Here is a 56,132-nt window from a genome sequence, read left to right on the forward strand (position 1 = left end):
CTTCGGGTCCATGCGGCCGATGCCGGCGATCCAGGTGATGAACGTCCGCACGAACGGCACGAACCGCGCCAGCACCACGGCCTTGGGCCCGTGGTGGTCGAGGAAGGCGTGCGTCTTGTCGACGTACTCCCTCTTGAAGAACTTCGAATCCGGCCGGTTGAACAGCTTCGGGCCGACGAAGTAGCCGATGTAGTACCCGCAGACGTTGCCGAGCAGCGCCGCGGCCGTCACCAGCACGCACACCACCCACAGGGGCGCCTGCAGCGTGCCGTTGGCGATGAACAGGCCCGCCGTGAACAGCAGCGAGTCGCCCGGCAGCACCGGGAAGATGCTGCTCTCGATGAAGATGATCAGGCAGAGCACCGCGATGACCGGCACGGTCAGGCCGGACAGCAGCTGCTCCGGGTCCAGCCACGACGGCAGGATGGACATGGTCGTCACTGTGCTCTGGGCGAGAATCACACCGAAAACGGTACAGGGTGACGCTGAGTGCCTTCACAGGGAGAACCACCGCAGGTAATGGGGGTTTTCCGGAATTGTCAGACGAGCGTGAGCAGCCCGATGACCGAACCAGCGGCCAAACCCAGCAACAGCGCCAGCAGCAGGACCCAGTGCGCGGGCAGCGGCGCGGGGCCGGGCGCGGCCTGGCGCACCGTCGCCGGGTCCGGTGCGGGAACCGGCCGAGCACCCGAGGCGACCGGCGCCGTCCGCTGGCCGGAGGCGTCGTCAAGGGCCGCGCGTTCGCGTTCGAGCGAGTCGGCGCCCGCGCCGGAGAGCAGGCCGTAGCGGGGCGGGAGCTCCTCGGTGGGGCCGGTCGCGCCGGCCGAGCCCGGGGCCGCCGAGGTCTCGGGGGCGGGCTGCGAGCTGGTGTGCGGGGCGAACACGGCCTGGGCGCGCAGGGCGTCGGCGAGCAGTCGCTCCGGGTCCTTCGGCTCGCTCATCCCTCTCCGTACTTCCCCGCGGGCGGCCCGCGTAGTCGCTTACGTGCTCAAGGTAGCCCGGCCGACCTCGGCGACCCACTCGCCCCGGCGCAGCACCCGGACCGGCCGCAGGTCGTCGTCGAGGATCACGACGTCGGCGGCGAGGCCCGGCCGCAGCGAACCCGTGCGGTCGGCGATGCCCAGCAGCTCGGCGGGCCGGCCGGAGGTTGCCCGGACGGCGTCGAGGACACCGAGTTTGGCACCCTTCACGAGGTTGCGGAAGGCGTTGTCCATCGTCAACGTGCTGCCGGCCAGTGATCCATTGTCCAGCGTCGCCACGCCGTCGTGCACGTCGACCTCGAGGCGGCCCAGCGTGTAGCGGCCGTCGGCGGCGTCGGTGGCCGACATGGCGTCGGTGATCAGCACGGTCCGGCCGCGCCCGGCGTGCTGCGCGGCCAGGCGCACCACGGTCGGGTGCAGGTGCACGAGGTCGCAGATGAGCTCGACCGTCACGCGCTCGTCGTCCAGCAGCACGCCGACCGGGCCCGGTTCGCGGTGGTGCAGGGGGCGCATGCCGTTGAACAGGTGCGTCGCCACGGTGGCGCCCGCGTCGATGGCCGGCCCGAGCTGCTCGGCGAGGCCGTCGGTGTGCCCGATCGCGGCCGTCACGCCCGACTCGGCGAGCTGGCGCACGGCCTTCACGCCGCCGTTGAGCTCCGGGGCGAGCGTGACCATGCGGATCGCGCCGGCGCCCGCGCGCAGGAGCTTCTCGACGGTGCCGGTGTCCGGTTCACGCAGCGTGTCCGGATCGTGCGCACCGCAGCGGGCGCGCGAGATGAACGGGCCTTCGAGGTGGATGCCGGCGAGCTCGCCTTCCTGCACGAGCTCGCGCAGCGCCGCGATCTGCTCGGTCAGCAGGTCGATCGGGTCCGAGACCAGGCTCGCGAGCGTCGTCGTGGTGCCGTGGCGCCGGTGCGCGCGCACGGCCGTGAGGATCTCGTCGGGGTCCAGAGTGGAGAACGAAGCGCCGCCACCGCCGTGGCAGTGGGTGTCGACGAACCCGGGCACCACGAGCGCTCCGCCCACGTCGACGACCTCGGTCTCGGGGCCACCCGGCGGCGTCCCCGTGCCGACCGCGGCGATCCGCCCGTCGGACACGGCGAGCCAGCCGTCGTCGAGTACGCGGTCGGGGGCGACGACCCGGCCGCCCGTGATGACGAAGTCTCCGGCGTGCTTCACGCCCTCCAGCATATATTGGTCTGGACCAGACATGGCTACGCAACTCGGTGATCGAGATTGGTCCACCCGGGTCACTGTGGGGTCTGCATCGCCTTCTGCAGGGCCTCCAGCGCCCGGCTGGCGGTCGATTTCACCGTACCCTTGGAGATGCCGGCGGCCTCGGAGATCTCGGCCTCGGACAGCCCTCCGTAGTACCTCAGCACCAGCACCTCGCGCTGGCGGGGCGGGAGCTTCGAAAGGGCGCTGACCACGGCTTGGTGCTCGCTCGACAGCATCGCGAGGCTCTCCGCGGACCGCGCGTTCACGGCGTGCGGAGGCACGTATTCACGGGCGGTTTTCCGCCGCCGCAGCACGCTGCGTGAGCCGTTGACCACGGCCGTGCGCAGGTAGCCGACGGCCGCGGCCGCGTCGCGCAGCCGGCCCCAGTTGCGGTGCAGACCGGTGAACGCCTCCTGCACCACGTCCTCGGCCGTGGCCGGTTCGTCGACCAGCAGGATCGCCAGCCGCACGAGCCGCATCCGGTGCTGGCGGTACAGGTCCTCCAGGGTCAGCGGTGCGGCCGGCTGCTGCGGCGGCACCGGCCCGTCCATGGTCCGCAGGTGCCCGAGGGTCGCCTCGACACTGCGTTCCGCGTTGCCCTCCAGCATGTACCCCTGCCTGCCTGTTCTCGACCCCTGTGGTGCCCCTGCGCCGAGCTGCTGACGCAGCCCTAGCGTATCGGGTGAGCTCGGTCCCGCCACTGGTCGGATGCTGGGACCACGAGGTGTTGCCCGGTAGCGTCGGCAGCGTCACCAACGCACCCACCCGGGAGATCCACATGGCCTGGTACCTGGTCGAAATCCGTTACGTGCAGGAGAAGGTGGCCGACGTCCGGCCCCGTCACCGTGAGTGGTTGAGCCAGCACTCCGCCGAAGGTCGCGTGGCCGTCGCGGGACCGCTCGCCGACGGCTCCGGTGGTCTGGTCCTGTGGCAGGCCGAGGACGAGGCGGCGCTCGAGGAGCTGATCGGCAAGGACCCGTACCAGCTCGAAGGCGTCGTCGCCAAACGCTCGATCCGGGAGTACAAGCCGGTGCTCGGCGCTTGGGTGCCGCAGGTGTAGCACCTACAGCTCCAGGACGGCGGGTCCGCGGTCCACGCAGATCCGCACCGACCCGCCGTCCGGGGTCGCCACGGCACACGTGCCGCAGAAGCCCTGGCGGCAGGAGAACGCCACGTCAGGCAGCACTTCGCGCACCACGTCGAGCGTCGAACGGTCGGCCGGCACGGCGAGCGTGCGGCCGCTGCGGCGCAGGACCACGGTGTACGGCCGTCCGCCGACGATCGGCGGGGTCGAGAAGCGTTCGAAGTACACGGCCCTGGCGCCGGTGAGCTCCAGGTCCACTCGGACGCCGGTGATCATGGGCGTCGGCCCGCAGCAGCAGACCGAGGCGCCGTCGGGGACACCTTCGAGCAGTTCCGCGCCCGAGGCGGGGATGCCGTACTCGGTGTCCGGGCGCAACCACACGCGATCCTCGGGCAAATCCGAAAGTTCTTCCACAAACGGCATCGACGCGCGGCTGCGTCCCGTGTAGACGAGCCGCCAGTCGACTCCGCGGGCCTCGGCCGCGCGGACCATCGGCAGGATCGGCGTGATGCCGATGCCGCCGGCGATGAAGACGTAGGACTCGGCGGCGACGAACGGGAACGCGTTGCGCGGTCCGCGCACGTCGACCTTGGTGCCGGGTTTGAGCGTGTGCACCTCACTCGACGCTTCGCCGATTCGCCGGACGGCCACGCGGTAGTGCGTGAGGTCGCCGGGGTCGCCGCAGAGCGAGTACTGCCGGACCAGCCCCGACGGCAGCTTGAGGTCGAGGTGCGCGCCCGGCCGCCAGCCCGGCAACGGCTCGCCTTCGGGCCGCGTGAACCGCAGGGACACGACGTCGTCGGCCTCGGGCCGGACGGTGGTCACGACCAGCGGCAACGTCCGGTCCACGGCCTGCACGGGCGGACGGCGCCGGCCGGAGTAGCGGGCGAGCTGCCGGTAGACCGCGCCGACACCGGCCAAAGTGGACATCAGCCGGTCGCGGCGGCCCGAGCCGTCGAGCCGCGGCGGGAAGTCGGGGATCACTTCGGTGCGGTCACTTCGGAGCGTCGGCCGCCCGGGCCGCGGGTGAGCTCGCCAGGTACGCCACGGCCTGGTCGGTGTTGCCGGTCTCCGTCGGGTGGTACGAGCGCCGGAGGTACGGCCGGATCTCCCGCAGCAGGTGGCGCGGCGCGGGCACCACGCCCTTCTTCGCGGCCTTCAGGTACGCGCGCCAAGACGCGCGCCTCGGCCGCGTCGGGTCGTTGCGCATGAGGAACTTCGTGCCCCGCACGAAAACCCACGCCAGCGCCGGCGTCACCACGGCCATGCTGCGCACGCGGCGCGAGTAGCGGCCGTCGAGGTGGCAGAACAGGTCGTAGGCCACGGACCGGTGCTCGACCTCTTCGGCGCCGTGCCAGCGGAGCAGGTCGAGCATCGTCGGGTCGGAGCCGGCGGCGTCGAGCGCCTTCGCGTCGAGCACCCACTGGCCGAGGAACGCCGTGTAGTGCTCGATCGCGGCGATCAGCGCGAGCCGTTCGACGAGCCATTCCTCGCCGGCGCCCGGACGATCGCCCAGCAGCCGACGGAACAGCCACTCCATCTGCGCGACGTACGGCCGCACGGGCAGGCCCGCGGCTTCGAGGTGCTCCGCGGCGCCGTCGTGGGCCTCGGCGTGCATGGCCTCCTGGCCGATGAAGCCGAGGACGTCCTCTTTGAGGCGCTCGTCGCGGATCAGCGGCACGGCCTGCTTGAAGACCTCGACGAACCAGCGTTCGCCTTCGGGCAGGGCGATGTGCAGCACGTTGATGCTGTGCGTGGCCTGCGGTTCGCCGGGGATCCAGTGCATCGGCAGCGCGGCCCAGTCGAACTTGACGTCACGCGCGTGCAGCACGATCTGTTCGTGGTCGGCCGAGTTCACGACGGCCTCCCGGACAGCTCGTAGTCACTCGGCTCCACGCGGCGCGTCTCGAGCCAGTACTTCCACGTGAAGCCGGGCCAGATCGTGCGGTTCACGCCCTTGGCGTCGAGGTACCAGCTCGTGCAGCCGCCCTGCGTCCACACGCCCTTCACCAGCTTGTCCTGGATCTCGTCCTGGAACCGGTCCTGCACGGACGGGCGCACGTCGAGCGCGGCGGCACCGTGGGAGTCGGCGAGCTTGATCGCGTCGACGACGTAGCGCGACTGCGACTCGATCATGAACACCACGGAGTTGTGGCCCAGCGCGGTGTTCGGGCCCAGCAGGAAGAACAGGTTCGGGAACCCGGCGACGGTGATGCCCTTGTGCGTGCGGATCCCTTCCGTGGCCCAGGTTTTCGCGAGGCTGCGGCCTTCGACTCCGGTGATGTCGAGGTACTCCAGCGCATCCGTGACGTGGAAGCCGGTGCCGTAGACGATCGCGTCGACCTCGTGCTCCACGCCGGCTTCGTCCACGACGCTGTTCGTGCGCACCTCGCGGATGCCGTCGGTGACCACGTCGACGTTCGGTCGGTCGAGGGCCGGGTAGTAGTCGTTGGAGATGAGCACGCGTTTGCAGCCCATGGTGTAGTCCGGCGTCACCTTGCGGCGCAGCTTCGGGTCGCGGATGCCCTTCGCGATGTGGCGGCGCGCGATCGATTCGGCCGCGTGCATGAGCTTCGGGTGCCCGTTGAAGCCGATCGCGCGTGCTTCCAGCAGCCAGTACAACGCGTTGCGGTACAGGCGTTGCGTGCCCGGCACGTAGCGGAACAGCTGCTTCGCCCAGCCGGGCATCGCGTGGTCCGGCTTCGGCATGATCCACGGCGGCGTGCGCTGGAACAGCGTCAGCTCGGCCACTTCGGGAGCGATCTGCGGCACGAACTGGATCGCGCTCGCTCCCGTGCCGACCACCGCGACCTTCTTGCCGCGCAGGTCGAACTCGTGGTTCCACTGCGCCGAGTGCCACGTCCGGCCCGTGAACTTCTCGATCCCCGGCAGCTTCGGGATCGACGGGATGTGCAGCCCGCCGACGCCGGAAACCAGGAACTGCGCGGAGAACTCGTTTCCGCTCTTGGTCTCGACGGTCCAGCGGCGCTCGCCCTCGTCCCAGTGGGCGCCGGTGATCTCCACGCCGAACCGGATCCGCTCACGCAGGCGGTACTTGTCCGCGACGCTTTTGAGGTAGCCGAAGATCTCCGGCTGCGGCGAGAACGAGCGTGACCAGTCGGGGTTCTGCTCGTAGGAGAACGAGTACATGTGCGACTGGACGTCGCAGGCGCACCCGGGGTACGAGTTGTCCCGCCAGGTGCCGCCCACTTCGTCGGCCTTCTCCAGGATCACGTAGTCCCGGATGCCGGCCTTTTCGAGCTGGATCGCCTGCCCGAGCCCGGAAAACCCGGTGCCCACGATCACGACCTTGAACCGCTCGGTCATCTGTCGGCCTCCGCTGCGCTGGGGGTCTGCCGCAGATGACGTTACCTCAAGTAACAGTTACTCGAAAGTACCTGCTACCCGCTAGTACGTTCCGCCGAGCTTCGTGTGGTCCCACGAGACGACCTTGGTCGGGTGGAAGATCAGGCCGATGCGCTTCGGGGCCTGGCGGCCGATGAACTCGCTGAGCTCGGCGGGCACGGGGTCGCCCGGCTTGGCGCCCGCGTAGCGCTGCATGAGCGTGATGCCCATGCCGGTGACCTCGTCGGTGTCCTCGACGATCTGCACGTCGGACTCGATCGAGACGCCGCGCAGCTTCTCGTAGGAGTCGCCGCTTTCGATGAGCACGGTGGCCTCTGGCAGGCGGCGCAAGTTCTTCGCCTTCTGCGAGCTGCCGTACGTCCACGTCGCGACGCCGTCCTCGTGCGGGAAGTACCACAGCGGTGCCAGGTGGGGCCGGTTGTTCGGCCCGACCGTGGCGACGTTGATGACCTTCTGCTCGTCGAGGTAGGCCCGGATCTCCTCGGGCGTCATGCGGATCTGGTCGCGACGCGACATGTGCGGCTCCTCTAGCTCTTCCCGGTGGCCGCGGCCGCCGTGGCCGGTAACCGCCGACTCGTACGCGCCGCGCTTTTCGATGTCCTCCAGCGCGGCCTTGTCCGCCGCCGGCACGCGGGCCCGCGAGCCGAGCTCGATGATCGGCGGCAGGAACGCGCGCAGCAGCTTGAGGCCGCCGACCCAGCGTGGCACGTGGATCGTCCGGGCGCGCTTGAGGATGCCGGCTTCGAGGTCGTCGAGCGCCACGTCGAGCGGGTACGTCTTCCCGATCAGTCCCGGCATCGACGCCCGCAGCTTCCCGAACACCGGGTGCGCGTCGGCGCTTTCGACCAGGTCCGTGCGGATCCACGTGGGGTGCGCGACGCCGACCTTCACGCCCAGGTGCGCCACCTCGGCGCGCAGGCTGTTGGAGAACGCTTCGACGCCCGCCTTCGCAGCCGCGTAGTTCGCCATGCCGGGCGCGTGGGTGATCGCGGCCAGCGACGAGATCGCGAGCAGGTAGCCGCGCCGCTCGATCACGTGCGGCAGCGTCACGCGGAACGTGCGCCACACCCCGAGCAGGTCGACCTCGATGACCTTCTCGAACGCCCGCGGGTCCACGCTTCGCACGAAGCCGGCCGTGGCGATCCCGGCGTTGGCGATGACGATGTCGATCCCGCCGAAGTGCTCCACCACGCCCTGGGTGGCCGCTTCGAGATCGTCCCAGCTGGTCACGTCGGCTTCCCACGCCTTGGCGTTCGGCCCGATCTTCTCGGCGACCTTCGCCTGCTCGTCCGCCTCCAGGCCGACCAGTGCGACCTTGGCCCCACGCGCGGCCAGCCGCTCCGCCAGCCCGGCCCCGATGCCCCGCGCGGCCCCGGTGATCAGCACGACCTTGCCGTCCACGTTCTTGACCACTGGTGCCCTCCTCGGCGTGCGTTTCCGCTTGTGGAGGGGACGGTACCCCAACCTACCCGGGGTAAGCTACTTATCGGTAGGTTGCGGTGGGTGGTTGGGTACGGGCATGGATGACGCACCCGTGGGGGATCTCGACCAGCCGTTTCTCGACGCCGCGGCGGTCTGTTCGACGTTGTTGCGGCTCGACGTCGTCCGGGAGCGCTGGGCCGAAGCCAGCGCGTTGCCGGAGCTTTCGGTGGGTGCGCTGGCCTGCCACCTCGCGCGCCAGGTGACGCGCGCGGCCGAGCTGCTCGCGGTCCCGTCGACCCTGCCGGTGCTCGCCGCGGTCGACGAGCACTACGCGCGCGCCGCCTGGGTCACGTCGACCTCGCTCGCCGATCAGGCCAACGACCGCACCACCGACGACGCCGAGGCCGAGCGTGGTTTCGACTGGATGCTCGCGCGGTACGACGACGACCGCGCCTTGGTCGCGCGGCTCTTGCGGGGCGAGGCGGCGGAGCGGGTGGATCTCCCGTGGCAGGGCTGGTCGTTGTGCCGCAACGACTTCCTGCACACCCGCCTGCTGGAGCTCGTCGTCCACTCCGCCGACCTCGCCGCGAGCGTCGACCGGCCGGCGCCGGACTTCCCCGACGCGGCCTTCGCACCCGTGCTCGCGTTGCTGTCCCGGCTCGCCGTCCGCCGGCACGGTCAGGGCGCGGTCGTCAGCACCCTGACCCGCCGGGAGCGGGCGCGGAACATCAGCGCGTTCTAGACCGACGCCTTGCTCAGCATCTCGACCTCGACACCCGTCAGCTCCAGCTCCACCGACGCCACGAGGTCCGTGAGCTGCTCCGGCGTCCGCGCGCTCGCGATGGGCGCGGCGACCGTCGGCTGCACGCGCAGCCAGGCCAGTGCCACCGAGGCGACGGACGCGCCGTGCGCCGAGGCGATCGAGTCCAGTGCGGCCAGCACGCGCTCGCCGCGGTCGTCGAGGTACGCGATCGCGCGCGGGGCGCGGGGCGAGTCGCCGGGCTCGTCGGCCGAGCGGTACTTGCCGGTGAGGAAACCCTTGGCCAGCGCGAAATACGGCAGGGTCGAGAGGCCCTCGCGGGAGACCGTCGGGGCGAGGTCGTTCTCGTAGTCCCGCTCCACCAGGTTGTAGTGCGGCTGCAGGGCCACGTAGCGCGCAAGGCCTTCACGGTCCGAAATGGACAGTGCCTCGGTCAGCCGCTCCGCCGAGTAGTTCGACGCCGCGATGTAGCGCACCTTGCCCGCGCGCACGAGCGAGTCGAACGCCGACAGCGTTTCCTCGAGCGGCGTGTCCTGGTCGTCCCGGTGTGCGTAGTACAGGTCGATGTGGTCGGTTTGCAGGCGCCGCAACGAATCCTCGGCGGCGGCCGTGATGTTGGCCGCAGACAGACCCGGGCGCTGGTCCCACGCGCCGACCTTCGTGGCGACCACGATGTCGTCGCGGCGGCCGCGCTTGGTGAGCCAGTTGCCGATGATCGTTTCCGAACCGCCGCCACCGCCATACACGTCCGCGGTGTCGAGGAAGTTGCCGCCGGCTGAAGCGTAGGCGTCGAGAACCGCGTGGGAAGTCGCTTCGTCCGCGGTGAAGTTGAAGACGTTGCAGCCGAGGTTGAGGCCGTAGACGTCGAGGTCCGAGTTGCCGAGCTTGGTCATGCCACGAAACTACAACCGAGACCCGGAAGAATCCGCCGGGCGACGGGTGTTGGGATGGGTTATGGCTATCGAACTGGGCAGGATCGGCATTTGGCGCAGCGCCACGCAGACGAACGGCGAGTTCGCGGCGGAGGTGGAGAAGCTCGGCTACGGCGCGGTGTGGCTCGGCGGCTCGCCGGGCGGCGACCTGGCGATCGTCGACGAGCTGCTCGGCGCGACCGACCACCTCGCCGTCGCGACCGGCATCGTCAACATCTGGGCCGACACGCCCGAGTCCATCGCGAAGGCGTTCCACCGCATCGAAGCGAAGCACCCGGGTCGGTTCCTCCTCGGCATCGGCGCGGGCCATCCGGAGGCGACGCAGGAGTACAAGAAGCCCTACGCCGCCCTCGTTGAATATCTCGACGGCCTCGACGCGGCGGGCGTCCCGCAGGCGTCGCGCGCGCTCGCGGCGCTGGGCCCGAAGGTGCTGAAGCTGTCGGGCGACCGCACCGCCGGGGCGCACCCGTACCTGACCATCCCGGAGCACACGCGCTCCGCTCGCGAGATCCTCGGCGCGGGTCCGCTGCTCGCCCCCGAGCACAAGGTCGTGTTCGACACCGACCCGGAGCGCGCGCGGGCGCTCGGCCGCAAGACCGTGCAGTTCTACCTGCAGCTGTCCAACTACACGGCCAACCTGCGCAAGCTCGGCTTCACCGAGGAAGACCTCGCCGGCGACGGCAGCGACCGCCTCGTCGACGCCCTCGTGCTGCACGGCGACGCCCCGGCCATCGCGGCGGGCGTGCGCGCGCACCTCGACGCGGGTGCCGACCACGTGAACATCCAGGTCTTGAACGAGGACCCGTTCCCGGCATACCGGGCGCTGGCGGCCGAGTTGTTCTGAATCGTTCCACGTGAGGATGTCCATAGGCGTTCCAAATGAGGTGGACCGGCCCACGCGGCCGGTCCACCTCGTACGATGCGGCTGAGAAGCCAGTCAGTTCCGAGGAGGAAACGATGCCCATCGCCACCCCCGAGGTCTACGCGGAGATGCTCGACCGGGCCAAGGCGAACGAGTTCGCCTACCCGGCCATCAACGTGACCTCGTCGGAGACCGTGAACGCCGCGATCCGCGGGTTCGCCGAGGCGGAGAGCGACGGGATCATCCAGGTCTCCACCGGCGGCGCCGAGTTCGCCTCCGGCCAGAAGGTCAAGGACATGGTCACCGGCGCGTCCGCGCTGGCCGAGTTCGCGCAGGTCGTGGCGGCGAAGTACGACGTGAACGTCGCGCTCCACACCGACCACTGCCCGAAGGACAAGCTCGACGGTTTCGTCCGTCCGCTGATCGAGATCTCGGCCGAGCGCGTGAAGAACGGCCAGAACCCGCTGTTCCAGTCGCACATGTGGGACGGCTCCGCGATCGACCTCGACGAGAACCTGCAGATCGCGCAGGAGCTGCTCGCCAAGACGGCCGCCGCGAAGATCATCCTCGAGGTCGAGATCGGTGTCGTCGGCGGCGAGGAGGACGGCGTCGCGCACGACATCAACGAGAAGCTCTACACCGCCGAAGGCGACTTCCTGAAGACCATCGACGCCCTCGGTTCGGGCGAGAACGGCCGCTACCTGCTGGCCGCGACCTTCGGCAACGTCCACGGCGTCTACAAGCCCGGCAACGTCAAGCTCCGCCCCGACGTGCTCAAGGGCGGCCAGGAAGCGGCCGCCAAGAAGCTCGGCCTCGACGCCGGCGCCAAGCCGTTCGAGCTGGTCTTCCACGGCGGCTCGGGCTCGCTCCCCGAGGAGATCCGCGAGGCGGTGACCTACGGCGTCGTCAAGATGAACGTCGACACGGACACCCAGTACGCCTTCACCCGCCCGATCGTCGACCACTTCTTCAAGAACTACGACGGCGTGCTCAAGATCGACGGCGAGGTGGGCAACAAGAAGGTCTACGACCCGCGCTCCTACCTCAAGGCCGCCGAGGGTGGCATGGCGGCTCGCGTGGTCGAGGCTTGCCAGGCCCTGGGCTCGGCCGGGACGAAGGTCAAGTAAGACCTTGGTCTGAAGTCTGGTCTGGTTGCACGTGAAACGGCCCTTCCCCTGGGTGTCCCGGGGGAAGGGCCGTTTTCTGCACTTGGCTAGGCGACCAGCTTCTCGGGGGTCACCTTCCGCCGGGCGGTCCAGCGGCGCGTGACCGGTCCGGCGCTCGCCCACAGCACGAAGACGCCGACCAATGCCACCACCACCGTCCAGTACGCCACCGGCGGCGCGGACTCCGTGTGCGCGTCGCCGAGGAACCAGACGCGGAACTGCGACTGCAGCCACAGCGCGCCGTAGCCGAAGGCCGTCACCAGCAAGGCCCCGATGGCCGCGGTGGCGACGCGATGGCCGGCGCCGATCGTGAAGGCGAGGTCCACCGCCAACCCGACGGCCAGCAGGTAGAACGGCACCGTCGACACCGGGAAACCCAGCCCCAGCAGCAGCGGCCACATCACGCACCGGTAAGCCACATAAGCACCGGCCACCGCCAGCGCGGCCCAGCGGAACCGCAGCGTGTGGCGGGCGAGGGCGAGGATGAGCGCCATCACCGCGATGCCCCACAGCGGGTAGACCCACTCCGGGATCGGCATCGTGAAGTGCAGGATCGCCGTCCGGTCGACGGGGTGCCCGATCTGGTTGGCGGCAAAGCTCAGCAGCGAAGGCTCGGCCTCGGGCGCCCCGCGCTCCCACGCGCGGAGGCCGAGGATGCCGTACTCCTGCTGGCCGTTGGGGAAGAACGTGTTCTCCAGGAAAAACGCCCACAGCGCCAGCAGCACGCCCGTCCGGAAGCGCCCCGGCGGTGCGAGGCGCAGCCAGCCGAGCAGGACGCCCGCCTGCATGATGCCGGTGCCGAGGTACAGCATCATGTGCGACGGGCTCCACGCGGTGAGGTCGAGGCCGTTCACGCGGTGGTTGATCACGTCGAGCGGCGCCGCGACGAGGAACACCACGAGGCCCGTCTGCATCAGCCGCAATGACGGTTTGTCGCAGCCCAGGCCCGTGTAGCTGTGGATCGCGACCAGCACGATGATGATCACCGTGCCGACGGTGTTGATCAGGTGCGGGGGCGCCAGGTCGTCGCGCAGCCACCTGAAGTGCCACGACATGTCCCACGACGAGCCCAGCAGCTTGAACCCGAACGCCGCCAGCCACATCCCGTAGCAGAATCGCAGCACCCACGCGGGCGTCGGCTGTCCGGCCGCCCCGCGGTGCCAGTGCCGCCGGAAGAACAGCCGGGTCTTCCCGACCGGGCTCCGCGGGATCACGTCTACCTGCGTCATGGTCGTCATCATTCCCGGCGCGCGGGCGGCGGTGGTGCGGAAGGTGCCAAACCGCGCGAAAACCGGGGTTCACCCCTACGGGTGGCGGATTTGCCTCCGCGGCCTTTTTCACGGCATGGTGTCGCGCCATGATGCCGAAACGCGTTGTCGCCGCAGTCGTCGTCGCCGCCCTCGTGCTGGCCGGCGGAGGCGTGCTGACGAGCCTGTTCCTCTGAGCGCGCGGCAGAATGTCGGTATGACGCACAACCTGCTTGGCCCCGAGCCGACGTTGCTGCCCGAGCACACCGCCGCCCAGGCCGCCCTGGACGCGGGCACCGACCCGTCGGCCGTCGCCGCCGAACACCCCGACTTCAGCGCCGCGTGGGCCGCCCTCGCCGAAAAGGCCCTCGCCGACGGCGAAACCGTCGCTGCCTACGCCTACGCCCGCACCGGCTACCACCGCGGCCTCGACCAGCTCCGCCGCGCCGGCTGGAAGGGCTTCGGCCCGGTGCCGTGGTCGCACCGCCCCAACCAGGGCTTCCTCCGCGCCCTGGCCGCCCTCGGCCTCGCCGCGGGCCGCATCGGCGAAACCGACGAGTACGACCGCGTGAAGACCTTCCTCAACGACTCCGACCCAGCCGCGGGCGAAGCGACGGGCCTGAAGTAAGCCAACCGGCGGCTGGCCCCCACCTCAAACCGGGTGGGGGCCAGCCGCGCCTCCGCCGTGGCGTTCCTTCGGGTGATCTCCGGTGTGAACGTAAGTGTTCCCAGTTGGGGACACTTTACTTTCTGTGAATGAAAACCACCGCCATGCTCACGCCGCGGATTCGCACCCTGGGTGCATCCCTTCGCGCGGCGCGGGTTGGTGCGCACTACGGCGTTCGTGAGCTGGCCCGCCGGATCGGGGTGAGCCCGTCGCTGGTGGTGCATTGGGAGCTGGGATCGCGGGTGCCGACAGCCGAAGATGTGTCCGGGGTGCTGGGAGCGCTCGGTGTTGTCGGCGACGAGAAACAGCGCATCTTGTGGATGGCGCGCGGCGCAGCCGAGCCAGGGTGGATCACCTACGGCAGGCCAGGCGCGCCGAACCACATTGCCGGAGTGCTCGCTTGCGAGGAAGCGGCCACGGACATCGTGGAGTGGGCGCCGATGGTGATTCCGGGCCTGCTCCAGACGCCCGGATACGCGCGCGCATTGTTTACCGCAGGTGGGTTCGACCTTGCGGAGGTCGAGCGCCGGGTCGCGGTACGGATGGCGCGAAGGAAGCAGATCGCCGGCAGCGAAGCGGTGCCATTTCATTGCCTGATCGGCGAAGCAGCTTTGCATGGCAAGATCGGCACCCCGGCGACCATGGCCGACCAACTGCGTGCGCTGGCGGCTTTGACCGGCCAGAGCACGATTTCGCTGCAAGTGGTACCCGGCGGCGAGGGCTGGCACCCCGGGCTGGAAGGCCGGTTCGTTCTCTTCGGCCAGAGAAACTCTGTGTCGGTGTTGTACTTCGAGCACCTCAGTTCGGGCTGCTTCGTTCCCGATGAATACGAGGTGAAGCAGTACCGCGAAGCAGTGAAGGCGATGCGCGCGATCGCGCTGAGCCAGGAGGACTCGATCGAGTTGATGAACCGGCTGGCAGCCCAACTCGAAAGTCGCGACGAAGCCGGGCCGCCGCAGGCATAGCTGCAACCAAGCAGTGAATCCGCGGTTGTCCACAGGCACCTGACTTATCCACAGAAACGCGCCTGCGCACTGCGGTCGCCGGGTTTTGTCGGTGGGTGCCGATAGACTGGACAAGGGCACGCCCCCCAGGGAGGGCGGGGGTTTTGTCCGGGCGGGCTGCTTCGGAAAGGCACAACGCGAGGTGAGCGCACCGATGTCGAGCCCCGCGCCGCGTGGGAGGCCGCGGAAGTGGCCCGTGGCGGAGCAGCGGGCCAAGGTGGTGCGGGCAGCGACCGAGGCGGTGGCGCGGCACGGGTTCGAGGCGGCGACGATCGAGGAGATCGCGAGGGCCGCCGGGGTGTCGCGGCAGTCCGTGTACGAGCAGTTCGGGGAGCGCAAGAGCCTGTTCGCCGTGGTGGTTTCCGACGCGGAGGAGAGGGCGTTCGAAGCGATCGGGGCGCCGGCGAGGGACGCGTCGGAGCCGGATTTGCGGGCGTGGGCGAGGGCGAACTACGCGAACATGTTCAGGTTCGTCGAGGAGGACCCGCACGCGTTTCCCGTGCTCAGAGAAGCCGAGCGGGCGGGGAATCCGGCGTTGACGAGGCTGCGGGAGCGGCTGGCCGTGATCTACGCGGAGGCGAGCCGCAAGCGGTGGGCGGCGTACGGGGTGGACTCGGGACGGGCCGACAAAGCGCTCGTGACCTTGTACTTCGCGATGACCGAAGCGTTGGTCCAAGTGTCCTGGGAAGGTGACCCGCCGGCCCAGGACGCGTTGGTGGACCTGCTCACGGAGTTCACCGTCGGTGGGGTGCTGAGGCTGCAGACCCAGGCGGCGGATGTGATCGAAAGGCTGCGCTAGGTCCGGCCGAAGCTCGGGGGAGGAAGCCGGCCGGACCCCGCGTGGACCCTATGCGACGGCCGCGAGCTCCCGGACCGGCGAGGAAACCGCGCCGATCACTCGGTTGCGGCCGCCGTGCTTCGCCGCGTACACGGCGGCGTCGGCGGAAGCCATGACTTCGTCGACGCTCGTGCCGTCCACCGGGAACGACGCGACGCCGATCGACGCCGTGCGCTCGGAGATCTCGACGGCCGCGCCTTCGTTGGTGTGCGTCGCGATCACGAGCTCGCTGATGCGCTGGCGGATGCGCTCCGCCGTGACGATCGCGTCTTCCTTCGACGTCGACGGCAGGAGCGCGACGAACTCTTCGCCGCCGAAGCGGCCGACGAGGTCGTGGGCGCGGGTCTCCTGCTTGACGACGGCGGCCACGGCCTTGAGCACGTCGTCGCCGGCGAGGTGGCCGAAGGTGTCGTTGATGGACTTGAAGTGGTCGAGGTCGATCATCAGCGCGCCGAAGCTGCCGTTTTCGCGCTCGGCGCGGGAGACCTCGCGCTGCGCGCCGTCCTGCCAGGTGGTGGCGTTGAGCAGCTGGGTCTTCTGGTCCGTGGTCGCGAGCTCTTCGAGGCGCTTGATCAGCACCGAGCGCTGCAACACGTACAGGGGCAGGATCACCAGCACCGACAGCAGCGGTTCGCTGGTGAGCACCATGGTGAGCAGACCGCCGACGCACAGGATCGACGCCTCGAGGAGGTTGTCGTCCATCGTGCCGAAGCAGGACGCGGGGGTCGCCTCCGCCGGGTCGGCGAGGTACAGGCCGAGACCGGTGAGCGCGGTGTTCACGACGAAGTAGCCGAGCGCCGCGGCGGCGACCATCGCGACACCGTGGCTGCCCGCGAGGTGACCGCCGAGCGCGGCGCCGAAACCGGACAGGATCATCGTCGTCGCGTTCGCCGCGACGCGGTGGGCCTCACCCGGACGGGTGCCGTGCCAGCTGCGGAACGCAAGGTAGCCGTAGAGCAAAACGGCCAGTCCGGCCACGAGCTGCGGCGGAACCAGCAACGCGGCGGGCAGCAGCCACACGGACGTCACGTTGATGTGCGGGCCCCGGCTGAGCATCCGGCGCTGGCGCTCGATCTGCCGGGTGATCTCGGTCTGAGCGACGGCCAGGCCCGTGATCAGCGCGAACAGCTCCAGCTGACCCGTCGTGACCGGCACCAGCAGGCTGCTCACGACCGCCAGCACGACGGCGACGGCCATGCTCGTGAGCGTGACGGCGATCCACCGTCGCGGCCTCGACCACAGCGCCCACCCCTTGACCGCAGCGACCGCGCCCTGCCCAGACCGTTCCCCCGATGTGACCATTTTTCCCCCAAACCCTTGCGCGAATGTCCGGTGACAATCTCCTCACGCACAGTTTCGGGCCGTTTGCCGCCTGTCCACAAGAGCCTTAGGTGTGTACCTTTTTCCCGAACACGCCGGATGAAGGGTGACCAGCTATGCGCAGCAAGGATCAGTGACCGCGTAGCAGCACCGCAAGGTCGCGCAGGTCAGAGCCCACGCGCCGAGCATGTCACGCATGCTCGGCGCGTGTGGCTTCCTTCGCCGTACCCTCGCTCGTCCGGCCGGAGAACGTCCGCTGCCACATGATCGTTAGCGGAATCGTAATCAGAAGTCCGACCAACCCGAAGATCCCGACAGTCGTCTGGGCGGTCAGGTGGTCGGCGATCACTCCGCCGATCAGGGGAACCACGCCCATCGTGGTCGTCAGGCCCGTGTTGGACAGGCCCATCGTCTGCGCCCGGGTCTCGTCCGGCACCGCCACGGTGAGCGAAGCCGTGGCTTGCAACAGCGCGATCGTGCCGAAACCGCCGGAGATCACGAACAGGATGATCGACGCGACGGGCCCCGGCTGCAGGAAGCAGAGCAGGAGCGGAATCGCGGCGAGCGCCGTCATCGGCCCGATCAGCTTCGGCCGCACCTCGGCGGGCACCCAGCGCGTGTAGATGAAGGTGAAGATCACGCTGCCCACCGGGTCGGCCGCCAGCAGCAGGCCGATCACCTCCGGGCCGCCGCCGGACGACGCGACGTACGGCGCCGCGATGCCCTCGTACACGGGCATGAAGCCGGCGAGCCAGGTGAACAGCATCAGCGAACGCAGAGCCGAGGTCGCGAAGCCGACCTTGCCGCCCGCGCTCAGCGACGCGAGGAACGGCTTGCGCTTCTCCCCGGTCGCGGCCGCCGGGCGCGCCTTCACGCCGAAGCGGATGAACAGGGCCGAGAGCACGAAGGTGCCGGCGTCGAGGACCAGCGCCAGACGCGGGTCGAGCGCCAGCAGCAGCGCGCCACCGCCGGCGAAGCCGAGCAGCTGCGCCGACTGCACCGTCATGCTGCGGATGCCCATGCCGACCACGAACCGGTCGCCTTCGAGCACCTGCGGCAGCAGAGCCAGCTGCGACGCCTTGAAGGGTGGGTTCAGCAGCGAGACGCAGCCGACGAGCACGCACAGGACCCAGAACGGCAGCCCGGGGATGGCCACCAGCAGGATCAGCGCGGCCCGCGCCGAATCGACCACCACCATCACCGTGCGCCGGGAGAAGCGGTCGGCGATGCCGGTGAGGAAGATGCCGCCGAGCAGGGACGGGAAGAACGTGAGCGCGTAGGTGAGGCCGGTGAGCGTGGCCGACTGCGTGGTGGCGTAGACCAGCACGGACAGCGCGACACGGGCCAGCTGGTCGCCGGCGATCGACAGCAGCTCGCCGAACCACATCGCGCGGAACTCGGCGACCCCGAAGACCTCGCGGAACGTCACCCGTCCCGGTGCTGCCGTCATGCGTGCTTCTCCCCGACATTCGTGTGCGGACGGTTCCGCACGGTGATCAGGCGGTGACCTTAGGACCTCGTGGTCACGAGCCAATCACAAAACGTGAGTTGCCAAGGTCAGTGTCCCGTGACTGTTGGTGAATCTCTAGGTTCTTTCGCCGGTATCCAACGGGTCACGGACAGTTCTCCGAGTGTCCAGACCATAGCGCCGAGCACCGTCAAGATCACGAGGGTAGCGTGATGTGGCCTGCGCCACACTCGTCCGGATGCCGCGCTGCGTAGTGCAGTTGCACCGGTGTCCGCACTGTGGGAGCGCCACTTCGTGGCCGCCTGGCGGCGTAGCTTCGAGTCCGTGGCCGATCACCCGACGTTCACGCTCGCCGTCGTGGGCGCCGGACCTCGCGGGGTCGGTGTCCTGGAGCGGCTCTCCGCCAACGCACCCGAACTGCTCGGCGACCGGCGGTTCGTGGTGCACCTGATCGACCCGTTCCCCGTGGGGCCGGGCCGCGTGTGGCGCTATGAGCAGTCGCCGCTGCTGCGCATGAACTCCATGCCCGAGGACGTCACGATGTACACGGACGACTCGGTGCGCATGGAGGGACCGGTCGCGCCCGGGCCGTCGCTCATCGAGTGGACGCGCGAGGTGCGTTCGGGCTCCTTGTCCTTCCCCGTGCCGGAAGACCTGCGTGCGGAGTTCGACGCGCTCGCCAGCACCGACTTCCCGACGCGGCGGCTGCAGAGCCTGTACCTGCGCTGGTTCTACGAGAAGGTGCGCGCCGAGCTGCCGCCGGGGATCGAGGTGGTGGAGCACGCGAGCGCGGCCGTCGCGATCGAGAACGGGCCGCCGCAGCGCGTGCGCCTGGCCGACGGCTCCGAACTGACGGCCGACGCCGTGCTCCTGACTGTCGGCCACCTCGACGCGACGCCGGACCAGGGCGAGAGCGCGCTGGCGGCCTTCGCCGAGCGGCACGAGCTGGCGTACTACCCGGCGGGTTACACCGCCGACGTCGACTACTCCGGCGTGCCGGCCGGCGAGCCCGTGCTGGTGCGCGGCTTCGGGCTCGCGTTCGTCGACCTCATGCTCCTGCTCACGGAGGGCCGCGGCGGCCGTTTCGAGGACCTGCCCGGCGGCGGCCTGCGCTACCACCCGAGCGGGGCGGAGCCGGTGCTGCACGTCGGCTCGCGGCGCGGGGTGCCGTACCACGCGAAGACGGGGTACCGGCTGCGCGGGAAACCGTTGCAGCTGCCCAGGTTCTTCGACTCCTACGCGATCGACGCGCTGTGCGCCCGGCCGGGGCCGATCGACTTCCGCGCCGACGTGTGGCCCTTGATCGCGAAGGAGCTCGCGTGGGCGTATTACACGGAGCTCTTCACGGGGCACCCGGATCGGGTGGTGATGGATTTCGCGGTTTTCGCGGACCGGTTCGCGGATCTGCCGTGGGGGACGGCCGAAATGGAAGCGCTGGTCGTTTCCGCGATTCCTGCCGAAGAGGACCGGCTTGATCTGGAGCGGCTGGACCGGCCGTTCGGGGGTGAGCATTTCGAATCCGTGGAGGAATTCGGAAAAGCCGTCCGGGAGTACGTGGAAGCCGACCTCGCGCGCCGCGCGGACCAGCGGTTCAGCGCCGATCTCGGGGCGTTCATGGCGCTGTTGTCCGTGGTCGGGCAGCTGCCGGCGTTGCTGATGACCGGCCGGCTTTCGGCGGCGTCGCAGGTCGCCGACATGGACGGGTGGTTCCGCGGCTTCTTTTCGTTCTACGCGAGTGGGCCGCCGCCGCGTCGGCTGGAGGAATTGCTGGCTCTGGCCGACGCCGGCCTGGTTTCTTTCCTGGGTGCGGATTTGCTGGTGACGGCGGATGAAAACACCGGGGAATTTGCCGCTTCGAGTTCGAGCTTCCCCGACGTGGTGCGTGCCCGCACGTTGATCGAGGCGCGGCTGCCGGAAGCGAGCGTGCCGCGCGTGTTCGACACGCTGCTGCGCCAGATGCGCGACGCCGGGACCCTGACGGAGGAAACCGTCCCCGACGCCCTCGGCGACGACCAGCCCTCGGGCCGCATCGCCACGCGCATCACGGACTCCCGCCTCCTTGACGAGGCCGGCACCGCGCACCCGCGCCGCTTTGCCATGGGCGTGCACACGAGCATCCGCTCGCCGGGAGCGTTCACCCGCCCCCGGACGAACGCGATCATGTTCCGTCAGAACGACGCTCTGGCAAGGGAACTGCTGCAGCTGTCACCCGACGACCAGCCCACCGCGGTGGCCGGGCCGATCACTTCTTGACGGGGTACGCCTTGGCATTGCCGTCGTCGTCCACGCCGACACCGGCATACGCGCTGACCAGGACGGGCGCGGCGCCGACGTTGTCGGTGGACAGGTCCTTGCCGGTCTTGGCGTCCAGCACGATCGGCTGCCCGCCTTGGGTTTTGCCGTACAGGGCGCCGTGCCAGGCGACGGTGACGCTCGGCGCGACGCGGTTGGCGGCCTGGTCCGGCAGGCTCCACAGCTTGGCGGCGGTCTTGGCGTCGTAGCCGGTGAGCACGCCGTCTTCCTCGCACGTCAGCACGGACTGCTGGTCGTAGAGGCAGTCGCCGTAGGCCTGGGAGCCGAAGCCGTGCGCGCCTTCGATCTTGGCCTTCTCGGCGCCGGTGGCGGGGTCGAGGAACAGCAGGTACGACTGCCCGGAGCCGTAGTCGGTGCGGTTGGCCACGACGAGTGCTGGATCCGCCTGCACCATCGTGAGCCCGTAGGACTCGCGCGCGCCGATCCACTTCTGCTGCCCGGTGGCCAGGTCGAGCGCGGTGGCCTGGGTCATCGAGGAGTTCTCGGGCACGTTGAAGTCGGTGCCGACGAGGACGTCGCCGTGGAGGCTGCCGGCCAGGTAGTCCTTGCGCTGCCACAGGGTCTTGCCGGTCGCCGGGTCGAGCGCGGCCGTGACGTGGTCCTCGTCCTGGCTGTAGCTCGCGACGACGGCCTTGTCGGTCACGGCGACGACCTGGGTCACGGCGTTGCCGGCGTCGGCGTACTGGTCGTCGGACACCTTGATGTCCGCCTGCCAGGCCTTGGTGCCGGTCTCCGTGTCCGCGGCGATCACCGACAGCGTGATGTAGGCCGGGGTGGTGCCTTGTTCCGGCATGAGGACCGGAACGGCGCCGACCGCGAGCTTGTCGCCGACCGCCGGCGGGCGCGGTCCGGTCTCGTTCACGAACGGTGTGGCCTGGTTGTACGGGTCGCCGGGTTTGCCGGTGACCGCGACGGTCCACTTCTGCCGGCCGGTCAGCACGTCCACCGCGTTGAGCGCGGTCTGCGTGATGATGTAGGCGGTGCGGTCGCGCAAGGTCGTGAACGTCGACACGACGTTGCCGGCCACGTTGGCGCGCAGTGCCTCGGCGGGCAGGCCGACGCCGGCGCCCGCGTCGAACGCGGTCGGCGGATCGGCCGTCTTGGCCGCGGGCTCGGTGGACGTCGGCTGCTGCGCGGCCGGTGCTGATCCGGCGGGCACCGAAGCGGTGCCGTTGTTCGTGCCGCCACTGCAGCCGGCGACGGTGATAGCTGTCCCCAAGCACGCCACGAAAACCAGAGCTCGTCGCATGTGCGCCTGCCTTCCCCCAAGGTCCACTGCTTCGACCGCCGCACCATAACCGAGTGGGTGCGTGCGATGTGGCAGTTCACACGAATGTGTCACTATTTCCTGATCAGCGGCCTGTATCGTCGAAGATCCCGCGGTGAAACCCGCCTCCGTGTGACGATTCGCCGGGCTTTCCGGTTCCGCCCCACGGGCGCCGGTCTGTCGCTTACTCTCCGGGGGTTCTTACTGAGGGGAAAGGTGCTCCATGTCCGTTCGTGCGCTGGTCGTCCTGACCACGGGTGCTGCCCTGCTGATCGCCGGATGCTCCAGCAGCGTCGGCGGCTCGGCGGCACCGGCTTCGCCGGCCAACCCGGCGTCGCCGTCCACGGCCGCCTCGTCCGCGCCGCCGTCGACTCCGACTTCGACTCCGACTTCGACTTCGACGCAGCCGGCCACCTCTACGCAGGCCGGCTCGCCCCAGTCCGGTTCGGAGAAGTCCACCGCGGGCGCGGTCGCGCGCTACGAGGCGTTCCTGCACGCCGTCGGCAAGGAAGATCTCGCCACAGCCTGCGAGATCGCGGGCCCGGCCGCCAAAAAAGCCGAGGACGAGGGCTGGGGCCCGTGTGAGCAGACGTTCCCGATCACGTTCCAGATGATCTCCGCCCAACAGAAGGCCGCCCTGCGCGGCGCCACCGTCGACCCCGGCCGGGTCACCGAAACGAGCTCGACGAAGGTCGAAATCCCGGCCACCGCCATCCGCGCCACCGTGAAGTTCAGCGACAGCGACATCGGCGACGCCACCATGGAATACCGCGGCGGCCAGTGGTTCGTCATCGACGACTGAGCAGCTCGTCCACGATCTTCGCCGCCACGGACGCGTCGGTGGCTTGGTGGTCGGCGAGGCCGAGCGTCGCGAAGTCGCGCGCGGTAACCGGGTTGGGGATGACGAGCACGGTCATGCCCGCCGCTTGGGCCGAGCGGATGCCGGAGCTCGAGTCCTCGACGACGAGGCACCGCGCCGGGGTCAGGCCGAGGCGCTGGGCGGCGAGCAGGTACGGGTCGGGCGCGGGTTTGCCGTGGGTGACGTCGTCACCGGTCACGGTGGTGCGGAAGGGGAGGCCGCACGCGGTGATCGCGGCCTCGACGTAGGGGCGGGGCGAGTTGGAGACCAGCGCGACCGGGCCCAATCCGGCAGCCGTGGCGACGAGGTCGGCGGCACCGGGGACCAGCCCGAACTCACCTCGCTGAACAGCTGCGACCATGCCGGCGACGCATTCGGTGACCGCCGACTCCGGTGTGAGGCCAGGGCAGCGCGAAGCCAGGTGCGCGGCCCAATGCGTGGTGCTCTTGCCCTGGATCGCGGCCCAGTCGGCGGGGGTCCACGGAGTGCCGTGCCTGGTGGCGACGGCGGAGAAGACCCGGTTCCACGTGGTGGCGCTGTCGACGAGCGTCTCGTCGAGGTCGAAGATCGTGGCGGTAAGCGTCACCGGGCTGCCGCGGGCTGGGGCGCGAAGGCGCGGATCTGTTCGATCGACGTGACCTTGAGCCACAGCCGGTCGGCGAGCGCGCGCAGCTGGGCCAGGCGGGCGACGCTGCCGTCTTCGTTGCACACCTCGCTGATCACGGCGACCGGCGCGAGCCCGGCCAGCCGCATCAGTTCGACGGACGCCTCGGTGTGGCCGCGGCGCTCGGCCAGGCCGCCGGCTCGCGCGCGCAGGGGGAACACGTGCCCTGGCCGGCACAGCGCGCCGGGCGTGGTGGTGGGGTCGGCGAGCAGGCGAAGGGTGTGCGCGCGGTCGGCCGCGGAGATGCCGGACTCGATGCCGGCCGCGGCGTCGACCGACACGGTGTAGGCCGTGCCCGCCGGGTCCTCATTGCGCGCCACCATCGGCGGCAGGTGCAGCCGGTCGGCGATCTCCGGGGTCATCGGTGCGCAGATCAGGCCGCTGGTGTGGCGCAGGTAGAAGGCGAGCGCCTGCGGCGTGGCGTGTTCGGCGGCCATGATGAGGTCGCCTTCGTTCTCGCGGTCCTCGTCGTCGACGACGATCACCGGACGGCCGGACTTGAGGTCCAGGATCGCCGCCGCGACGGTGTCCAAGCCGGACATTCGATCGGGGCGCGGTTGCTCGGGAATCACGTTCGCCGACTCTATGGCGCAGGTGTGCCGATCACCGGGACCATCACCCCACCTTCGGGTACCGGACCCTGGCGGGTGACGCCCGGCGGCCCGGAGTAGCCGCGATCCGCCGGGCGGAGCAGCCGCTGTGGAAATCCACAAAAGCCCGCCGCCGCGTGGCTGGTTCGGCTGGCGCGCCCTTCCTAGCGTGAGGGGCGTACGGCGAAGCGGAAGGGCGGCAGATGACCTGGGACTTCTCCACGGAACCGGAGTTCGCGGCGAAGCTGGACTGGGCGCGGGAGTTCGTGCGCACCGAGATCTACCCGCTCGAGGTGCTGGACCTCGACCACGCGGGGTTCCGGCGGATCGCGAAGCCGCTGCAGCAGGCGGTGAAGGACCACGGCCTGTGGGCCGCGCACCTCGGACCCGAGCTCGGCGGGCAGGGGTACGGCCAGGTGAAGCTCGGGCTGCTCCACGAGATCCTCGGGACCACCGAGTTCGCGTCCTACGTCTTCGGGTGCCAGGCGCCGGACTCGGGCAACGCGGAGCTGCTGGCGATCGCGGGGACCGAGGAACAGAAGGCCAAGTACATGCGGCCGCTGCTCGACGGCGAGCTGCTGTCCGCGTTCTCCATGACGGAGCAGGGCACCGGGTCCGACCCGCGGCAGTTCACCACCACGGCGCGGCTCGACGGTGACGAGTGGGTCCTCGACGGCGCGAAGTGGTTCGTGGGCAACGCGTCGCGGGCGGACTTCCACATCGTGATGGCCGTGACGGAGCCCGACGCCGACCCGTACCACCGGATGTCGATGCTGATCGTGCCCACGACCGCTGAAGGGATCACGACGCGCGAGATCGGGTTGATGAACGACCCGGACCACAAGAACCCCATCTGGTCGCACTGCGAAGTCGGGTACGAAGGCGTCCGCGTGCCGAAGGAGAACCTGCTGGGCGAACGCGGTGAGGCGTTCGCGTTGGCGCAGAAGCGGCTCGGGCCCGGGCGGATCCACCACTGCATGCGGTGGGTGGGCGTGTGCCGGCGGGCGTTCGACATGTTGTGCGAACGCGCAGTGAGCATCGACGTGCACGGGGGACCGCTCGCGGACAAGCAGACGGTGCAGAACTGGGTCGCCGACAGCGCCGCGCAGATCGAGTCCGCGCGGCTGCTGACGCTGCAGACCGCGTGGAAGATCGACCAGGTCGGCGCGCAGGCCGCGCGCACCGAGATCGCGATGATCAAGTACCACGGCGCCACCGTGCTGCACGACGTGATCGACCGCGCCATCCAGGTCCACGGCTCGCTCGGCTTCTCCACGGACATGCCACTGGAGCAGATGTACCGCTGGGCCCGCGCGGCGCGCATCTACGACGGGCCCGACGAGGTGCACCGGGTGACCGTCGCGCGGCGGCTGCTCAAGCGGTACCAGCCGGCGAAGGTGCCGACAGAGCACATCCCGACGCGACGGGCCGCGGCGCTGGAGAAGTTCCGCGACCGGCTCGAAGAGTTCACGGCGGCCCAGTGAGCACGCGGCCGCTGGACCGGCCGCTGGCCGGCTGGCTCACCGCGCACACGGGCGACCCCGGGCCGTGGGAGCTGCGGAAACTCACCGGCGGCAACTCCAACGAGACGTGCCTGCTCACCGGCGACGGCACCAGCTACGTCCTGCGCCGGCCGCCCGATCACGCGTTGTCGGCGTCGGCGCACAGCGTCGCGCGGGAGCACCGGCTGCTCACGGCCCTCGCAGCCACCGAGGTCCCGGCGCCGAAACCCGTCGCGCTGTGCGAGGACCCCACGCAGACGCTGGCGCCGTTCCTGGTGATGGAGCACGTGGCCGACTCGGTGTCGATCACGGACACGCTTCCCTACCCCGCCCAGGACATCGCGCGGGTGGCCGACGAGGTCGTCGACGCGCTCGCCGCCGTCCACTCGCTCGACTGGCGAGCTGCCGGGCTCACCGGGTTCGGCCGACCCGAGCGGTTCCTCGACCGACAGGTCGAGCGCTGGTACCGGCAGTGGGAAGGCATCGCGCGGCGGCCGCTGCCGGCGATGCCGAAGATCGCCGCGTGGCTGGAGCAGAACAAGCCGGAACCGACCGAACCCGCGTTGCTGCACGGCGACTTCCACCTCGACAACTGCCTGTTCTCCGCGCACGAGCCGCGCCTGAAAGCCGTGATCGACTGGGAGATGGCGACGATCGGCGATCCGCTGCTCGACCTGGGGTTGCTGCTCGCGTTGTGGGGTGGGCGCGGCCGCGCGATGCCCGCCATCCAGGGCGTCTCCCGGGCGCCCGGCGCGCCGCCGCGCGAGCACCTGCTCCAGCGCTACGAGCACGCGGTCGGCCGCGAGCTCCCGCAGATCCGCTACTACCAGTGCCTCGCGTTGTTCAAGCTCGCCGCGATCGTCGAGGCCGCGTGGTCGCAGTTCCTCACTGGAGAACTCTCCAGCGCCTACGCCGCCGCGCTGGAGCACGACGTGCCCGCGCTCCTCGACGAGGCTCTCGACACGGCGGGGGTGACGCCGTGACGTTGGAGGGAGCCACAACGGCACCCGCGATCGGGGGTGGCCTGCCGCCGCCCGGCTGAGCACGGTGGGAGGCAACCAGCCGCTACGTCGACAAAGGAGACGGCGTGACCGAGCAAAGCGTCAATTTCGGGCTCTGGTACGACTTCCGCAACCCCGAGCAGTGGTTCCGGCCTTTTTCCACGCTCTACCGCGAGGCGCTGGACCAGCTCGCGTGGGCGGAGAGCGTCGGGATCGGCTCGGTCTGGCTGACCGAGCACCACTTCTGCGAGGACGGCTACACGCCCTCGCCGTACACGCTGGCCGCGGCGATCGGCGAGCGCACGAAGACCATGCGCATCGGCACGAACCTCGTGATCGCGCCGCTGCACAACCCCGTGCGCCTGGCCGAGGACGCCGCGACGCTCTCGCTGCTCACGGGCGGCCGCTTCGACCTCGGGCTCGGGCAGGGCTACTGGGCGCCGGAGTTCGCGGCGTTCGACCGCAACCTCAAGCACCGGCCGAGCCTGCTCGAAGAGAGCGTGGCGGTGATCCGCCAGGCGTGGTCGGGTGAGGAGAAACCGTTCGAGGGCAAGCGGTTCTCGCTGCCGTCGGTGCGGATCACGCCGAAGCCGGAGGTCCTCCCGAAGCTGCTCGTCGGCGCGATGGCCGACCCGGCGATCGAGCGCGCGGCCCGCATCTCCGACGGGTTCCTCAGCACCCAGAACGTGCACCAGCAGTCCTATTTGGACGCGCTGGACCGCGTGGGCAAATCGTCGGCCGACGGCCAGATCTTCGCCGGCCAGTGGGCCGTGATCGCCGAGGACCCGGAGCGCGAGTGGGCGCGGATCGGGCAGTACGCGTTGTACCAGCTCAACAACTACATCGAGTGGGGCGCGTTCGGCCCGCCCGACGTGGTGCCCAAGTTCGAGAACGCGGACCAGATCGTGGCAGGCGGCGCGTTCCAGCTGTGGGACGTGGCCACGGCCGTCGACGAGCTCACCGCGCTGCTGAAGGACAAGCCGCAGATCAAGGACGTGCACTTCTGGGCGCAGCTGCCCGGCGAGCCCGTGGACAGCGGTTCGGCGCGCATCGAGCTGCTCGCCACGAAGGTCGTGCCGCAGGTCCGCGAGCGGCTGGGCCAGAAGGCGGGGGTGGCGGGGTGAACCAGCCGCTCGTGCTCACCGACCTCCTGCACCGTGCGCGGGAGTTCTTCCCCGCTCAGGAGATCGTGGAGTACGGCGGCGGTGCCGAGCCGCACCGCTACACCAACCGGGAGTTCCACGAACGCGTCGTCGCGCTCGCCGGAGCCCTGGTCAGGCTGGGGGTGCGGCCCGGTGACCGGGTCGCGACCCTCGCCTGGAACCACCACCGCCACCTCGAGCTGTACTTCGCCGTGCCGCTCGCGGGCGCCGTGCTGCACACGGTGAACCTGCGGCTCGAACCGACGGAGATCGCGTACGTGCTGGGCCACGCCGAGGACGTCGTGGTGTTCGCCGACCTGTCGCTGCTGCCGCGGCTGGAAGTGGCACGGGCGGAACGGCCGGAGATGCTCGTCGTCGCCACCGACGGCTCCGCGCCGGGTGCGCTCGCATACGAGGACCTCGTGGCCGAGGGGCCGCCCCTGGAAAACCCGCCGGAGATCGACGAAAACGATCTCGCGGCGCTCTGCTACACCTCCGGCACCACGGGCCCGCCCAAGGGCGTCGGCTACTCGCACCGGTCGCTCTACCTGCACACCTTCGCCGCCTGCCTCGCCGACGGCCACGCGATCAGCGAGCGCGACACCGTGCTGCACGTCGTGCCGATGTTCCACGCCAACGCGTGGGGTATCCCGTTCGCCGCGCTCATGACGGGTGCCAAGCAGGTGCTGCCCGGTCCCCACCCGGTGCCGGCGGAGATCGCGAAAATCGTGGAAGCCGAGCGCGTGACGTACACCGGCATGGTGCCGACCGTCGCGGCCGACCTCGTGCGTCACGTCGCCGCGACCGGCGCCGACCTGAGCAGCCTGCGGGCGCTCGTGCTCGGCGGCTCGCCCCCGGACGACGAGCTGCTGCGTGCTCTCGACTCGCTGGGCATCCCGTCGTTCCAGGGCTGGGGGATGACGGAGATCTCGCCCATGGGCACGTTCTCGCGGCCGCTGCCTTCGGTCGTGGATCCGGCCGAGCGGCGCCGGTCGGTCCGCAAACAAGGCCGGCTGCTGCCCGGCCTGCGCTGGCGGCTCGTCGGAGAGGACGGAACCGACCAGCCCCACGACGGGGTTTCGCGCGGTGAGCTGCTGATCCGCGGGCCGTGGGTCGCCACGCAGTACTTCCGCGACGAGCACCCGGACAGCTTCGCCGACGGCTGGCTGCGCACCGGCGACATCGCGACCATCGACGCCGACGGCTACCTGGAGATCGTCGACCGGGCCAAGGACCTGATCAAGAGCGGTGGCGAGTGGATCAGCTCGGTCGCGCTGGAGCAGGCGCTCACGGCCAACCCCGCTGTCGCCGAGGCCGCCGTGGTCGCGGTGGCGCACGAGCGGTGGCAGGAACGGCCGTACGCGCTGGTCGTGCTGGAGCCCGGCCGCGCGGACACACCGGCGGAAATCCTCGCTGACCTGCGGGAACGCGTGCCGCGCTGGTGGCTGCCCGAGGGCGTGCTCGTGGTCGAGGAGCTGCCGCGCACGAGCGTCGGCAAGATCGACAAGAAGGTGCTGCGCGCGAAAGTGGCCGCGGGTGGTGCCGGATGAAGTTCGGTGTCTTCTACGTCCTCGAGTGCCGTGACCACGACTTTCGCCGCGCGTACGAGGAGATGCTCGCGCAGATCTCCTACGCCGAGCAGCTCGGGTTCGACGAGGTGTGGCTGGCCGAGCACCACGGCAGCGACTACGGCTCGATGCCGTCGCCGCAGGTCGCGGCCGCCGCGGTGGCCGAGCGCACGAGCCGGATGCGCATCGGCATCGCCGTCAGCAACCTGACCTTCGACTGGCCCGTGCGGGTGGCCGAGGACTACGCGATGGTCGACGTGCTGTCGAACGGGCGGCTCGATTTCGGCGCCGGCCGCGGGTACCAGCCGGGCGAGTTCCACAACATGGGCGTCGGCGACCGCCAGGACGTGAGCCGCGAGGTGTTCGACGAGGCGCTGGAGATCGTGCGCGGCCTGTGGAGCAAACGCGCGGGCGAGCCGTTCTCCTTCCACGGCAGGCACTTCGACCTCACCGAGGTCGACTGCCGGCCCACGCCGGTGCAGCGCCCGACCCCGCCGATCTACGTCGCGTCGATCAGCCCCGAGACGTTCCACCTGGCGGCCGCGCAGGGCTACAACCTGCTGGTCACCCCGACGTTGATGACGTTGCCGGAGCTCAACCGGCTGGTGGTGGACATCAAGCGTTCGCTCATCACGAGCGGCCGCGACCCGCTGTCGCTCGACTTCCCCATGAACTGGCAGGTCCACCTCGCCGACACCACCGAGGAAGCGCTGGCGAACGTCGCCGAACCGCTGTCCTGGTACTACCGCCACGTGCTCGACCTCGTGCCGAGCGGGCCGCGGGCACCGCACACCTACGAGCGGTACGCGGAACTCGTTGCGGCGTCGGAGGAAGCGGGCGGGCCGACGCTCGACGGGTTGCGCGAGAGCGGCGTGGTCTACGCGGGTGACCCGGCGGGGCTCGTCGCCGAGATCGAGACGCTGTACGAGGAAACCGGGCTGCAGCACCTCATCTGCTGGATGCGGATCGGTGGCCTCGCGCACGAGAAGGTGCTGCACTCGCTGGAACTGTTCGCCGAGCACGTGCTGCCCCGCTTCCGCGACCGGCCGCCGGTCGTGCCGCGGGCGTTGCGCGCCGAAGTCGCTGCCACCCATTGAGTTCCCCGAAGGAGAGAGGCGAGATCCCATGGGCTACCTAGAGGTCGAAAACGGCCGGCGGGTGTACTTCGAGCACGACCGGGGCTCGGGCCGCCCCATCGTGCTCATCCACGGCTGGGGCGCGACCGCCCGCTGCTGGGACACCACCGCGCCGGCGTTGCGGGCCAACGGGAACGAGGTCGTGCTGCTCGACCAACGCGCGTGCGGCCGCTCGGACAACGATTTCTCCGACGTCACGATCTCCGCGCTCGGCTCCGACGTCGTGCGGCTCGTGGAGCAGCTCGGCCTGCGCGAACCCGTGGTCAACGGCTGGTCGCTCGGCGGCGCGGTCGCCGTCGACGCGGTGGCGAAGCTGGGGTCGAACTGCTCGGGCCTGGTCTTGACCGGCGGCGCCACCCCGCGGTACACGTCCACTTCGGACTGGCCGCACGGTGCCACGGTGGACGACGTGAAGGGCGTACTCGGTGCGGCCGCCGCCGACCGCGCGAACACCTTCAAGGGCGTCGCCGAAGCCGTGTGCGCCGAGCCTCCGACGGCCGACACGATCGCCTGGCTGTGGGGAATGTTCATGGAGATGGGCCCGCTCGGTGACGAGTCCCTGCTGGACCTCGCCGAGCTCGACCAGCGCAAGCTCCTCGGCGGCCTGGCCGTGCCCGTGCTGTCCCTGCACGGGCGCAAGGACGGCTTCGTGCCGTTCTCCGGCGCCGAGGCCGCGCGTGACCTGTGCTCCGACGCCCGGCTTGTCGAGTTCCCCAACGCCGGCCACGCGCCGTTCCTGGAGGACCGCGACACCTACCTCGCCGAGCTCACCGGCTTCCTGAACCGATGACCACCTGGCTCGTCACCGGCGGTTCGCGCGGGATCGGCCGCGCCGTCGTCGACCACGTCGCCGCCGCGGGTGACAACGTGGCGTCGCTGGCGCGGTCGGCCGGCTCCTCGCCGCCGGCGGTGCCGAACCGCGTACTCGAGGTCAAGGGCGACGTGACCGACGAGGACTCGATCCGCCGCTGCGTCGAGGCCGTGACCGAGCGGTTCGGCCCGATCGACGTGGTGGTCAACAGCGCCGGCGTGCACCGCGGCCGCCGCATCGACGCGCTGGCGAGATCGGCGTGGGACGAGGTGCTCGCCACGAACCTCACCGGTGCGTTCGAGGTCTGCCGCGCGGTGGTGCCGTTGCTGCCACGGGGTTCGGCGATCGTCAACGTCGGCGCGGTCGTCGGCTTGCGCGGGTTTCCCGGCGACGTTGCGTACGGCTCGGCGAAGGCGGGGCTGTCGGGGCTGACGCAGGTGCTGGCCGTGGAGCTCGCTCCGCGCGGTGTGCGTGTGAACCTCGTGGTCCCGGGCTTTGTGGACACCGACATGACCGCGGGGCTCAGCGATCGGGCCCGCAAGAGCATCGTCGACAAGATTCCGGCCGGGCGCATCGGGACGACGGCCGAGATCGCCGAGGTCATCGTGGCCGTGGCGCGCTCGACGTACATGACGGGCGCGACCGTGCCCGTCGACGGCGGATTGCTCGCGACGTTCGGCGGCGGCTGACCCGCGCGTTTTGTGTGGACCTCCAACGGCCCCACGCGAAGAGCGTTCTTCCCGCGCCCGGTCCTGGTTAGCGTCGGAAGGCGAACCAGGGCGACCCACCCGTAGACGGAGAACACCGACCACCCCCACGAAGAAGGAGAACCACCCATGGACGTCGGAATGCTGCTGGTCTTCCAGAACTGGTTCGAGGACGTCAGCGACCACGAGGTCTTCACGCGCGAGCTCGAGATGGGCGTGCTGGGCGAGCAGTACGGCTTCGACTCCGTCTGGTCGGCCGAACACCACTTCGACGACTACTCGATGTGCCCGGACAACCTCCAGATCATGGCCTACCTCGCCGGGCGCACCTCGAAGATCAAGCTCGGCACGGGCGCGGTCATCCTGCCCTGGAACGACCCGCTGCGCGTGGTGGAGAAGGCCATCATGCTCGACCACATGTCCAACGGGCGCCTGCTGCTTGGCATGGGCCGTGGCCTGGCGAAGATGGAGTACGAGGGTTTCCGCGTCGACATGAACGAGTCGCGCGAGCGCTTCGACGAGGCCGCCGCGATGATCATCCGCGGGCTGCAGAACGGGTACGTCGAGAACGACGGCAAGTACTACAAGCAGCCGCGCGTCACCGTCCGGCCGGGCCCGGCCGGGCACTCGTGGGAAGGCCGGATCTTCGGCGTCGCGATGTCGCCCGACTCGATCCCGGCCGTCGCGGAGCTGGGCGCGCAGATGATGACGTTCATGCAGTACGACTTCGCGCAGCACCTCGAGGCGATCGACCGCTGGCGTGGCCTGCACCGCGAGAAGCACGGCACGGAGCCGGGCGCACCGCTGATCCAGGACTTCGTGTACTGCCACGAAGATCCCGAAGAGGCGAAGCGCATCGCGCACGAGCACATCTCGCGCTACTTCCTGTCGGTGATCAAGCACTACGACTTCGCCGGCTCGCACTGGCGGGAGACGAAGGGCTACGAGGCCTACCAGGCCGGCGCCGACATGATCCGCGAGGCGGGCATGGAAACCGCGGCGAGCGCGTACGTCGACGCGAACATCTGGGGCACGCCCGAGGAGATCGTGGAGAAGTACGCCGCGCGGCGCGAGCAGGGTGGCGAGCTGATGGCCAACGCCGCGTTCTGCTTCGGCGGCCTGCCGCTGGACAAGGCGGAGGCGAGCATGCGGCTGTTCGGCGAGAAGGTGGTGCCGCAGCTGCACAAGATGTCCTCGCGCGCGCCCGCGGGGGTGTGAGGCCGGGCAGTGGCCCGGGTTTCCGCCCGGGCCACGGCACCTTCCCGGGCTTTCGTGGTTTCGGGCTTTCGGACTGGAGCTGGATGGAAACCGTGACCAGACCGGCATTCGCCGAGCAGTTCCGCGAAGTGATGTCGGGCGTGTGCACCCCGGTTTCGGTGGTGACCGCCCTCGACGGCACGCGGCCGCACGGCACGACGGTGAGCGCGTTCGCGTCGCTCTCGATGGACCCGCCGATGGTGCTCGTGTCGCTCGACCGCACGTCCGACCTGCTGACGGTGGTGCGGCGCGCGGGGCGCTTCGGCCTGAACGTGCTGGAAAGCGGCCAGGCGGAGCTCGCGAAACGCTTCGCCCGCAAGGGAATGGCCAAGTTCGACGGCGTCACCTGGGCGCTCGAGGACGACCTGCCGCGGCTCGCGGGCTCGTCCGGCTGGGTGGCGTGCACCGTCGAGAAGTTCATCGAAGGGGGTGACCACGTGGTCGCGCTCGGCCTGGTGGAGGCGGCGGACTCGCGGCCGCTGGCGCCGTTGACCTACCACGCGCGGACCTTCGGCACCCACACCCGGACGGACGGCTGATGGCACCCGGCGAGCAGGTGCAGCACGCCGTCGCGGCGCTGGCGCAGGGCCGGCTGGTCGTGGTCGTCGACGACGCCGACCGCGAGAACGAGGGCGACCTCGTCGGTGCCGCGCGGACGATGACCGCCGCGCAGATGGCGTTCCTCGTGCGGCACACCACGGGGATCGTCTGCGCGCCGATGCCCGGCGAACGCGCGGACGCGTTGCGGCTGCGGCAGATGGTCGCGGACAACACCGACGCACACGGCACGGCGTTCACGGTGAGCGTCGACCACGCTTCGGCGGGTACCGGCGTCTCGGCGGCGGACCGGACCACGACCGTGCGGCGCTGGCGGACCCGGCCACCAAACCCGGTGAGCTGCGCCGGCCCGGCCACGTGTTCCCGCTGCGGGCGCGTGAGGGCGGAGTGCTGGTGCGGGCCGGGCACACGGAAGCGGCCGTCGACCTGCTGGCGATGGCCGGCGCGGGTGACGTCGGCGTGATCAGCGAGCTGGTGGCCGACGACGGGTCGATGCTGCGGGGCGCCGCGGTGGAGGAGTTCGCCGCGCGCCACGACCTGCCGGTGCTGCGGATCGCCGACCTCGTGCGCTACCGCGGGGCGACGGAACGCCTGGTGGAGCCCGTGGCGAGCGCGGCCATGCCGACGGCGTTCGGCGACTTCCGGGCCGTCGCCTACCGGTCCGTGCTCGACGGGACCGAGCACCTCGCGCTGGTGCGGGGCGATGTCGCGGCGGCCGGGCAGTCGGCTGCCGGTGCCCTGGTCCGGGTGCACAGCGAATGCCTGACCGGCGACATCCTGGGCTCGCTGCGGTGCGACTGCGGCGCACAGCTGGAGTACGCGCTGCGGGCGATTGCCGAAGAGGGCGCGGGCGCGGTGATCTACCTGCGGGGCCACGAAGGCCGCGGGATCGGGCTGGCGCACAAGATCCACGCGTACGCGCTGCAGGAGCAGGGTCTGGACACCGTCGAGGCCAACCTCGCGCAGGGCCTGCCGGTCGATTCGCGCAGCTACGGCATCGGCGCCCGGATCCTGACCGACCTCGGCGTCCGCCGGATGCGGCTCATCACGAACAACCCCGCCAAGTACGGCGGGCTCGAGGGCTACGCGCTCGACATCGTCGGACGCGTGCGCCTGCCCGTCACACAGACGCCGCACAACGTGCGTTACCTGCGGACCAAGCAGGAGCGCATGGGCCATGACCTGGGCGTACTCGCTTCAGGCATGGACGGGAGCGGGTGAGGTAAGGCACCCTCAGACGGAGTCCGGATTTCAACGGTGAAGGCGGATCCCATGCGCGACGCTTCGGTTCGGTCCCTGGTGCGCCCGGTGGATCCGGCGCACCGTGAGCGTGAGGTCATCGCCGCGTTCAGCGAGATCACGACCGAGGCCATCACCACCACGCGGCTCGAGGACCTGCTGGGCCTGCTCGGCAAGCAGCTGTGCCACCTGCTGGGCGTCACACGCTGTTCGGTGTACCTGCGCGACGGCGACGGCCGGTTCCGCGGCGCCGCCGGCTACTGCGAGAGCGAGGGCGACATCTCGGCCGCCGTGCAGGCGCAGGAGGCCGGCATCCAGGGCGACCGGTTCAGCCGCGAGGTCATCGAGTCGGCCGCGCCTGTGCTCATCTCCGACGTGCCGCGCGACCCGCGCCCGCACCGCCGCACCATGGAGCACTGGCACGTGCGCGCGATGCTCGGCGTGCCGCTCGTGTTCGACGGCAAGGTGATCGGCCTGATCTTCGTCGACAACGTGCAGAAGGACCACGTGTACGCCGACGAAGACGTGGCGCTCGCGGAGCTGTTCGCCCGGCTGGGCGCGTTGTTCCTGCGGCAGGCCATGCTGAACGCGCACCTGAAGAACAAGGCCGCCGAGGTCGTGCGGCAGAAGAACACCCTGGCGTACCTGGCCGATGTGCACCAGAAGCTGACCAACGCCGTGCTCGACGGCGCGAGCATCCAGACCGTGGTGACGCTGCTGGGTGAGCTCTCGGCGAAGCCCGTGGTGCTGTACAACGAGGATTTCCAGGTCCTGGCGTGGTCCGCACCTGCGGGGTTGAAAATGACGCAGCCGCCGGAGCTGGCCGCGCGGATCCGGGAGCTGCCGTCGGTGAAGCAGGCGCTGGCGTCGCTGAGCGCCAGCTGCCCGTCGACGATCGTGCCGCCGACGCCGGCGGTGTGGGTGGGTCGGCGACACCTGATGTGCCGGCTGATCATCGAGGGCCAGCCCAGTGGGTACCTCGGGATCGTCGAGGTCGGGCGCGGTCTGGAGGAGCTGGACACGAAGCTCGCGGAGCACGGCGCGACGGTGCTGTCGTTGCAGGTGCTGTCCGAACGACGCCAGGCGGAGGCCGAGGGCCAGGCGCGCGAGGACTTCCTGTCCGACCTGCTGCACCGCACCCGCGACGCCGAGCAGCTGGCGCGGCGCGGCCCGCAGTTCGGGGTGAACCTGGCTCAGCCGCACGTGCTGGTGCGGTTCGCGTTGGACAACGCGAGCCAGAACGTGAGCGTTTCGGTGGGGCGGAAGCTGGTGATCCGTTCACTGGCCACGGTTCTGTCGGTGTCCGAACCGGCCGCGGTCAGCCTGCCGGGCGCGGTGGTCGCGCTGCTGTCCCTTCCGGACGGTTCGGAACCGCGCGACTTGCGCGCGGCGGTCGACGAGGTTCGGCTGGCTGTCGGCCCGCGCTTGCGGGTGCGGACCGCCGTGATCTCCGGCGTGTGCCGTTCTCCGGAGGATTTCCCTTTGGCCCACCGGGAGTTGCGGGAGATCGACGAGCTGGCCACGTCGTTCGGCTGGTCCGGTGGCGTGGTGACGGTGACCGAGCTGGGGCTGTTCCGGCTGGTCGCGTCCAGCGGCCGGGTCAAGGAGGCGGTGCAGTTCGCGCACGAAACGATCCGGCCGTTGCGGGACGCGGACCCGTCGCTTCTGGAGACGTGGCGCGCTTTCGTCGCCGCCGAGGGGCGCGTTCAGAGCACCGCGTCGGAGCTGGGCGTGCACGAGAACACGATCCGCTACCGGCTGGGGAAGATCGGAAAGCTGATCGGGCAGGATCCGGGTGCGTTGGATTGTCTGCTGCAGTCGCGGATCGCGTTTCAGATTCTGGATCTGGCTGGTTGGTGAGTCATTTTTGCAGGATTTTGGCGAGGGTGCCGAGGTTGTCTTGCGTTCCTCGTCTGAAGAGCTGCTCGGCCAGTGGACCGAGTAGCGCGGCTGGTCCGGGGAGTCCGGCGCCGGTGTGGCTCTGGTGTCAAGCCGCGCTGATGGGCCGGGCGATGCGCGCGGCCCTGGATATGCCGGCGGGTGCGTCACGAGCCGTCCGGATCAGCCCTTCACCACCGGCGCGACCTGTTGCGCCCACTGCCAAGGCGCACCTGTCCCGCCCGGCAAGGAGTTGAAGTACTCCCAGCCATCCACCCCGCCGAAGTCCGGGTACTTCGCGACCAGCGAACGAGCCGTCGACTGCAGCCGCGACATGTCGACGTACCCACCACAGTTGGCGGGATTCGTCACGGTCCCGGCGACGACCTTCGCGGCCGGCACGACGCCGTGGCCGACGATGGCGTCGTAGCCGGAGGTGTCGGACAGGGAGCCCCAGCCGCAGTAGAACTGGGTGTTGAACCAGGAGATCTGGGGGCCGCGGTCGCGGTAGAGCTGGTCGTAGTTCAGGCCCGAGAGGCCGCGCCCGCCGCTCAGCTCCGGGGCGACGGGGGCGAAGGTGATGAGAAACGACGGGCCGAAGTCCGTGCGCAGGGCGTCGATGAGGCGGACGACGGAGGCGTTGTCCACCGTCTCCTCGATGTCCAGGTCGATGCCCGACAGCGAGTGGTCGCGAAGCAGAGCGCGAAGCGGTGGGTAGTACGTGTTGAAGTCGGACGCGAGCCGCTGGAAGCTGCCCTGGGCCGCGCCGCCGAGGAAGGCCAGGGTGTGGACGCCCTGGGAGCGCAAGGTGCCGAGGTCCTGCCACATCTGGTTGAACTTCGCGGCCGACGGCGGGTCGTCGTTCACGTGCACCACGCCGCCGGGGTCGAGGTGGACGGCACCGACGAGGACGTCGGTGACGCCGGCGTTGTGTTGCGTGAGGCCGAGCGGCGAGACGTACGCGCTGCCGTTGTAGATCGTCTGGTAGTACACGATCACGCGCCGCCCGGTCGCGGCCGAGGCCGGCACGGCGCCGCACAGCACCAGGAGCACGGCCAGCGCGGCCGCCGCGAGCTTCCTCATGGTCCAGACCTTACGTGGCAGAACGTGCCCGCACTACCACCGTCCGTAGGGTTCCGCGCGGGGCGGGACCGGCGTGATCGGCCGTCGGACCCCAGACCCCAGAACCGATCCCGGCCCCGCGCGAAGCACTCGGCTGACTCAGCAGCGGCCCAGCATGTCCGTCAGCGCGGACTTCTCGGCGGAGTTCACCGTGAGCTTGAACTTCGACTTCACCGCGACCCACATGCGGGCGTAGGTGCACCAGTAGCCCGTGGACGGCGGCTTCCACTGGTCCGGCGACTTGTCGCCCTTCTCCTGGTTGACGTTGTCCGTCACGGCGATCAGCTGCGGGTCGGACAGGTCGTTGGCGTAGGCCTGGCGCTGCGCCGTGGTCCACGACGACGCACCGGTGCGCCACGCGTCGGCCAGCGGCACGACGTGGTCGATGTCCACATCGGACGCCGCGGTCCAGGTCGCGCCGTCGTAGGGCGAAACCCACTTGCCCGAGGTGGCGGTGCAGCTGGAGTTGGTGACGACGTTCGTGCCGTCGCGCTTGAGCACGACCTCACGGGTGTCGCAGTTGTTGCCCTGCTGGATCCAGTGCGGGAACTTGTCGCGGCTGTAGCCGGTCAGCGAACCGTCGGCCTTCACGGTGAGGCCGGCGAGCTCGCTCTTGGCCGTCGCGGCCGACGGGATGCCGGGCGGGGTCGCGTCGGCGATGCCGACCATCGTGCCGCCGAGCAGCGTCACGCCGACGAGGACGGTCAAGGAGTTTCGGACACTACGCGCTGTGGGCATATTGCTGCCTCCGTGTCGAGTGTGGGACTGATTCACCTTCGACCACGGAAGTGGCGCAAGCAACACTTACGGGTGACATGTAACAGACCTTCAGTGAACAGAAAGTGCCGTTAGTCCACCTGGCGCAGAACTATCGGATGAAACCGGTCACGGTCGGATCAGGCGCAGGTCCTCGGTGTGCCGGTACCAGGTCCGCTTGGTGACCTCGCGGGGGTGCGCGACGCCGTCGCTCACGAGCGACGTGGTCGGCAGGCAGCCGAGCTGGAACGCGCGACCGTGGAACACGGCGCTGCGCTTCACCAGCTTCCCACGCGTCACCCGGGCGACCAAGCCGTTCTCGTCCGCCGACACCTCCACGGCGGCCGCGGCGCCGTCGAAGGCCAGGTGCTCGTCGCAGTACGCCTGGCCCTGGACGTTACGCAGAGTGGCGCGCCCGGCCAGGATGCCGCCGGTGTCGTCACGCACGAGCGGCACTTCCGAGGCCGAAGCGTCGAGGGCGATTTCAAGCGCCTTGACGGGGTCCGTGGGCAGTCCCCAGAGCGCCGCGACGGCCGAACCGGACTCGGCAGGCACGAACCCGACCGACACGCCCGACACCCGATCGGTCCGCAGCAATCGCACGAGCACCGCCGCGAGGTCCGCGTCGGTCCCCGCGACGATCAAGCGCTCGTGTTTCCCCAGCAAGGGATCGATTTCCGCCTTGCCCGGAAGCGCCGAAACGCGGACGATGGACACGTCACGGAGGGCCGTGAACGAGTGCGGATCATCACCGCAGGCCACCACGATTCCGCGCACGCCCACGTCCTCCGTTACAGTCATGCACCGGCATTTCCCAGCGCCACCCCGTGTCCCATCGGGACACTTTCCCTGTTGCCGAACACCTGGAGTGTCACATGCCGGCGATCGTGCTGATCGGTGCCCAGTGGGGGGACGAAGGCAAGGGCAAGGCGACCGACCTGCTCGGTGACCGCGTGCAGTGGGTCGTCCGGTACCAGGGCGGCAACAACGCCGGCCACACCGTCGTCCTGCCCAACGGCGAGAACTTCGCCCTCCACCTCATCCCGTCCGGGATCCTCACGCCGGGCGTGACCAACGTCATCGGCAACGGTGTGGTGGTCGACCCGGGCGTGCTGCTCGACGAGCTCGCGGGTCTGGAGGAGCGCGGCGTCGACACGAGCGGGCTGCGGATCTCCGCCGACGCGCACTTGATCATGCCGTACCACGTGGCGATCGACAAAGTCACCGAGCGCTACCTGGGCAGCCGCAAGATCGGCACCACCGGCCGGGGCATCGGGCCGTGCTACCAGGACAAGATCGCCCGCGTCGGCGTCCGCGTGCAGGACCTGCTCGACGAGAAGATCTTCCGCCAGAAGGTCGAAGCGGCGCTGGAGTTCAAGAACCAGGTCCTGGTGAAGGTCTACAACCGCAAGGCGCTCGACGCGAACCAGGTCGCCGACGAGGTGCTCGCCGCCGGCGAGAAGTTCGCGCACCGCATCGCCGACACGCGCCTGCAGCTCAACCAGGCCCTCGAACGCGGCGAAACGGTGCTGCTGGAGGGTTCGCAGGGCACGCTGCTCGACGTGGACCACGGCACGTACCCGTTCGTCACGTCGTCGAACCCGACCTCGGGCGGCGCGAGCGCGGGTTCGGGCATCGGCCCGGGCCGCATCACCACCGTGCTGGGCATCCTGAAGGCCTACACCACGCGCGTCGGCTCGGGCCCGTTCCCGACGGAGCTCGACGACGAGTCCGGCGAGTACCTGCGCAAGCAGGGCGGCGAGTTCGGCGTGACCACGGGCCGTTCGCGGCGCACCGGCTGGTTCGACGCCGTGATCGCCCGCTACGCCGTGCGCGTCAACGGGATCACCGACTACTTCCTCACCAAGCTCGACGTGCTGTCGGGCCTGGAGAAGGTGCCGGTGTGCGTCGGCTACGACGTGGACGGCCGCCGCACCCACGACATGCCGATGACTCAGACCGACGTGCACCACGCCGTGCCGGTGTACGAAGAGCTGCCGGGCTGGTTCGAGGACATCTCGGGCTGCCGCACGTTCGACGAGCTGCCGGCCAACGCGCGGTCCTATGTGGAGCGTCTGGAAGAGCTGTCGGGTGCGCGGGTCTCGGCCATCGGCGTGGGGCCGGGCCGCGAGCAGACGATCGTGCGCCACGACTTCGTCTGAGCCGTTTGCCGACGGGCGTTCCCGACGGAACGCCCGTCAGCCCATGCCCATCCGGTTGGTGAGGGTGTTGGTGGCGGAGAGCTCTTCGAGGTCCAGCTCGACCAGGACCTTGCGCAGCACCTCGTCGTCGAGGCGCCCGGCGCGGTTCTCCGCGATCATCGCCGCGCGCTGGGTGATCAGCAGCTCGCGCCGGGCCTGGGCGAACTTCGCCTGCGGGCTGGCGCTGCGTTCCTCGCCGGACAGCGTGATCGCGGCTCGCGCGAAGCGGTAGCGGGTGTCGACGAGCCGCTCCAGACGTTCTTCCAGCCGCTTCATGCGGTCCGGCGGCAGGTCCGCCTTGGCCATCGCCGCCTGCGTGATCTCCTTCAGCCGCGCGTGCGCCGCCTTCTGCGCGACCTCCCGCGCGGCCAGCTCCTCGGCCTGGTCGCGGGCGGCCTCGGCCGGGTTCCGGACCTTGAGCCAGCGGATCAGCGGCGGCAAGGTCAGGCCCTGGATCAGCACCGTGCCGACGGCGACGGTGAACGCGAACAGCTGGATCTCCGGGCGCCCCGGCGTCCCGAGCGGCACGGCCGAAGCCGCGGCGAGTGTGACCACGCCGCGCATCCCGGTCCACGACACCACGGCCAGCGCTTGCCACGAAGCCGAGTCGCGCGTCCGGCCGAACAGCCGCAGCGTTCTCGGCAGGTAGCTCGACAGGAACACCGCGGGGATCCGCACGGCCATCGTCACCAGCAGCACGACGACAGCGACGATCGCGAGGGTGCCGTTGTCGCGGGCCGCGCGGTCGGCGCCGTCGAGCACGAACGGCAGCTGCAGGCCCATCAACGCGAACACCAGCGCTTCGAGCAGCACGTCGATCGATGTCCACACGGACCGGTCCTGCATGCGCGTGGCCGGGGACGCGCGCAGCGAGCGCTGGCCGAGGTAGAGGCCGGCCGTGACCACGGCGAGCACGCCCGAGCCGCTGAACTCCGAGCCGAACGGGTGCAAGTGCTCGGCCGTCACGTAGGCCGCGAACGGCACGATGATCCCGAACGCCGACTCCAGCAGCGGGTCGTCGAGCCGCGAGCGGATGAACACCACCACGAACCCAGCCACGAGGCCCACGGCGATGCCCAGCACCGTCGCCACCGCGAACACGCCAAGGCCATGGCCGATCGACCCGGCCGTGCCCGCGACGGCGGCGAGCGCGACCTTGTACAGCGTGAGCGCGGCGGCGTCGTTGACCAGGCTTTCGCCGGTCAGCACGGTCATGATCCCGCGCGGCAGGCCGAGCTTGCGCCCGATCGCCACGGCCGTCACGGCGTCCGGCGGTGCCACCACCGCCCCGAGCACCAGCGCCGACGCCCACGGCAGCTCGGGCAGCAGCAGGTGCACCACGAACGCGACGACCACGGCCGTCACCACCACCAGCACGACACCCAGCCCGATGATCGGGCGCAGGTTGGCGCGGAAGTGCGTGAGCGAGCTGTCGAGCGACGTCGAGTAGAGCAGCGGCGGCAGCACCACCGTGAGGATCAGCTCGGGCTCCAGCTCGATCCGTGGCACGCCCGGGATCAGCGCGACCCCCAGCGCGACCACGACGATCAGCAGCGGCGCCGACACGTTGTAGCGCCGGGCGAGCGCGGTCAGGCCGAGCGAGCCGGCGAGGACTCCGACCAGCGTGAGGGTCTCCATGCCCGCATCTTCACCCAGGTTGATCTCGGATGACGGGTCACGGGCACGTCGTGTCGCGTCCGGGCAGGTGATCTTCGAGCAGGAAATCGGTGAGCCGGCCGGCCGTGCACGCGTTGGTGAGGTCCACGCCGTGGCCGGCGTCGTCGATCGTGGTCAGCTCCGCGCGGCGGCCGAGGGCTTGGCGCATCTCCAGGGCGCCGGAGTACGCGGTGGAGGGGTCGGCGTGGTTCTGGAGCATCAGGACGTTGCGCGGGCCGTTCGCGGTGATGGGCTGTGACTGGTGCACGGCGTCGCGCGGCCAGAAGGCGCACGGCCAGATGTCGGCGGGCATGCCGTTGGTGAGGGGGTGGGCCTGGCGGTCCTGCTGCACGGCGGCGGCGTACGTCGCGGGGTCGCGGGAGACGGGCGCGTCACCGCAGAGGACGGCGTACTGGTCGCTGGCGAAGTTGTCGGGGATCAGCTGGGTGAAGGTGGTGCCGAAGGGCAGGTCCTGGCCGTCACCGAGGGCCATCAGCGTGGCGATGACGGGGTAGGTCGCCGGCTTCTCGAGGAACGGCGGCAGGGCGACGCGCACGTCGTTGCCGGTGAGGACGCGGCCGCTGTCGAAGGTGCGGGGGTGCTGGTCGAGGGCCGCGGTGATGCGGAAGTAGGCGGCTTCTATCGCGTCCGGGGTGGTGCTGAGGTGGAAGGTGCTGTCGTGGTCGGCGGCCCATTCGGCGAACGGGGGAAACGCCGTTTCCACGGCTTCGCCCTTCAGCCGGATCGCGGCTGTGACGCCGTCCGGCGGAGTGCTGCTGTCGAGCACGATCTTGCCGGTGTTCCGCGGGAACATCGAGGCGTAGACGGCGCCGCGGTAGGTGCCGTAGGACGTGCCGTAGTAGTTCAGCTCGCGCGCGCCGAGGGCTTGGCGGATGCGATCCATGTCCTGTGCGACGTTGTTCGTGTTGAGGTACGGCAGGTACGCGCCGGCGTTCTTCGCGCAGGTGGCGGCGACGCGGCGGGCGTAGGTGACGTTGGCGCTGATGTCGCCGTCCGGCGCCGGGTACGGGTCGGCGAGGGTGGCGGCGCGGTCGGCGTCGGACAGTCCACAGAGGACCGGAGTCGAGTTGCCGATGCCGCGGTCGTCGAACCCGATGAGGTCGTACTGGCTCAGCAGTTGCTTGCCGACGGCCGTGGTCGACCACACGCTCGGCTGGTCCAGGCCGGACCCGCCGGGCCCGCCCGGGCCGATGGCCAGTGGCTGGTGTTTCGTGCCGGGGATGCGCGAGATCGTGAGGGTGATGGTTTTCCCGTGCGGGTGGGCGTAGTCGAGCGGGACGGTCAGCGTGGCGCACTGCTGGCGCGGGTCGCGCTGGACGGTGTTGCTCGACGCGTCGGGGGTCGGGGCGGGGCAGGTGCCCCAGGACAGCGGCGGGGTAGCCGCGGCGGCGGGTGCGACGGTGAGCGCGCCGAGGCTCACGGCGGCGAGCGCGAGAGTGGCTGTTCGGTTCGGTTTCACCGTCCCGATCTTCACGGCCGCCGCTGGGTGACACCTCCACCTGCGGGTTGATCCCGGGTCTATCCCAGTTCTTTGAGCTCCCGTTCGACGGCTTCCAGTTCCGCCGCGGATCCCTGCACCTTCGGGCCCGTGAACCACTTGCGCGCCGACACGACCCACCACAGCGCCGCGCCGCCGAGCACGATCAGGAACGCGATCGGCGTGTAGTTGAACGAGTCGACCGTGACGGGTGAGCCCTGCGGCAGCATGAACAGCACGAAGATCACCACGACCCACGCGGTCGCGACGATGCCGATCGGCTTGCCCCAGCGACCGAGGTGCCACGGTCCCTTCGCGAAGCTGTCACCGCGTCGGACGCGCAGGAACACGGGGATCACGTACGCCACGTAGAGCCCGACGGTCGCGATCGATGTGACCGCTGCGTAGGCCGTGGCGCTCCACAGGTACGGCAGCGCCAGGATCAGCGCGCCGCCCGCGGCCAGCCACACGGCGTTGGTGGGCGTCTGCGTGCGCTTGTTGATGCGGTGCCAGATCTTCGAGCCGGGGATGGCGCCGTCGCGGGCGAACGCGTAGATCATCCGCGAGTTGGCCGTCACCGAGGCCATGCCGCAGAACAGTTGCGCGCCGATGCAGATCAGCAGCAGGAACTTGCCCGTGACCGCGCCGGTGGCGTCGATGAAGATCTGCGCCGGCGGCACCCCCGTGGCCGAGTTGACGGCGCCGTCGTAGTCCTGGATGGCGAACGTGAGCCCGATCAGCAGCACCCACCCCGCGACGAGCGACACGAGGATCGAGTTGATGATCCCGCGCGGCCCGGCCTTCGCGGCGTTCTTGGTTTCCTCGGTCATGTGCGCCGACGCGTCGTAGCCGGTCAGCGTGTACTGCGCCAGCAGCAACCCGAGCGCGAACACGTACACCGACGAGCTCCAGCCCGTCTCGTTCGCGAAGTGCCCGAACACGAACGACGCTTCCTGGTGCTTCGCCGGCACGAACACGAGCACGCCGACGATCACCAGCACCCCGATCAGGTGCCACCACACGCTCACGCTGTTGAGGATCGCCACCACGCGCACGCCGAACGTGTTCAGCGCCCCGTGCACGACCAGGATGATCGCCAGCAGCAGGATCGTGTGCCCCGGCGTCGCGGCGTAGCCCCACTGCAGGTCGAGGAACGCGTTCAGGAACAGCGCCGCCCCGAAGTCGATGCCCGCCGTCACGGCGATCTGCCCGATCAGGTTGAACCACCCGGTGAACCACGACCACGCCGGCCCGTTGCGCGTCGCGAGCTTCGCGGCCCAGTAGTACAGACCACCGGCCGTCGGGTAGCTGGAGCACACCTCCGCCATGCCGAGCCCCACGAGGATCACGAAGAGACCGACGAGCGGCCACCCCCAGATCATCGCCACGGGCCCGCCGGTCTTCATGCCGAAGCCGTACAGCGTCAGACATCCGGACAGGATCGAGATGATCGTGAACGACACCGCGAAGTTCGAAAACGACGACATCGTGCGCTTCAGCTCCTGCGCATACCCCAGCGCATGCAGCCGCGCACTGTCCTCGTCGTGTCGGTCGGGTTCGGCGGTCTGCTGGTCGGAGACATCCATCGGGCACCCACCTGAAAGGTATGTGTACAGACCTTTGAAGTTCCGGAGAAGCTAGCCCGGCCCGTCCGCGGGTGTCAAGGCTCCGTCAAGAACCCCTCCCGCGCGCGGCCGCCATGGGTTCCTCACCGCGACCGTGGGCGCCTGGCCGCGTGACGAGGTGCTCCGCCACAACGCGCCATCCGCAGCATTCCGCAATCCGCAGACAGGCCGGTGCAGCCAACCCGCAACTGACGGCAGCAGCCTGCTGTCAACCTCGTGCCAGCCCGTCGCAACCCATCAACGGCTGTCCGTGGCAACCCTTCGAGATCGCGAGGGCTGTCGTTCAGCCGGTCCTGCTCCGGCCGCCGGACTTACCGCGATCAGCCGGCCGGCCGAGCGCTTCCTTCGCGCATCAGCCGTTCGCCACCAACTCCCCTCCGAGCCATCGGGTCAACGGCCACGCACCCTCCGAAGTGTTGGAAACAACCGTGAACACCAGGCCGTCGGAGGGGCGCGAGACGCTGCGGAACGAGACGCCGTAGTCGTAGCCCTCCAGCATCACCGTGGTGTCGTCGGGTGGGAGCCAGAAGCCGAGGCCGTAGCAGAGCTGTTCGCGGGTCGAGGTCTCGGCGCTCACCACGTTCGTCATCCGCGAAACCCACTCCGGTGGCACGATCCGGCCGGCGTGAAACGCGGACCAGAACGCCGCGAAGTCGCCGGCGGTCGAGTAGATCCCGCCGTCGCCGCTGCCGACCACGGGCAGGCTGAAGACGTTGGTGCGCCCGTCTTCCAGGTACCCCGTGGCCGCGTCGCCGGGTAGCGCGTCCGAGCGGAGGAACGACGTGTGTGTCATGCCGGCAGGAGCGGCAACGCGCGAAGCGACCAGATCCGCGAAAGGCGTACCCGCAGCCCGTTCCGCCAGCAACGCCAGTACCGCGAACCCGCCGTTGTTGTACGAGAACCGCGACCCCGGCGGAAACCGTTGCGGGAACCCGTCCAGTGCAGGCAAATACGCCGCCGCCGAGGTGAAGGACTGCGGTTGCGCCGGTGGCGAGGCGTCTTCGTCGCAGTAGTCGCCGATGCCCGAGCGGTGGGAGAGCAGGTGTTCCACCGTGACGTCGTCGTCGATCAACGGCAGGTCCGCGCCCAGCAGGGAGCGCACCCGGGTGCCCAGGGTCAGCAACCCCTCGACGATGAGACGAACCACCACCAAGGCAGTGAAACCCTTGGTACCACTGGCGATCGCGAACCTGGTGTCCACTGTGTTCGGTACGCCGTACCCGCGGTGCGCCGAGCCGTACGCACGCGCGAGCACCGATTCATCACGACGGCTGACCGACACGACCCCGGAAAACCCGGTGTCACGCGCCAGCCGGTCGATCTCCTCCCCAAGAACCATGGCGGCAACTCTAGGAACCGGCGCCGACAAAAAACAGCAGGCCCGTCCACCATCGGGTGAACGGGCCTGCGGAAAACCCGGCTACAGAGCCAAAAATCAGTGCCCCAGGAAATCGTGCAGCGACTCCAGTGCCGCGTCCGCCTGGTCAGCGAAGAAGCCGTCGACGCCGGCCTTGAGGAACGCCGCCTCCTCCGCGAACACGTTGCCGAACGCGGTCGGGCTGGCGGAAGAACGCAGGTTCGCCGGCAGGAACGGGTTCTCGTTGCGGAAGGTGTACGGCTGCACCTTGAGACCCACGCGGTGCGCGTCCGCGACCAGCGAGGTCGGCTTGCCGAGGTTGTCCGAAGCGTCGCGCGGGATGATCTGCGCCTTGTCCGGGCCGAGGTACTTCGCGTACTTCGCGACTTCACGCAGCCCCGCCGGCGTCACGATGTCCGCGTACGTGCGCTTGTCACCGGCGGCCACGAAGTCGGCCGGCGCGCCCGAAGCCTCCGTGAGCTGCAGCAGCGGCACCCGCACCTGCTTGTGCAGCTCCTTGAGGTTCGCCACCTCGAACGACTGGATGATCACCGGCGCGTCGGCGCGGTTGAGGCCGTTGCGGTTGAGGAACGCGACGAGCTTCGGCTCGGTCGGGTTGCCGATCGAGGAGAAGTACGTCGAGTGCTTGACCTCGGGGTACGTGCCCAGCGTGCGGTGCAGCTCCTTGCCCAGCCGCCGCGTGAGGTCGATGACCTCCTGGTAGGTCGCGATCTGGAAGCGGCCGTTGTACAGCTGGTTGTTCGGGCGGTTCTCCGGGATCCGCTCCTTCGCGCGCAGCGTCTTGAGCTCCGCGAGCGTGAAGTCCTCGGTGAACCAGCCGGTCATCGACACGCCGTCGATGGTCTTGGTGGTCTTGCGCGAGGCGAACTCCTTGTGGTCCGCCACGTCGGTGGTGCCGCCGATCTCCGGCTCGTGCCGCGCGACGAGCTGGCCGTCCTTGGTCGGCACGAGGTCGACGTCGACGAAGTCCACGCCCATGCGGAACGCGAGCTCGTAGGAGGCGAGCGTGTGCTCCGGGCGGTAGCCGGGCGCGCCCCGGTGTCCGACGATCACGGGGTCATCGTGCCGGTGCGCCGCCGCGCCCGCCACCTGCTGCGGGGCCGCCGTGGCGGGACCGATGGCCAGGCTCGCGACCCCGAGCAGGGCGAGACCGGACAGGGCGAGCACACCCACGCGTTTGCGCTTCATGGGAAAGGGACCCTCTCTCTACCGGGCGCTCCGTCCTCATCTGACGGATTTGCCACACTGCGCCGTTTATTTGCCAATCCGACCACAGTCACGGCGGAAACTGGCGGCAGGAAGGCGGCTGCCAGTCCGGTACCGCCTACTTTCGGCCGGTTTGGCAACGCCCGCCGCCACCCTCACGGCCGCAAGCGTCCGGTGAGCGGCACAGGGCGGACAGACGGCTGACAAACCGGTAAACGGTGCATGGAATCCGCTTCCGGACAGCACGGGACAGGTGCCTCACGGACGGCGAAATGCCCCCGCCGACCCGAGCCCGTTACGCTGGTCGGCGTGCGCGTACTGGTAATCGGGTCCGGCGCCCGGGAGCATGCACTCGTCCTCGCGGTGTCCGGCGATCCCGCCGTCACCGCGCTCGCCTGCGCGCCCGGCAATGCCGGGACGGCCGCGGTCGCCGAGCAGATGGGTGTCGAACCGGCTGATCCCGAAGCGGTTGCTGCGCTGGCGAGCGGGTGGAAGGCCGACCTCGTGGTGGTCGGCCCCGAGGTGCCGCTGGTCGCGGGCGTCGCCGACGCGGTGCGGAAGGCGGGCATCGCCTGCTTCGGACCGTCGGCCACGGCCGCGCGCATCGAGGGCTCGAAGGCGTTCGCCAAGGACGTGATGGCCGCCGCGAACGTCCCCACCGCGCGCAGCGAGGTCGTGGACACTCCGGCGCGCCTCGACGCCGCGCTGCAGCGCTTCGGTCCCACCTGGGTCGTGAAGGACGACGGCCTCGCGGCCGGCAAGGGCGTGGTCGTCACGCAGGACGTCGAGGTCGCGCGCAAGCACGCCCTGATGCTCCTCGACGGCGGGCATCCCGTCCTCCTGGAATCCTTTTTGGACGGACCCGAGGCTTCGCTGTTCTGCTTCGTCGACGGCCGCACCGTGGTCCCGCTGCTGCCCGCGCAGGACTTCAAGCGCGTCGGCGACGACGACGCCGGCCCGAACACCGGGGGCATGGGCGCCTACGCCCCGCTGCCGTGGGCGCCGGAAGGCCTGGTGGACGACGTGGTCGCCCGCATCGTGCAGCCCGTGGTCGACGAGCTCGACGCGCGCGGCGCCACCTTCTCCGGCCTGCTCTACGCCGGTCTCGCGCTGACGTCCGAGGGCCCGCAGGTCATCGAGTTCAACTGCCGCTTCGGCGACCCGGAGACCCAGGTCGTGCTGGCGCTGCTGCGCACGCCGCTGGCCGGCCTGATGCACGCGACGGCCACCGGCAAGCTCGCGAAGCAGCCGCCGCTGGAGTGGTCGGGCGGCGCGGCCGTGACGGTCGTGATCGCGGCCGACGGCTACCCCGGCAAGCCGCGCACCGGCGACGTGATCACCGGCGGCGAGCTCGAAGGCGTGCTCCACGCGGGCACCCGGCGGCGCGAGGACGGCGCCGTGGTGTCGGCGGGCGGGCGTGTGCTGTCCGTGGTCGGCACGGGCAAGTCGCTCAAGTCGGCGCGCAAGCACGCGTACGAGACGGTGGAGCGCGTGCACCTCGCGGGCTCGCACCACCGCACCGACATCGCGCTCAAGGCGGCCAACGGCGACATCACCATGCCGGTGAACGCCTGAGTTTCCGCCTCCCGATCACCCGGCGGTTGGTAGCCTCGTAGCGGGGCCGAACGGTCACACTCCGTATTACCGAGGGGGAGCGCATGGCGGGAAGCAGTCCGCTGTCCGACCTGGCGTCGTCCGTCCCGGCCGCGCCCGGCGTCGCGGACCTCATCGTGGCGCCGGAGAAGCTGCTGGACGTGGCGAAGGCCGTCGACGAGCAGGCCAACGCACTCGAGGACAAGCTGCTCACGCGCCTGGGCGAGCTGCGCATCGACACGCCTTCGGCCGACGCGGTGAGCGTGAATTCCGTGGCGGCGTGGAACATGATCGTCGCGGAAGGTGATCACTCCTACGCGGCCGAAGCGCGCGCGTACGTCGCCAACCTGCGCCGCCTCGGCGAGCAGCTGCGGGGCGCGGCCCAGACGTACCAGGCGAGCGAAGACGACAAGGCCGCGGCGTTCGGGGACCGTGGTGCGCACGGCATTCACTAGCGCTCTCGTCGCGGCGCTCGCGCTCGGCGCGGCCGGGTGCTCGTCCGGCGATGCCGGCACGGCCGTGCCGGTGCCGACCGCGGTGAGATCGGCTTCGCAGGCCGCGAAGGCTTCGCAGCTGCCGCCGCGCCCGGCCGACCTCCCGCTCACGGGCGTGGACCCGTGTGACCTGCTGGGCCAGGCGCAGCTCGACGAGCTGCAGGTCAACGCCGTGCCGCGCAAGGCCGCCGATCCGCAGGACGGGCCCACGTGCGTGTTCGACGCGGACAAGACCGAGCCGTTCCACGCCTACCACCTGCGCACCGTTACCGCCGACTTGCAGGAGTGGCTCACCGGCGCGCGGCGGAAGAACAGCATGACCACGGCGCCGTTCGCGGTCGAGGGCTACCCGGCGCTCACGAACTACCGCGCGGCCGGCACGCCTTCGGACTGCGAGGTGCTCGTCGGCGTCGCGAAGGGCCAGACGCTGGCGGCGCAAGCGTTTGCGGTCACCGCCGGTGCGTTCACCCAGCAGCAGCTGTGCGACCAGGCGACGCAGGCGGCCGACCTGGCGCTGCAGTACCTCAAGACACGGACCTAGGAGGGCGCGTGGAGATCTCCGACCTCGCGGGCAAGATCCGCGACCAGCGCTTCGACGGCTGGACGGACACGTCCCTCGCGGACGAGATCCGGAAGTTCTCCGACGGCGACGGCATCGGCAGCATCGGCACGGCCGTCGACGCGCTGAAGGCCGTCGCGACCGCGCTCGCCGAGACCGACCAGGCGCTGCGCACGCAGCTGACGCAGCTCGGCGTCGAGTGGCAGAGCCAGGCGGGCGGCGCGGCCGGGCAGGTGTTCACCGACCAGGCCGGGTTCTCCCAGGACGCCATGCGGAAGGTGTCCAACACCGCCGAGCTGCTCTTCGCGCAGGGCGAGGCCTTCAACCGCACCAAGTTCAAGCTGCCCGACCCCGCCACGCTGATGAAGGGCGCCGGCGGCTACACGCTCGGCGACTCCGTGCTGAGCCTGATCGGCTTCGAGACCGACCACGCGACGGCGGTCGACGCGGCGCAGAACGCGCGAAGCCAGGCGCTCGAGGCGTTGAACGCGTACGCGCAGCAGAGCGGCGAGAACCTGTTGGCGTCGGAGCCGCTGAGCCAGCCGCAGTCGCTGTCGATGACGGAGCCGGACGGGCGTAAGAGCGTGCTCGACCTGGCCGGGTCGGCGGTGGACGTGACGCCGGACGGCGGAGTGCGGCCGGCTTCGGCCTCGGTGCAGTCGCGGCACGTGGATCCGCCGGTGGTGCAGCCGGTGGCGAACCGGCTGGCGGTGGATCCGCCGACGCCGGCGTTGGGGATCGCGATGCCTGGTGGGTCGGCCGGGTCCGGTGGATCCGGCGGTTACACGGCGCCGGCTTCGGCTCCGGGGCGGCCGGCTGCGCCTCCGCCTGGGGCGGCCCCCGTTGCTCCTCCGGTTTCGGGTCGGCCTTCGACGCCGCCGCCCGGTTGGGAAATGCCTCGGGGTGGCGGCCGGCCGGACGTGCCTGGACGGCCTGGGTTCGGTGGGCCCGTCCGGGGTGGTGGGCCTGGTTTCGGTCCTGGTTTCGAGGGGCAGCCCGGTGCCGGGCGTGGTCTCGTCGGAGGGCCCGGGCCCGGGCCCGGCTCCGGCAGCGCTGCGCCGGGTGGGTCGTCGACCGGGCCTGACGCCGTCCTCGGCCGCGGTCCGGCCGGCGGGACCGGTGGTGGCGACCCGGCGTTGAGCCGGGGCCGGATGGTCGGCAGCGGTCCGCAGTCACCCGTTGTGCCGGAGGAGAGCGTGAGCGGTCCCGCCGCGCCGCCGCGGCCGGGTGCGTCGGTCGGCGAGCTCGGCGCGGGTGCCGCGGCGCTCGGCGCGGGCGTGGCCGGCGGTGCCGTGGCCGGTGACCGGGAACGGCCGGGCCGGGGTTTCGGTGGTGCGCCGTCGAAGGGACCCGTGCGTCCGCTGCCGGTGGGCGAGCTGCCGGAGGAAGAGGCGATCGCGCTGCGCAAGACCGAGCAGATCGAGCCCAAGCAGCCTTCGGGCGACGCGAAGTTCCTCGCCCCCGCGGCCACGCAGAACGAGGACGACGCCGACCACGTGCGCCGCTTCGGCGTCGACGACAAGGACCTCTTCACCGACCCCCGCCTGGTCTCCGACGACGTGATCGGCGACGACGCGTGAACCTCGTGCTCTCGACGCTCGAGTTCGACGTCCTGTGGGAGTCGCTCGAGCTGGGCCGCCGTCCCGCCGCGCTCGGCGTGCCCTCGCCGGGCCGCACGCATTCCGAACGCGCTGAGTTGATCGACCAGGCGTGGGCGGGACTTTCGCGCCGCCGCCTCGCGCGCGGGCGCCGCGCGTCGGGTGAGCTGTTCGACCAGCTGCACCTGCTGTCGCGCCCGCAGTCCGCCCTCGACGTCTGGGTCTGGGCCGACCGCGAGATCCACGGGCGTGCCGTCAGCCGCGGCAGCCAGGCCGTGCTCGCCGTCGTCGACCGCGACGAGGTCTGGCTCATCCCCGCCGACGAGGGCGCGCTGGCCGAAGCCGCCGTCCCCGTCGCCGGCGACCTCTCCGCGGGCCTCGGCCAGAGCGTCTCGGTGCCCCACGCCACCCTCGTCGCCGCCGACGCCGAAGCCGGCGGCGAACCCAAAGCCCTGGTCACCGCCCTCGAGGATCGCGGCCTCGCCCTGTGGGAAGCCCAGGAACTCGCCGGCATGCTGCTCGGCCAGGAAGCCCGCGGCCAGTTCACCGCCGAACGCACCCTCCGCGACGGCACCGTCCGCCGCTCGCCCCACCCCACCGCCTTCTTCGACACCGACGCGGGCCGCTACCTCTTCCAACTCACCGACGACCCCGACGGCCACACCTGGGCCACCATCACCCCGGCGGACAACGCGGTGCTGGTGGAACGGGTACGGGAGCTGCACGCGGTGCTGTGAAGTGGTTCTCGCACGCGGGGGTGGATTCGGCGAAGATCCGTACCCGGAGCGTGGCCGAGGTCTTACAGTAGGCCGGGAACCGACTTGATCGTGGGTGCGTCTGATCAATCGGGTGTTGGTTTTCGTGAAGGGGAGAGCGGACCGTGGCTGTGTACGACGTCGATTCGATGGCTATCGCGGCGCGTCAGGTCGAGAGGCTGAAGGACGAATACCAGAAGTCCAAGGACAAGCTCACCGGCATGGACCACGAAAAGGAAAGCCCGTTCGGCGGGATGCCCGGTTCGCAGGACGCGCACAGCGCCGTCGGTGACTTCAAGAACGGTGTGCACAGCCAGTTCGACGCCGCGGGCCAGCACATGGACGCGCTCGCGTCCGCCATGCGCAAGGCCGCCGGTCTGATGACCGAAATGGACGAGGTCGGCAAGAGTGACCTCACCGTTCACGTCGACAAATAGAACAATTCGGGCTCGGCTCGCGGAATAGCAGGGGGACGACAAGTGGCTTTGGATGGGGTCGGTGCCGGGACTCCGGACAACTGGAAAGCGTTCACGGACAAGGTCGACCAGGTCGCCAAGCTCAACGTGGACGCCATCAACAAGGCGGCCGACCAGTTCCGCGGCGCCGCCACCGACGCGGCCGACCACTCGCAGGCGCTGGACAACACCACAAAGGCGCTCGACAGCAGCGTCTGGTCCGGCGACGCGGCCGACAAGTTCTTCGACTACGTCCGCACGGTCCGCAGCGCGGGCGCCAAAGTCGAGGCGCACCTCGGCGACGTGGCGACCGACCTGACGAACCTCGCGAAGAACCTCGCCGACATCAAGACCAAGGTCACCCAGGGCAAGCTCGGCGATGCGGAGAAGGCGGTCAACGCCCGCAATCAGAAGGCCCAGACCGACATGAACGCCGCGGCAGCTGCGGCCAAGACCGCCGCCGACGAGAAGAAGCCCGCGCCCAGCCCCACGGTCGAGCAGATCAAGGCCACGGCGAAGACGGACATCAACAACCTGACGACGCAGTACGACGGCGAGGTGCAGGGTCTGCTCAACCAGGCCAACACCATGATCGGCCAGTCGCAGACCCTGATGAAAACCCAGATCGAGGGTGGCTACGACAAGGTCCCCCTCCCCGGCAAGGACGGCACCGTCCCCCAGAGCACCGGCGGTCTCCACACCAGCTCTCACCACGGCGGTGGCGGCGGAGGAGGCGGCGGTGGCGGTGGGGGCGGCGGCCTTGGCCCCAGCGGCGGCCCGCCCGGGTCCCCGCCGCCGGGCAACGTGCAGGAGTGGATCGACGAGGCCATCAAGATCCTTCAGGCCAACGGTGTGAACGTCACGGAAGCCGACGTCAAGAACATCTGGGCGATCATCCAGCACGAATCGGGCGGTAATCCCAACGCGATCAACAACTGGGACTGCGTGCCGCTGGACACGGCCATGCTGACGCGGCGTGGGCTGCTGAAGCACCACGACGTCGAGGTCGGCGACGAGACCATCGGCTACAACCCGCAGACCCGGCGCAGCGAGTGGACCCGCGTGACGCGGGTTGTCCACCACGAGAACGCGCCGCTGGTCACGCTGGCCAACTCGCGTTGGGCGGCGACCACCACGCCGAACCACCGGTGGCTGAACCTGCCGCGGGTCGCGGTTGCCAAGGACGGTCCGGTTGTCTGTCCGGAGTGCGGGTGGCAGCCGCGCACGAGCACCGCGCCCGGCAACGGCGTGGCCGTCCACCGGCGCAAGATCCACGGCGTGGCCCCGGAAGCGCAGCGCAACGTCTACGCCGACGAAGCTCGCTTCGTGACCACCGACGAGGTCGGCAGCCGTGACCGGATCCTGCTCGCGGCGCCCGCCGACACGGGCACGGCGCTCGATGTGACGGTGCGCGAGGCGGCGATCCTGGGCTGGATCGCGGGCGACGGCCACATCGAGACCCGCCGCCACCGGCCGACCGTCTCCATCGCACAGTCCAAACCGGACATGGTCGGGAAGCTGCGTGCGCTGCTCGACGGTGTTCCGCACGCGGTCTACGTCGACGACCGCGGTGGCTGTGGACTCAGGCACCAGTTCCGGATCGACCACGACTACGCGCAGGACCTGTTGCGCCGCGCGGGAAATCCGAAGTCCGAGGCCGTGCGCCAGGTTCTGGCGATGTCGACCGCGCAGCGCGAAGCGTGGCTCGAAGCCGTGACCGACGCAGAGGGCACGTGGCACCTGCGGCCGGGATTCACCAAGCCGAAGGTCACGATCTACCAGGCGCCGGGCGAGGTGCTCGAGGCGATCACGCTGGCCGTCTACCTCTCCGGCGCCCGGCCGCGCGTGTCGGTCACCGACCGTACGAGTGAGCACGAGACGTGGCGGCGCGAGGCTGCCGTGCGGGCGAACAACCCGGTGGTCACCGGGGCGTTCCTGCGCCGCGAGCCGGCCGGGCGCGCCGACGTCTGGTGCGTGACGACGGAACTCGGCACGTGGACCGCGCGCGAGGGCGACCACGTCTTCCTCACCGGCAACTCGAACGCTGCCGCCGGGCACCCTTCCAAGGGTCTGATGCAGTGCATCGACTCGACGTTCCAGGCGCACAAGCTGCCGGGGCACGACAACATCTACAACCCGGTCGACAACATCATCGCGGGTGTGCGGTATTCGCTCGATCGGTACGGCTCGATGAGCAACGTGCCGGGTATCGCCGCGATGGCCCACGGTGGCGCGTACCGCGGGTATTGAGCAAAGCACGACAGCAAGGCACGAAGCAGGGCACGACAACAAGACAACCGAAGCACGGCTCGTGAGCGGCAACCGTTGCTCACGAGCCGTGCCCGGTTAGCCTGGCGGCATGGTCGACATCGGTGCTTTCGGTGGGCCCGCGCTGCGGGCCGGCGTTCCC

At 70.1% G+C, this 56,132-nt stretch carries 51 protein-coding genes and 4 pseudogenes (2 of these 55 running past the window's edge); 31 read left to right on the plus strand and 24 right to left on the minus strand.

Annotation, left to right across the window (positions count from 1 at the left end):
- The 4 genes from AB0878_RS15510 to AB0878_RS15525 form a co-directional block, all read right to left on the minus strand.
- On the minus strand, window positions 1-462 hold the 5' portion of the coding sequence (locus AB0878_RS15510) for a VTT domain-containing protein (RefSeq protein WP_366580262.1). The gene continues 252 nt to the left of window position 1, outside the view; the window shows 462 of its 714 coding nt (coding positions 1-462); it begins with the start codon at window positions 460-462; the stop codon falls past the left edge of the window.
- Between the two features lie 77 nt (window positions 463-539).
- Window positions 540-941: a hypothetical protein gene (locus tag AB0878_RS15515; RefSeq protein WP_366580263.1), complete on the minus strand. Its 402-nt coding sequence runs from the start codon at window positions 939-941 to the stop codon at window positions 540-542.
- Between the two features lie 39 nt (window positions 942-980).
- Complete coding sequence (gene nagA, locus AB0878_RS15520) at window positions 981-2,171, minus strand: N-acetylglucosamine-6-phosphate deacetylase (protein ID WP_366580265.1); 1,191 nt, start codon at window positions 2,169-2,171, stop codon at window positions 981-983.
- A 59-nt stretch (window positions 2,172-2,230) separates the two neighbouring features.
- Window positions 2,231-2,806 (minus strand): SigE family RNA polymerase sigma factor, encoded by a 576-nt coding sequence (locus AB0878_RS15525; protein ID WP_285971557.1) that lies wholly within the window; start codon window positions 2,804-2,806, stop codon window positions 2,231-2,233.
- Window positions 2,807-2,976: 170 nt separating this feature from the next.
- On the opposite strand from AB0878_RS15525, the gene AB0878_RS15530 reads away from it, so the two are divergent.
- The gene (locus tag AB0878_RS15530; protein WP_366580547.1) at window positions 2,977-3,258 is read left to right on the plus strand and encodes a YciI family protein; all 282 of its coding nucleotides are present in this window, start codon (window positions 2,977-2,979) and stop codon (window positions 3,256-3,258) included.
- A 3-nt stretch (window positions 3,259-3,261) separates the two neighbouring features.
- On the opposite strand, the gene AB0878_RS15535 is transcribed toward AB0878_RS15530, so the two are convergent.
- The 5 genes and pseudogenes from AB0878_RS15535 to AB0878_RS15555 form a co-directional block, all read right to left on the minus strand.
- Window positions 3,262-4,212 (minus strand): PDR/VanB family oxidoreductase, encoded by a 951-nt coding sequence (locus AB0878_RS15535; protein ID WP_366580549.1) that lies wholly within the window; start codon window positions 4,210-4,212, stop codon window positions 3,262-3,264.
- A gap of 64 nt (window positions 4,213-4,276) precedes the next feature.
- Complete coding sequence (locus tag AB0878_RS15540; RefSeq protein ID WP_366580267.1) at window positions 4,277-5,140, minus strand: metal-dependent hydrolase; 864 nt, start codon at window positions 5,138-5,140, stop codon at window positions 4,277-4,279.
- Window positions 5,137-6,609, minus strand: coding sequence for an NAD(P)/FAD-dependent oxidoreductase (locus tag AB0878_RS15545; RefSeq protein ID WP_366580269.1), 1,473 nt, complete (start codon window positions 6,607-6,609; stop codon window positions 5,137-5,139). Before AB0878_RS15545 ends, AB0878_RS15540 begins: the two co-directional genes overlap by 4 nt.
- Before the next feature lie 81 nt (window positions 6,610-6,690).
- Window positions 6,691-7,164 (minus strand): pyridoxamine 5'-phosphate oxidase family protein, encoded by a 474-nt coding sequence (locus tag AB0878_RS15550; protein ID WP_366580551.1) that lies wholly within the window; start codon window positions 7,162-7,164, stop codon window positions 6,691-6,693.
- 30 nt (window positions 7,165-7,194) lie between these two features.
- Window positions 7,195-8,061 (minus strand): annotated as a pseudogene (locus AB0878_RS15555) (SDR family oxidoreductase); the annotation flags it as partial.
- 106 nt (window positions 8,062-8,167) lie between these two features.
- Here AB0878_RS15555 and AB0878_RS15560 point away from each other — a divergent pair.
- Window positions 8,168-8,812 (plus strand): maleylpyruvate isomerase N-terminal domain-containing protein, encoded by a 645-nt coding sequence (locus AB0878_RS15560; protein ID WP_366580271.1) that lies wholly within the window; start codon window positions 8,168-8,170, stop codon window positions 8,810-8,812.
- On the opposite strand, the gene AB0878_RS15565 is transcribed toward AB0878_RS15560, so the two are convergent.
- Window positions 8,809-9,723 (minus strand): aldo/keto reductase, encoded by a 915-nt coding sequence (locus tag AB0878_RS15565; RefSeq protein ID WP_366580273.1) that lies wholly within the window; start codon window positions 9,721-9,723, stop codon window positions 8,809-8,811. The genes AB0878_RS15560 and AB0878_RS15565 overlap by 4 nt on opposite strands.
- Window positions 9,724-9,784: 61 nt before the next feature.
- On the opposite strand from AB0878_RS15565, the gene AB0878_RS15570 reads away from it, so the two are divergent.
- On the plus strand, window positions 9,785-10,606 hold the full coding sequence (locus AB0878_RS15570) for an LLM class F420-dependent oxidoreductase (protein ID WP_366580275.1): 822 nt from the start codon (window positions 9,785-9,787) through the stop codon (window positions 10,604-10,606).
- A gap of 113 nt (window positions 10,607-10,719) precedes the next feature.
- On the plus strand, window positions 10,720-11,751 hold the full coding sequence (gene fbaA / locus AB0878_RS15575; protein ID WP_366580277.1) for a class II fructose-bisphosphate aldolase: 1,032 nt from the start codon (window positions 10,720-10,722) through the stop codon (window positions 11,749-11,751).
- An 86-nt stretch (window positions 11,752-11,837) separates the two neighbouring features.
- Here fbaA and AB0878_RS15580 read toward each other — a convergent pair whose 3' ends face one another.
- Window positions 11,838-13,031 carry a hypothetical protein gene (locus tag AB0878_RS15580; protein ID WP_366580279.1) on the minus strand — a complete coding sequence of 398 codons (1,194 nt, stop codon included), beginning with the start codon at window positions 13,029-13,031 and terminating at the stop codon, window positions 11,838-11,840.
- Window positions 13,032-13,254: 223 nt separating this feature from the next.
- On the opposite strand from AB0878_RS15580, the gene AB0878_RS15585 reads away from it, so the two are divergent.
- The 3 genes from AB0878_RS15585 (at window position 13,255) to AB0878_RS15595 (ending at window position 15,507) form a co-directional block, all read left to right on the plus strand.
- A complete protein-coding gene (locus tag AB0878_RS15585) occupies window positions 13,255-13,665 on the plus strand; it encodes a DUF3151 domain-containing protein (RefSeq protein ID WP_366580280.1) in 411 nt (136 codons plus the stop codon).
- 128 nt (window positions 13,666-13,793) lie between these two features.
- Entirely contained in the window at window positions 13,794-14,669 is an 876-nt protein-coding gene (locus AB0878_RS15590; protein ID WP_366580282.1) for a helix-turn-helix transcriptional regulator, read from the plus strand.
- A 193-nt stretch (window positions 14,670-14,862) separates the two neighbouring features.
- Entirely contained in the window at window positions 14,863-15,507 is a 645-nt protein-coding gene (locus tag AB0878_RS15595) for a TetR/AcrR family transcriptional regulator (RefSeq protein ID WP_366580284.1), read from the plus strand.
- 48 nt (window positions 15,508-15,555) lie between these two features.
- Here the strand turns inward: AB0878_RS15595 and AB0878_RS15600 are convergent, their stop codons facing one another.
- Both AB0878_RS15600 and AB0878_RS15605 read right to left on the minus strand, forming a co-directional pair.
- Entirely contained in the window at window positions 15,556-16,743 is a 1,188-nt protein-coding gene (locus tag AB0878_RS15600) for a GGDEF domain-containing protein (protein ID WP_366580286.1), read from the minus strand.
- 313 nt (window positions 16,744-17,056) lie between these two features.
- Window positions 17,057-18,316: an MFS transporter gene (locus tag AB0878_RS15605; RefSeq protein ID WP_366580288.1), complete on the minus strand. Its 1,260-nt coding sequence runs from the start codon at window positions 18,314-18,316 to the stop codon at window positions 17,057-17,059.
- Between the two features lie 342 nt (window positions 18,317-18,658).
- On the opposite strand from AB0878_RS15605, the gene AB0878_RS15610 reads away from it, so the two are divergent.
- Window positions 18,659-20,587, plus strand: coding sequence for an FAD/NAD(P)-binding protein (locus AB0878_RS15610; protein WP_366580553.1), 1,929 nt, complete (start codon window positions 18,659-18,661; stop codon window positions 20,585-20,587).
- Here the strand turns inward: AB0878_RS15610 and AB0878_RS15615 are convergent.
- Window positions 20,577-21,866: a PQQ-binding-like beta-propeller repeat protein gene (locus AB0878_RS15615; RefSeq protein WP_366580290.1), complete on the minus strand. Its 1,290-nt coding sequence runs from the start codon at window positions 21,864-21,866 to the stop codon at window positions 20,577-20,579. The two genes, AB0878_RS15610 and AB0878_RS15615, sit on opposite strands and share 11 nt — an antisense overlap.
- A 271-nt stretch (window positions 21,867-22,137) precedes the next feature.
- On the opposite strand from AB0878_RS15615, the gene AB0878_RS15620 reads away from it, so the two are divergent.
- On the plus strand, window positions 22,138-22,716 hold the full coding sequence (locus AB0878_RS15620) for a hypothetical protein (protein WP_366580292.1): 579 nt from the start codon (window positions 22,138-22,140) through the stop codon (window positions 22,714-22,716).
- On the opposite strand, the gene AB0878_RS15625 is transcribed toward AB0878_RS15620, so the two are convergent.
- Window positions 22,703-23,359: an HAD family phosphatase gene (locus AB0878_RS15625; protein ID WP_366580294.1), complete on the minus strand. Its 657-nt coding sequence runs from the start codon at window positions 23,357-23,359 to the stop codon at window positions 22,703-22,705. The two genes, AB0878_RS15620 and AB0878_RS15625, sit on opposite strands and share 14 nt — an antisense overlap.
- Complete coding sequence (gene ribB / locus AB0878_RS15630; protein WP_366580296.1) at window positions 23,356-23,970, minus strand: 3,4-dihydroxy-2-butanone-4-phosphate synthase; 615 nt, start codon at window positions 23,968-23,970, stop codon at window positions 23,356-23,358. The genes AB0878_RS15625 and ribB (AB0878_RS15630) overlap by 4 nt, the downstream gene beginning before the upstream one ends.
- Before the next feature lie 260 nt (window positions 23,971-24,230).
- Between ribB (AB0878_RS15630) and AB0878_RS15635 the strand changes: the two genes are divergently transcribed.
- From AB0878_RS15635 to AB0878_RS15690, 12 genes and pseudogenes are all read left to right on the plus strand, one after another.
- The gene (locus tag AB0878_RS15635) at window positions 24,231-25,511 is read left to right on the plus strand and encodes an acyl-CoA dehydrogenase family protein (protein ID WP_366580298.1); all 1,281 of its coding nucleotides are present in this window, start codon (window positions 24,231-24,233) and stop codon (window positions 25,509-25,511) included.
- The gene (locus AB0878_RS15640; protein WP_366580300.1) at window positions 25,508-26,512 is read left to right on the plus strand and encodes a phosphotransferase family protein; all 1,005 of its coding nucleotides are present in this window, start codon (window positions 25,508-25,510) and stop codon (window positions 26,510-26,512) included. The genes AB0878_RS15635 and AB0878_RS15640 overlap by 4 nt, the downstream gene beginning before the upstream one ends.
- A 104-nt stretch (window positions 26,513-26,616) precedes the next feature.
- Window positions 26,617-27,654, plus strand: a complete 1,038-nt coding sequence (locus tag AB0878_RS15645; RefSeq protein ID WP_366580302.1) for an LLM class flavin-dependent oxidoreductase — start codon at window positions 26,617-26,619, stop codon at window positions 27,652-27,654.
- Window positions 27,651-29,222 carry a long-chain fatty acid--CoA ligase gene (locus AB0878_RS15650; RefSeq protein WP_366580304.1) on the plus strand — a complete coding sequence of 524 codons (1,572 nt, stop codon included), beginning with the start codon at window positions 27,651-27,653 and terminating at the stop codon, window positions 29,220-29,222. The genes AB0878_RS15645 and AB0878_RS15650 overlap by 4 nt, the downstream gene beginning before the upstream one ends.
- Window positions 29,219-30,337: an LLM class flavin-dependent oxidoreductase gene (locus AB0878_RS15655; RefSeq protein WP_366580306.1), complete on the plus strand. Its 1,119-nt coding sequence runs from the start codon at window positions 29,219-29,221 to the stop codon at window positions 30,335-30,337. The genes AB0878_RS15650 and AB0878_RS15655 overlap by 4 nt, the downstream gene beginning before the upstream one ends.
- A 28-nt stretch (window positions 30,338-30,365) precedes the next feature.
- Window positions 30,366-31,166, plus strand: coding sequence for an alpha/beta hydrolase (locus AB0878_RS15660; protein WP_366580308.1), 801 nt, complete (start codon window positions 30,366-30,368; stop codon window positions 31,164-31,166).
- Complete coding sequence (locus AB0878_RS15665; RefSeq protein WP_366580310.1) at window positions 31,163-31,876, plus strand: SDR family oxidoreductase; 714 nt, start codon at window positions 31,163-31,165, stop codon at window positions 31,874-31,876. Before AB0878_RS15660 ends, AB0878_RS15665 begins: the two co-directional genes overlap by 4 nt.
- A gap of 147 nt (window positions 31,877-32,023) precedes the next feature.
- The gene (locus tag AB0878_RS15670) at window positions 32,024-33,112 is read left to right on the plus strand and encodes an LLM class flavin-dependent oxidoreductase (RefSeq protein ID WP_366580312.1); all 1,089 of its coding nucleotides are present in this window, start codon (window positions 32,024-32,026) and stop codon (window positions 33,110-33,112) included.
- Between the two features lie 92 nt (window positions 33,113-33,204).
- A complete protein-coding gene (locus tag AB0878_RS15675; RefSeq protein ID WP_366580314.1) occupies window positions 33,205-33,690 on the plus strand; it encodes a flavin reductase family protein in 486 nt (161 codons plus the stop codon).
- Window positions 33,690-34,222, plus strand: a pseudogene (gene ribB, locus AB0878_RS15680) (3,4-dihydroxy-2-butanone-4-phosphate synthase); the annotation flags it as partial. The gene AB0878_RS15675 and the pseudogene ribB (AB0878_RS15680), both read left to right, overlap by 1 nt.
- Before the next feature lie 105 nt (window positions 34,223-34,327).
- A complete protein-coding gene (ribA, locus tag AB0878_RS15685; protein WP_366580555.1) occupies window positions 34,328-34,930 on the plus strand; it encodes a GTP cyclohydrolase II in 603 nt (200 codons plus the stop codon).
- 51 nt (window positions 34,931-34,981) lie between these two features.
- The gene (locus AB0878_RS15690; RefSeq protein WP_366580316.1) at window positions 34,982-36,808 is read left to right on the plus strand and encodes a GAF domain-containing protein; all 1,827 of its coding nucleotides are present in this window, start codon (window positions 34,982-34,984) and stop codon (window positions 36,806-36,808) included.
- A gap of 201 nt (window positions 36,809-37,009) precedes the next feature.
- On the opposite strand, the gene AB0878_RS15695 is transcribed toward AB0878_RS15690, so the two are convergent.
- The 3 genes from AB0878_RS15695 to AB0878_RS15705 all read right to left on the minus strand — a co-directional run bounded on the left by AB0878_RS15695 (window position 37,010) and on the right by AB0878_RS15705 (window position 39,505).
- Window positions 37,010-37,909, minus strand: coding sequence for a glycosyl hydrolase family 18 protein (locus AB0878_RS15695; RefSeq protein WP_366580318.1), 900 nt, complete (start codon window positions 37,907-37,909; stop codon window positions 37,010-37,012).
- A 138-nt stretch (window positions 37,910-38,047) separates the two neighbouring features.
- Window positions 38,048-38,686 carry an HNH endonuclease family protein gene (locus AB0878_RS15700; RefSeq protein ID WP_366580320.1) on the minus strand — a complete coding sequence of 213 codons (639 nt, stop codon included), beginning with the start codon at window positions 38,684-38,686 and terminating at the stop codon, window positions 38,048-38,050.
- A gap of 147 nt (window positions 38,687-38,833) precedes the next feature.
- The gene (locus tag AB0878_RS15705; RefSeq protein WP_366580322.1) at window positions 38,834-39,505 is read right to left on the minus strand and encodes a hypothetical protein; all 672 of its coding nucleotides are present in this window, start codon (window positions 39,503-39,505) and stop codon (window positions 38,834-38,836) included.
- Window positions 39,506-39,579: 74 nt separating this feature from the next.
- Here AB0878_RS15705 and AB0878_RS15710 point away from each other — a divergent pair, with 74 nt between their 5' ends.
- The gene (locus AB0878_RS15710; protein WP_366580324.1) at window positions 39,580-40,866 is read left to right on the plus strand and encodes an adenylosuccinate synthase; all 1,287 of its coding nucleotides are present in this window, start codon (window positions 39,580-39,582) and stop codon (window positions 40,864-40,866) included.
- Between the two features lie 36 nt (window positions 40,867-40,902).
- Here the strand turns inward: AB0878_RS15710 and AB0878_RS15715 are convergent, their stop codons facing one another.
- From AB0878_RS15715 to AB0878_RS15735, 5 genes are all read right to left on the minus strand, one after another.
- Window positions 40,903-42,543, minus strand: coding sequence for a Na+/H+ antiporter (locus AB0878_RS15715; RefSeq protein WP_366580326.1), 1,641 nt, complete (start codon window positions 42,541-42,543; stop codon window positions 40,903-40,905).
- A gap of 37 nt (window positions 42,544-42,580) precedes the next feature.
- Window positions 42,581-44,041 carry an alpha/beta fold hydrolase gene (locus AB0878_RS15720; RefSeq protein ID WP_366580327.1) on the minus strand — a complete coding sequence of 487 codons (1,461 nt, stop codon included), beginning with the start codon at window positions 44,039-44,041 and terminating at the stop codon, window positions 42,581-42,583.
- Between the two features lie 59 nt (window positions 44,042-44,100).
- Entirely contained in the window at window positions 44,101-45,645 is a 1,545-nt protein-coding gene (locus AB0878_RS15725) for an amino acid permease (protein WP_366580329.1), read from the minus strand.
- A 391-nt stretch (window positions 45,646-46,036) separates the two neighbouring features.
- On the minus strand, window positions 46,037-47,023 hold the full coding sequence (locus AB0878_RS15730; protein WP_366580331.1) for a serine hydrolase domain-containing protein: 987 nt from the start codon (window positions 47,021-47,023) through the stop codon (window positions 46,037-46,039).
- 96 nt (window positions 47,024-47,119) lie between these two features.
- Complete coding sequence (locus AB0878_RS15735) at window positions 47,120-48,250, minus strand: glycerophosphodiester phosphodiesterase (protein ID WP_366580333.1); 1,131 nt, start codon at window positions 48,248-48,250, stop codon at window positions 47,120-47,122.
- A gap of 327 nt (window positions 48,251-48,577) precedes the next feature.
- Here AB0878_RS15735 and purD point away from each other — a divergent pair, with 327 nt between their 5' ends.
- The 9 genes and pseudogenes from purD to AB0878_RS15780 form a co-directional block, all read left to right on the plus strand.
- A complete protein-coding gene (purD, locus tag AB0878_RS15740) occupies window positions 48,578-49,843 on the plus strand; it encodes a phosphoribosylamine--glycine ligase (protein ID WP_366580335.1) in 1,266 nt (421 codons plus the stop codon).
- Window positions 49,844-49,926: 83 nt separating this feature from the next.
- A complete protein-coding gene (locus AB0878_RS15745; protein ID WP_220245152.1) occupies window positions 49,927-50,316 on the plus strand; it encodes a PE domain-containing protein in 390 nt (129 codons plus the stop codon).
- On the plus strand, window positions 50,297-50,896 hold the full coding sequence (locus AB0878_RS15750) for a DUF3558 domain-containing protein (RefSeq protein WP_366580337.1): 600 nt from the start codon (window positions 50,297-50,299) through the stop codon (window positions 50,894-50,896). The genes AB0878_RS15745 and AB0878_RS15750 overlap by 20 nt, the downstream gene beginning before the upstream one ends.
- 8 nt (window positions 50,897-50,904) lie before the next feature.
- Window positions 50,905-52,494: a hypothetical protein gene (locus tag AB0878_RS15755; RefSeq protein WP_366580339.1), complete on the plus strand. Its 1,590-nt coding sequence runs from the start codon at window positions 50,905-50,907 to the stop codon at window positions 52,492-52,494.
- Complete coding sequence (locus tag AB0878_RS15760) at window positions 52,491-53,249, plus strand: ESX secretion-associated protein EspG (RefSeq protein ID WP_366580341.1); 759 nt, start codon at window positions 52,491-52,493, stop codon at window positions 53,247-53,249. Before AB0878_RS15755 ends, AB0878_RS15760 begins: the two co-directional genes overlap by 4 nt.
- A 143-nt stretch (window positions 53,250-53,392) precedes the next feature.
- Window positions 53,393-53,704 carry a hypothetical protein gene (locus AB0878_RS15765; RefSeq protein ID WP_366580343.1) on the plus strand — a complete coding sequence of 104 codons (312 nt, stop codon included), beginning with the start codon at window positions 53,393-53,395 and terminating at the stop codon, window positions 53,702-53,704.
- A 126-nt stretch (window positions 53,705-53,830) separates the two neighbouring features.
- Window positions 53,831-54,055 (plus strand): annotated as a pseudogene (locus tag AB0878_RS15770) (WXG100 family type VII secretion target); the annotation flags it as partial.
- A gap of 1,701 nt (window positions 54,056-55,756) precedes the next feature.
- Window positions 55,757-55,972: pseudogene (locus AB0878_RS15775) on the plus strand (transglycosylase SLT domain-containing protein); the annotation flags it as partial.
- Window positions 55,973-56,081: 109 nt separating this feature from the next.
- Window positions 56,082-56,132, plus strand: partial view of an aminotransferase class I/II-fold pyridoxal phosphate-dependent enzyme gene (locus tag AB0878_RS15780; RefSeq protein WP_366580345.1) — the beginning only. 1,116 nt of this gene lie beyond the right edge of the window; the window shows 51 of its 1,167 coding nt (coding positions 1-51); it begins with the start codon at window positions 56,082-56,084; its stop codon lies beyond the right edge, outside the window.

Source organism: Amycolatopsis sp. NPDC047767, assembly GCF_040704195.1.
Classification (GTDB): domain Bacteria; phylum Actinomycetota; class Actinomycetes; order Mycobacteriales; family Pseudonocardiaceae; genus Amycolatopsis.

Bases quoted from the DNA above. Each gene is read 5' to 3' on its own strand.
- AB0878_RS15705 (WP_366580322.1), bottom strand. From the start codon at position 39,505: ATGACTGTAACGGAGGACGTGGGCGTGCGCGGAATCGTGGTGGCCTGC.
- AB0878_RS15600 (WP_366580286.1), bottom strand. From the start codon at position 16,743: ATGGCCGTCGCCGTCGTGCTGGCGGTCGTGAGCAGCCTGCTGGTGCCG.
- fbaA (WP_366580277.1), top strand. From the start codon at position 10,720: ATGCCCATCGCCACCCCCGAGGTCTACGCGGAGATGCTCGACCGGGCC.
- AB0878_RS15565 (WP_366580273.1), bottom strand. From the start codon at position 9,723: ATGACCAAGCTCGGCAACTCGGACCTCGACGTCTACGGCCTCAACCTC.
- AB0878_RS15585 (WP_366580280.1), top strand. From the start codon at position 13,255: ATGACGCACAACCTGCTTGGCCCCGAGCCGACGTTGCTGCCCGAGCAC.
- AB0878_RS15660 (WP_366580308.1), top strand. From the start codon at position 30,366: ATGGGCTACCTAGAGGTCGAAAACGGCCGGCGGGTGTACTTCGAGCAC.
- AB0878_RS15655 (WP_366580306.1), top strand. From the start codon at position 29,219: ATGAAGTTCGGTGTCTTCTACGTCCTCGAGTGCCGTGACCACGACTTT.
- ribA (WP_366580555.1), top strand. From the start codon at position 34,328: ATGCCGACGGCGTTCGGCGACTTCCGGGCCGTCGCCTACCGGTCCGTG.
- AB0878_RS15635 (WP_366580298.1), top strand. From the start codon at position 24,231: ATGACCTGGGACTTCTCCACGGAACCGGAGTTCGCGGCGAAGCTGGAC.
- AB0878_RS15715 (WP_366580326.1), bottom strand. From the start codon at position 42,543: ATGGAGACCCTCACGCTGGTCGGAGTCCTCGCCGGCTCGCTCGGCCTG.
- AB0878_RS15530 (WP_366580547.1), top strand. From the start codon at position 2,977: ATGGCCTGGTACCTGGTCGAAATCCGTTACGTGCAGGAGAAGGTGGCC.
- AB0878_RS15730 (WP_366580331.1), bottom strand. From the start codon at position 47,023: ATGGTTCTTGGGGAGGAGATCGACCGGCTGGCGCGTGACACCGGGTTT.
- AB0878_RS15560 (WP_366580271.1), top strand. From the start codon at position 8,168: ATGGATGACGCACCCGTGGGGGATCTCGACCAGCCGTTTCTCGACGCC.
- AB0878_RS15690 (WP_366580316.1), top strand. From the start codon at position 34,982: ATGCGCGACGCTTCGGTTCGGTCCCTGGTGCGCCCGGTGGATCCGGCG.
- AB0878_RS15590 (WP_366580282.1), top strand. From the start codon at position 13,794: ATGAAAACCACCGCCATGCTCACGCCGCGGATTCGCACCCTGGGTGCA.
- AB0878_RS15605 (WP_366580288.1), bottom strand. From the start codon at position 18,316: ATGACGGCAGCACCGGGACGGGTGACGTTCCGCGAGGTCTTCGGGGTC.
- AB0878_RS15700 (WP_366580320.1), bottom strand. From the start codon at position 38,686: ATGCCCACAGCGCGTAGTGTCCGAAACTCCTTGACCGTCCTCGTCGGC.
- AB0878_RS15710 (WP_366580324.1), top strand. From the start codon at position 39,580: ATGCCGGCGATCGTGCTGATCGGTGCCCAGTGGGGGGACGAAGGCAAG.
- AB0878_RS15515 (WP_366580263.1), bottom strand. From the start codon at position 941: ATGAGCGAGCCGAAGGACCCGGAGCGACTGCTCGCCGACGCCCTGCGC.
- AB0878_RS15695 (WP_366580318.1), bottom strand. From the start codon at position 37,909: ATGAGGAAGCTCGCGGCGGCCGCGCTGGCCGTGCTCCTGGTGCTGTGC.
- nagA (WP_366580265.1), bottom strand. From the start codon at position 2,171: ATGCTGGAGGGCGTGAAGCACGCCGGAGACTTCGTCATCACGGGCGGC.
- AB0878_RS15525 (WP_285971557.1), bottom strand. From the start codon at position 2,806: ATGCTGGAGGGCAACGCGGAACGCAGTGTCGAGGCGACCCTCGGGCAC.
- AB0878_RS15725 (WP_366580329.1), bottom strand. From the start codon at position 45,645: ATGGATGTCTCCGACCAGCAGACCGCCGAACCCGACCGACACGACGAG.
- AB0878_RS15745 (WP_220245152.1), top strand. From the start codon at position 49,927: ATGGCGGGAAGCAGTCCGCTGTCCGACCTGGCGTCGTCCGTCCCGGCC.
- AB0878_RS15550 (WP_366580551.1), bottom strand. From the start codon at position 7,164: ATGTCGCGTCGCGACCAGATCCGCATGACGCCCGAGGAGATCCGGGCC.
- AB0878_RS15570 (WP_366580275.1), top strand. From the start codon at position 9,785: ATGGCTATCGAACTGGGCAGGATCGGCATTTGGCGCAGCGCCACGCAG.
- AB0878_RS15545 (WP_366580269.1), bottom strand. From the start codon at position 6,609: ATGACCGAGCGGTTCAAGGTCGTGATCGTGGGCACCGGGTTTTCCGGG.
- AB0878_RS15670 (WP_366580312.1), top strand. From the start codon at position 32,024: ATGGACGTCGGAATGCTGCTGGTCTTCCAGAACTGGTTCGAGGACGTC.
- AB0878_RS15595 (WP_366580284.1), top strand. From the start codon at position 14,863: ATGTCGAGCCCCGCGCCGCGTGGGAGGCCGCGGAAGTGGCCCGTGGCG.
- AB0878_RS15735 (WP_366580333.1), bottom strand. From the start codon at position 48,250: ATGAAGCGCAAACGCGTGGGTGTGCTCGCCCTGTCCGGTCTCGCCCTG.
- AB0878_RS15580 (WP_366580279.1), bottom strand. From the start codon at position 13,031: ATGATGACGACCATGACGCAGGTAGACGTGATCCCGCGGAGCCCGGTC.
- AB0878_RS15535 (WP_366580549.1), bottom strand. From the start codon at position 4,212: ATGTCCACTTTGGCCGGTGTCGGCGCGGTCTACCGGCAGCTCGCCCGC.
- AB0878_RS15620 (WP_366580292.1), top strand. From the start codon at position 22,138: ATGTCCGTTCGTGCGCTGGTCGTCCTGACCACGGGTGCTGCCCTGCTG.
- AB0878_RS15665 (WP_366580310.1), top strand. From the start codon at position 31,163: ATGACCACCTGGCTCGTCACCGGCGGTTCGCGCGGGATCGGCCGCGCC.